Source organism: Blautia wexlerae DSM 19850, from assembly GCF_025148125.1.
Taxonomy (GTDB): Bacteria; Bacillota; Clostridia; order Lachnospirales; family Lachnospiraceae; genus Blautia_A; species Blautia_A wexlerae.
In genome coordinates this window covers 3,502,949-3,560,619 of sequence record NZ_CP102267.1, presented here as the reverse complement: position 1 = coordinate 3,560,619, position 57,671 = coordinate 3,502,949, and the positions used below count along the sequence as shown (strand labels likewise).

51 protein-coding genes, 5 pseudogenes and 1 riboswitch (2 of these 57 running past the window's edge) are annotated in these 57,671 nt (G+C 43.6%); of the genes and pseudogenes, 42 read left to right on the top strand and 14 right to left on the bottom strand.

Translation table 11 applies throughout. The features are described 5' to 3' along the window. From NQ550_RS16575 to NQ550_RS16560, 4 genes are all read left to right on the top strand, one after another. Positions 1–110, top strand: partial view of a sensor histidine kinase gene (locus NQ550_RS16575; protein WP_005341179.1) — the end only. Its footprint begins 793 nt before the window's first position; only the last 110 of its 903 coding nucleotides appear in the window; the start codon falls outside the window, past its left edge; it ends in the stop codon at positions 108–110. 107 nt (positions 111–217) lie between these two features. After that, positions 218–391 (top strand): hypothetical protein, encoded by a 174-nt coding sequence (locus NQ550_RS16570; RefSeq protein WP_005341180.1) that lies wholly within the window; start codon positions 218–220, stop codon positions 389–391. A gap of 12 nt (positions 392–403) precedes the next feature. Continuing rightward, positions 404–1,093, top strand: a complete 690-nt coding sequence (locus tag NQ550_RS16565) for an ABC transporter ATP-binding protein (protein WP_025580926.1) — start codon at positions 404–406, stop codon at positions 1,091–1,093. Further along, on the top strand, positions 1,093–1,848 hold the full coding sequence (locus NQ550_RS16560; protein ID WP_025580924.1) for an ABC transporter permease: 756 nt from the start codon (positions 1,093–1,095) through the stop codon (positions 1,846–1,848). The genes NQ550_RS16565 and NQ550_RS16560 overlap by 1 nt, the downstream gene beginning before the upstream one ends. A 205-nt stretch (positions 1,849–2,053) precedes the next feature. On the opposite strand, the gene NQ550_RS16555 is transcribed toward NQ550_RS16560, so the two are convergent. After that, positions 2,054–2,248, bottom strand: coding sequence for a hypothetical protein (locus NQ550_RS16555; RefSeq protein WP_081703327.1), 195 nt, complete (start codon positions 2,246–2,248; stop codon positions 2,054–2,056). A gap of 36 nt (positions 2,249–2,284) precedes the next feature. Here NQ550_RS16555 and NQ550_RS16550 point away from each other — a divergent pair, with 36 nt between their 5' ends. Further along, a complete protein-coding gene (locus tag NQ550_RS16550) occupies positions 2,285–2,698 on the top strand; it encodes a sigma-70 family RNA polymerase sigma factor (RefSeq protein WP_025580923.1) in 414 nt (137 codons plus the stop codon). A gap of 103 nt (positions 2,699–2,801) precedes the next feature. On the opposite strand, the pseudogene NQ550_RS16545 reads toward NQ550_RS16550, so the two are convergent. Together NQ550_RS16545 and NQ550_RS22650 are read right to left on the bottom strand one after the other, a co-directional pair. Next, positions 2,802–2,909, bottom strand: a pseudogene (locus NQ550_RS16545) (ATP-binding cassette domain-containing protein); the annotation flags it as partial. Then, positions 2,894–2,965 (bottom strand): annotated as a pseudogene (locus NQ550_RS22650) (transcriptional regulator); the annotation flags it as partial. The pseudogenes NQ550_RS16545 and NQ550_RS22650, both read right to left, overlap by 16 nt. Positions 2,966–3,429: 464 nt before the next feature. Here NQ550_RS22650 and NQ550_RS16535 point away from each other — a divergent pair. Continuing rightward, a complete protein-coding gene (locus tag NQ550_RS16535) occupies positions 3,430–4,959 on the top strand; it encodes an ABC-F family ATP-binding cassette domain-containing protein (protein WP_025580921.1) in 1,530 nt (509 codons plus the stop codon). A 475-nt stretch (positions 4,960–5,434) separates the two neighbouring features. Next, complete coding sequence (locus NQ550_RS16530; protein ID WP_156067142.1) at positions 5,435–5,848, top strand: sigma-70 family RNA polymerase sigma factor; 414 nt, start codon at positions 5,435–5,437, stop codon at positions 5,846–5,848. A 218-nt stretch (positions 5,849–6,066) separates the two neighbouring features. On the opposite strand, the gene NQ550_RS16525 is transcribed toward NQ550_RS16530, so the two are convergent. Next, on the bottom strand, positions 6,067–7,305 hold the full coding sequence (locus NQ550_RS16525) for an IS110 family RNA-guided transposase (RefSeq protein ID WP_114091361.1): 1,239 nt from the start codon (positions 7,303–7,305) through the stop codon (positions 6,067–6,069). Positions 7,306–7,983: 678 nt separating this feature from the next. Here NQ550_RS16525 and NQ550_RS22960 point away from each other — a divergent pair. Continuing rightward, a complete protein-coding gene (locus tag NQ550_RS22960) occupies positions 7,984–8,844 on the top strand; it encodes a hypothetical protein (RefSeq protein ID WP_025580739.1) in 861 nt (286 codons plus the stop codon). Positions 8,845–8,896: 52 nt separating this feature from the next. On the opposite strand, the gene NQ550_RS16515 is transcribed toward NQ550_RS22960, so the two are convergent. Then, on the bottom strand, positions 8,897–9,253 hold the full coding sequence (locus NQ550_RS16515) for a winged helix-turn-helix transcriptional regulator (RefSeq protein WP_025580740.1): 357 nt from the start codon (positions 9,251–9,253) through the stop codon (positions 8,897–8,899). 150 nt (positions 9,254–9,403) lie between these two features. Between NQ550_RS16515 and NQ550_RS16510 the strand changes: the two genes are divergently transcribed. Continuing rightward, positions 9,404–9,922 (top strand): nitroreductase family protein, encoded by a 519-nt coding sequence (locus NQ550_RS16510; protein WP_025580741.1) that lies wholly within the window; start codon positions 9,404–9,406, stop codon positions 9,920–9,922. Positions 9,923–9,968: 46 nt separating this feature from the next. Here the strand turns inward: NQ550_RS16510 and NQ550_RS16505 are convergent, their stop codons facing one another. After that, complete coding sequence (locus NQ550_RS16505) at positions 9,969–10,286, bottom strand: ArsR/SmtB family transcription factor (protein ID WP_025580742.1); 318 nt, start codon at positions 10,284–10,286, stop codon at positions 9,969–9,971. An 83-nt stretch (positions 10,287–10,369) separates the two neighbouring features. On the opposite strand from NQ550_RS16505, the gene NQ550_RS16500 reads away from it, so the two are divergent. Next, on the top strand, positions 10,370–10,735 hold the full coding sequence (locus NQ550_RS16500) for an ArsR/SmtB family transcription factor (protein ID WP_005342296.1): 366 nt from the start codon (positions 10,370–10,372) through the stop codon (positions 10,733–10,735). A 47-nt stretch (positions 10,736–10,782) separates the two neighbouring features. On the opposite strand, the gene NQ550_RS16495 is transcribed toward NQ550_RS16500, so the two are convergent. Together NQ550_RS16495 and NQ550_RS16490 are read right to left on the bottom strand one after the other, a co-directional pair. Further along, positions 10,783–12,663, bottom strand: coding sequence for a heavy metal translocating P-type ATPase (locus NQ550_RS16495; RefSeq protein ID WP_025580743.1), 1,881 nt, complete (start codon positions 12,661–12,663; stop codon positions 10,783–10,785). A 101-nt stretch (positions 12,664–12,764) separates the two neighbouring features. Continuing rightward, positions 12,765–12,983 carry a heavy-metal-associated domain-containing protein gene (locus NQ550_RS16490; RefSeq protein WP_025580744.1) on the bottom strand — a complete coding sequence of 73 codons (219 nt, stop codon included), beginning with the start codon at positions 12,981–12,983 and terminating at the stop codon, positions 12,765–12,767. Between the two features lie 41 nt (positions 12,984–13,024). On the opposite strand from NQ550_RS16490, the gene NQ550_RS16485 reads away from it, so the two are divergent. The 8 genes from NQ550_RS16485 to NQ550_RS16450 all read left to right on the top strand — a co-directional run bounded on the left by NQ550_RS16485 (position 13,025) and on the right by NQ550_RS16450 (position 21,542). Beyond that, on the top strand, positions 13,025–13,255 hold the full coding sequence (locus tag NQ550_RS16485; RefSeq protein ID WP_147417826.1) for a hypothetical protein: 231 nt from the start codon (positions 13,025–13,027) through the stop codon (positions 13,253–13,255). A 124-nt stretch (positions 13,256–13,379) separates the two neighbouring features. Beyond that, positions 13,380–15,953 carry a heavy metal translocating P-type ATPase gene (locus NQ550_RS16480; RefSeq protein ID WP_025580747.1) on the top strand — a complete coding sequence of 858 codons (2,574 nt, stop codon included), beginning with the start codon at positions 13,380–13,382 and terminating at the stop codon, positions 15,951–15,953. 10 nt (positions 15,954–15,963) lie between these two features. Next, entirely contained in the window at positions 15,964–16,227 is a 264-nt protein-coding gene (locus NQ550_RS16475; protein ID WP_025580748.1) for a metal-sensing transcriptional repressor, read from the top strand. Positions 16,228–16,434: 207 nt separating this feature from the next. Next, the gene (locus NQ550_RS16470; protein ID WP_025580749.1) at positions 16,435–17,808 is read left to right on the top strand and encodes an MATE family efflux transporter; all 1,374 of its coding nucleotides are present in this window, start codon (positions 16,435–16,437) and stop codon (positions 17,806–17,808) included. 13 nt (positions 17,809–17,821) lie between these two features. Next, positions 17,822–18,037: a FeoA family protein gene (locus tag NQ550_RS16465; RefSeq protein ID WP_002576189.1), complete on the top strand. Its 216-nt coding sequence runs from the start codon at positions 17,822–17,824 to the stop codon at positions 18,035–18,037. Between the two features lie 6 nt (positions 18,038–18,043). Beyond that, positions 18,044–20,083: a ferrous iron transport protein B gene (gene feoB / locus NQ550_RS16460; protein WP_025580751.1), complete on the top strand. Its 2,040-nt coding sequence runs from the start codon at positions 18,044–18,046 to the stop codon at positions 20,081–20,083. Between the two features lie 140 nt (positions 20,084–20,223). After that, complete coding sequence (locus NQ550_RS16455) at positions 20,224–20,367, top strand: FeoB-associated Cys-rich membrane protein (RefSeq protein ID WP_080637114.1); 144 nt, start codon at positions 20,224–20,226, stop codon at positions 20,365–20,367. Between the two features lie 137 nt (positions 20,368–20,504). Then, positions 20,505–21,542, top strand: coding sequence for a helix-turn-helix domain-containing protein (locus NQ550_RS16450; protein ID WP_025580752.1), 1,038 nt, complete (start codon positions 20,505–20,507; stop codon positions 21,540–21,542). Positions 21,543–21,621: 79 nt separating this feature from the next. Here NQ550_RS16450 and NQ550_RS16445 read toward each other — a convergent pair whose 3' ends face one another. Beyond that, positions 21,622–21,744, bottom strand: coding sequence for a hypothetical protein (locus tag NQ550_RS16445; RefSeq protein ID WP_259838101.1), 123 nt, complete (start codon positions 21,742–21,744; stop codon positions 21,622–21,624). 61 nt (positions 21,745–21,805) lie between these two features. On the opposite strand from NQ550_RS16445, the gene NQ550_RS16440 reads away from it, so the two are divergent. The 3 genes and pseudogenes from NQ550_RS16440 to NQ550_RS16430 form a co-directional block, all read left to right on the top strand. Continuing rightward, positions 21,806–22,129, top strand: a complete 324-nt coding sequence (locus NQ550_RS16440) for a TnpV protein (protein WP_044996823.1) — start codon at positions 21,806–21,808, stop codon at positions 22,127–22,129. A gap of 533 nt (positions 22,130–22,662) precedes the next feature. Next, complete coding sequence (locus NQ550_RS16435; RefSeq protein ID WP_330671063.1) at positions 22,663–23,769, top strand: RNA-guided endonuclease TnpB family protein; 1,107 nt, start codon at positions 22,663–22,665, stop codon at positions 23,767–23,769. A gap of 170 nt (positions 23,770–23,939) precedes the next feature. Continuing rightward, a pseudogene (locus NQ550_RS16430) lies at positions 23,940–25,052 on the top strand (recombinase family protein); the annotation flags it as partial. A 183-nt stretch (positions 25,053–25,235) separates the two neighbouring features. On the opposite strand, the gene NQ550_RS16425 reads toward NQ550_RS16430, so the two are convergent. Further along, positions 25,236–25,694 carry an Lrp/AsnC family transcriptional regulator gene (locus NQ550_RS16425; RefSeq protein WP_025580635.1) on the bottom strand — a complete coding sequence of 153 codons (459 nt, stop codon included), beginning with the start codon at positions 25,692–25,694 and terminating at the stop codon, positions 25,236–25,238. A 218-nt stretch (positions 25,695–25,912) separates the two neighbouring features. On the opposite strand from NQ550_RS16425, the gene NQ550_RS16420 reads away from it, so the two are divergent. The 11 genes from NQ550_RS16420 (at position 25,913) to NQ550_RS16370 (ending at position 42,780) form a co-directional block, all read left to right on the top strand. Beyond that, positions 25,913–27,256: an MATE family efflux transporter gene (locus tag NQ550_RS16420; protein ID WP_025580637.1), complete on the top strand. Its 1,344-nt coding sequence runs from the start codon at positions 25,913–25,915 to the stop codon at positions 27,254–27,256. Positions 27,257–27,418: 162 nt separating this feature from the next. Then, a riboswitch (cyclic di-GMP riboswitch) is annotated at positions 27,419–27,512 on the top strand. Positions 27,513–27,691: 179 nt separating this feature from the next. Beyond that, a complete protein-coding gene (locus NQ550_RS16415) occupies positions 27,692–28,507 on the top strand; it encodes a substrate-binding periplasmic protein (RefSeq protein ID WP_025580638.1) in 816 nt (271 codons plus the stop codon). Continuing rightward, positions 28,491–30,674, top strand: coding sequence for an ATP-binding protein (locus NQ550_RS16410; protein WP_025580640.1), 2,184 nt, complete (start codon positions 28,491–28,493; stop codon positions 30,672–30,674). The genes NQ550_RS16415 and NQ550_RS16410 overlap by 17 nt, the downstream gene beginning before the upstream one ends. Further along, a complete protein-coding gene (locus tag NQ550_RS16405) occupies positions 30,674–32,524 on the top strand; it encodes an ABC transporter substrate-binding protein (RefSeq protein ID WP_025580641.1) in 1,851 nt (616 codons plus the stop codon). The genes NQ550_RS16410 and NQ550_RS16405 overlap by 1 nt, the downstream gene beginning before the upstream one ends. A 5-nt stretch (positions 32,525–32,529) precedes the next feature. Beyond that, positions 32,530–35,478, top strand: a complete 2,949-nt coding sequence (locus NQ550_RS16400) for a hybrid sensor histidine kinase/response regulator (protein WP_025580642.1) — start codon at positions 32,530–32,532, stop codon at positions 35,476–35,478. 67 nt (positions 35,479–35,545) lie between these two features. Beyond that, on the top strand, positions 35,546–36,433 hold the full coding sequence (locus NQ550_RS16395) for a putative ABC transporter permease (protein ID WP_022380196.1): 888 nt from the start codon (positions 35,546–35,548) through the stop codon (positions 36,431–36,433). 25 nt (positions 36,434–36,458) lie between these two features. After that, positions 36,459–38,348 carry a DNA helicase RecQ gene (recQ, locus tag NQ550_RS16390; protein WP_025580644.1) on the top strand — a complete coding sequence of 630 codons (1,890 nt, stop codon included), beginning with the start codon at positions 36,459–36,461 and terminating at the stop codon, positions 38,346–38,348. A 20-nt stretch (positions 38,349–38,368) separates the two neighbouring features. After that, the gene (locus tag NQ550_RS16385) at positions 38,369–39,538 is read left to right on the top strand and encodes a M20 metallopeptidase family protein (RefSeq protein WP_025580646.1); all 1,170 of its coding nucleotides are present in this window, start codon (positions 38,369–38,371) and stop codon (positions 39,536–39,538) included. A 577-nt stretch (positions 39,539–40,115) separates the two neighbouring features. Continuing rightward, complete coding sequence (locus tag NQ550_RS16380) at positions 40,116–41,906, top strand: flavin reductase (RefSeq protein WP_025581249.1); 1,791 nt, start codon at positions 40,116–40,118, stop codon at positions 41,904–41,906. 299 nt (positions 41,907–42,205) lie between these two features. Next, positions 42,206–42,445, top strand: coding sequence for a hypothetical protein (locus NQ550_RS16375; RefSeq protein ID WP_025581250.1), 240 nt, complete (start codon positions 42,206–42,208; stop codon positions 42,443–42,445). A 53-nt stretch (positions 42,446–42,498) separates the two neighbouring features. After that, positions 42,499–42,780: a hypothetical protein gene (locus NQ550_RS16370; RefSeq protein WP_025581252.1), complete on the top strand. Its 282-nt coding sequence runs from the start codon at positions 42,499–42,501 to the stop codon at positions 42,778–42,780. 45 nt (positions 42,781–42,825) lie between these two features. Here NQ550_RS16370 and NQ550_RS16365 read toward each other — a convergent pair whose 3' ends face one another. Then, complete coding sequence (locus NQ550_RS16365; RefSeq protein WP_025581253.1) at positions 42,826–44,484, bottom strand: glycoside hydrolase family 13 protein; 1,659 nt, start codon at positions 44,482–44,484, stop codon at positions 42,826–42,828. Positions 44,485–45,089: 605 nt separating this feature from the next. Here NQ550_RS16365 and malQ point away from each other — a divergent pair. The 7 genes from malQ (at position 45,090) to NQ550_RS22955 (ending at position 52,937) form a co-directional block, all read left to right on the top strand. Continuing rightward, on the top strand, positions 45,090–46,595 hold the full coding sequence (gene malQ / locus NQ550_RS16360) for a 4-alpha-glucanotransferase (protein ID WP_025577607.1): 1,506 nt from the start codon (positions 45,090–45,092) through the stop codon (positions 46,593–46,595). A 328-nt stretch (positions 46,596–46,923) separates the two neighbouring features. Then, on the top strand, positions 46,924–47,454 hold the full coding sequence (locus NQ550_RS16355) for a DUF3877 family protein (RefSeq protein ID WP_025577603.1): 531 nt from the start codon (positions 46,924–46,926) through the stop codon (positions 47,452–47,454). A gap of 252 nt (positions 47,455–47,706) precedes the next feature. Continuing rightward, on the top strand, positions 47,707–49,125 hold the full coding sequence (pyk, locus tag NQ550_RS16350; RefSeq protein ID WP_025577602.1) for a pyruvate kinase: 1,419 nt from the start codon (positions 47,707–47,709) through the stop codon (positions 49,123–49,125). Between the two features lie 168 nt (positions 49,126–49,293). After that, complete coding sequence (locus NQ550_RS16345; RefSeq protein WP_022381358.1) at positions 49,294–49,980, top strand: DUF6198 family protein; 687 nt, start codon at positions 49,294–49,296, stop codon at positions 49,978–49,980. Between the two features lie 326 nt (positions 49,981–50,306). After that, on the top strand, positions 50,307–51,071 hold the full coding sequence (locus NQ550_RS16340; RefSeq protein ID WP_025577599.1) for a tRNA threonylcarbamoyladenosine dehydratase: 765 nt from the start codon (positions 50,307–50,309) through the stop codon (positions 51,069–51,071). Positions 51,072–51,411: 340 nt separating this feature from the next. Further along, on the top strand, positions 51,412–52,596 hold the full coding sequence (locus NQ550_RS16335; RefSeq protein WP_025577598.1) for an MFS transporter: 1,185 nt from the start codon (positions 51,412–51,414) through the stop codon (positions 52,594–52,596). A gap of 188 nt (positions 52,597–52,784) precedes the next feature. Further along, on the top strand, positions 52,785–52,937 hold the full coding sequence (locus NQ550_RS22955; protein ID WP_008706810.1) for a hypothetical protein: 153 nt from the start codon (positions 52,785–52,787) through the stop codon (positions 52,935–52,937). A 71-nt stretch (positions 52,938–53,008) separates the two neighbouring features. Here NQ550_RS22955 and NQ550_RS16325 read toward each other — a convergent pair whose 3' ends face one another. The 3 genes and pseudogenes from NQ550_RS16325 to NQ550_RS22640 all read right to left on the bottom strand — a co-directional run. Beyond that, the gene (locus NQ550_RS16325) at positions 53,009–53,974 is read right to left on the bottom strand and encodes a P1 family peptidase (protein WP_025577596.1); all 966 of its coding nucleotides are present in this window, start codon (positions 53,972–53,974) and stop codon (positions 53,009–53,011) included. Between the two features lie 258 nt (positions 53,975–54,232). Continuing rightward, positions 54,233–54,868, bottom strand: coding sequence for an ECF transporter S component (locus NQ550_RS16320; RefSeq protein WP_025577594.1), 636 nt, complete (start codon positions 54,866–54,868; stop codon positions 54,233–54,235). A gap of 374 nt (positions 54,869–55,242) precedes the next feature. Continuing rightward, a pseudogene (locus tag NQ550_RS22640) lies at positions 55,243–55,344 on the bottom strand (acetolactate synthase small subunit); the annotation flags it as partial. A gap of 326 nt (positions 55,345–55,670) precedes the next feature. Here NQ550_RS22640 and NQ550_RS16310 point away from each other — a divergent pair. From NQ550_RS16310 to NQ550_RS16300, 3 genes and pseudogenes are all read left to right on the top strand, one after another. Beyond that, complete coding sequence (locus NQ550_RS16310; protein ID WP_025577592.1) at positions 55,671–56,318, top strand: L-rhamnose mutarotase; 648 nt, start codon at positions 55,671–55,673, stop codon at positions 56,316–56,318. 655 nt (positions 56,319–56,973) lie between these two features. Next, positions 56,974–57,179: pseudogene (locus tag NQ550_RS22635) on the top strand (rhamnulokinase); the annotation flags it as partial. 169 nt (positions 57,180–57,348) lie between these two features. Continuing rightward, a protein-coding gene (locus NQ550_RS16300; RefSeq protein WP_025577588.1) for an arabinose isomerase crosses the window boundary here: on the top strand, positions 57,349–57,671 show its beginning. Its footprint extends 1,096 nt past the window's final position; the window shows 323 of its 1,419 coding nt (coding positions 1–323); the start codon lies at positions 57,349–57,351; the stop codon falls past the right edge of the window.

The window sequence follows — 57,671 nt, the reverse complement described above, 5'->3', positions numbered from 1 at the left end:
GATTGGCAATCGCTCAAAGACTTGTGACCCGCATGGGCGGGCAAATTGTCGCTTCCTTGCAAAACGGTATCTTTGCAATTCAAGTCGTGTTTCCCATTGTCAATTCCTAAAGGGCTGCTTCGGCGGCTCTTTTTTCATCCTTAGACTTTCCTTAGACTTTTCTCAAACAAATCCTAAACCTCTTTGGTAAAGTATGAGCCATAGGAGGTATAAACAAATGGTTAAAGTAGCTTTAGTGGTTTCTATCATCGCTTTGGCGGTGTGCCTGCTCACGGCCTTGCATGGCGTATTGAGCGATGGCCTAAAAGGACTAAAACAGAGATCAAAATCCATTGGTATTTCATTTTTGATTTATGCTGTGGCCTTTTTGCTTTTCATCTTTTTTCAATAATGGAGGTATTTCATGCTACAAATCAAAAATGTAAATCTGAATGTTGGAAATACAGCATTGCTGTCCAACATCAACTTGACATTAGAGCAAGGAAAAAACTATGGTGTGCTAGGGCCGAACGGAGCCGGTAAAACAACACTGTTTAAGTCCATGCTGGGTCTAACTGATTTTTCGGGAGAAATACTTTCGGACGGGCAGCCCGTTTCTAGTAGATGTTTTGGAAGTTTGATTGAGTACCCGGCTTTTTACTCACGGCTCACCGTAGAGGAAAACTTGAATCTCCACGCACAGTACTTAGGTTTGAAACAGCCAAACATTGAAGCGGCGCTGAAACAAGTAAATTTGCTGGATGCCCGGAAAAAGCTGTTTTCTCAACTTTCTTTGGGGATGCGCCAACGCCTGGGAATTGCACGCGCCTTTTTAGGCGATGTTCAATATTTGCTGCTGGACGAACCTACCAATGGTCTTGATCCAATGGGGATAAAGGAAATCCGACTGCTTCTGAAAGAACGCTTAAAATCACCACAACACTGTATTTTGGTATCAAGCCATAATCTGACGGAGATTGCCGCCGTGACAGATGTCCTTATTTTCATTCGTGGCGGGAAAATCATCAAGATTGTAAAAAATGACTATAACGAAAAAGAACTGGAAGCACTGTATGAGGATATTATGACTTCCGGCCAGAGGGAGGAAGCATAATGGGAATGTTGATTAAAAATGAGTTTTACAAATTGAAGCGGGAATGGTTTATGGCATTTCTTCTGCTGCTGTCGCTTCTTCCCATCCTTACCGGCGGAGCAGGAGCAGTATTCAACAACAGCACAAAATCACTTGCTGACCTGTTTTTCTTTATGAATAACCAGTTTTCCATGTTCTTCCCAATGGTGATTTTCATTTTAATTGGTTCACTGTTTTATCAGGAATACAAGAACAAAACCTACATCAACTGGATTACCTACGGTTTTTCAAAAAAGAAACTCTTTCTATCAAAAGTCGCTGTTAGCACCGTTATCAGCATTGGCTTTGCAGTCATTTTATTTGTTGCTTTTGGTCTGCTGGTGGCAATACTCAATGGAACTGGTAGGTTGACCGGAGGTGTTTCATTGTTCCTCAATTTGGCAATCGGGTTTGGAATTGAAGCCTGTGTTATCGTTTTGATAACTACTTGTTTGGGGGCAATCGTTATTAATCTGAGCCGCAATATTATTGTGACAAGTGTAGTAGGGGTTATATATGGCTTTGCATCTTGCCTGTTCATCGGTTCGGAAAATGGCTTTGTCATTCCGGGTAGTTTTGCATATCGTGTGTCTATGTCCTTTTTGGATAAAGCCACTTATTATGACGCCCCTGTGCCAGCTACTATCGGCGGATGTATCAGTTTTGTACTTTGCTTTGCGGTGATGTTTTTGGTTGGGTTGCTTGTCTTTTCCCACAAGAAAAAAATAGAAAATTAAATCCTGCCGGACGACGGCAAAAGAAAAAAAGCCGTCGTACAGCAGACACATTTCCACGCGCCTATGAAGCGGCGGCTTTGAGAAAATCAGAGCCGCCGTTTCTTTTTGCTTTTCGGACCGATGCTTATGCAATCAGGAGGGCGGTATATAGGAGGATACCGCCATGTCAATTTTCGTCATTCACAATAGCCATGAGCTACACCAATTAAAAAAATCCTTGCTCCTCCTCCGGGGAGATATGACTACCTATCGGCATTATCATTCCAACTAAAACAGAAGAATCATAGTCATTTTTGCTGTGCCAGTTTCCCATTGCGGGGAGCTGGCGCTTTTTATTGTCGATTTTTCGGGAAAGCTCCCGAAGTATGTCGATGCCGATCTCCGCCTCCTTTCGATTCACTCGTCAATCGCCCGTGAATCGAAATGGAGGTACATAATGAAGAAAGTCAATCTTAAGGACTTATATCCCGATGTTTACAAAAACGATCACTTTGTAGAAGTAACCGAAGATGTGCTGGAGACGATCCGAGCTGCCGAGCGTGCAGAAGCTGCCTATGACCGGAGGATGTATCGCTATAAAGCGCATTACTCCTTGGACTGTGACAATGGCATTGAAAATGCGATTCTGACGAAGCCCCAGACACCGGAAATGCTTCTGGAGGAAAAGCAGCTGCGGGAGAAGCTTTATGCCGCAGTGATGGCTCTGCCGGAGAAGCAGGCCAAGCGGATCTATGCCCGATACTATCTGGGAATGACGGTAAATGAAATTGCCGAAGTAGAAGGTGTAGATCCAAGCCGTATCCGTGACAGTATCCGGCGTGGTCTGAAGCAGCTGGCAAAGTATTTTTAGGGTAGAATAACAGAGGACGCAAGGTCTCAAAGTGCTTCTGCATAAGACCTTGCGCCCTACCTATTGTAGTAGCCTTAGAGGTGTATTTTGTAAAGCTATCTTTGAGTGAAGAAACATGATCTTTATCAAGAAAATTTGTCGGCTCATCTAATAGCAATACATCTGGTTTTTCAAGCAGTAGCTTTGCCAAAATCACTTTTCCTCTCTGGCCTGTTTCAAAGCGAGCCCGAGCCCATGAAAGTCAAACCTTCTTTCATCTTGGTTCATTCTCATATCACCCTATATCATTGTACATTTCGGGTTGGATTATGAGAATGTAATATGATTTGATATTACATGATATATTATTTCATAAAATTGACAAAGAAGAATGTTTGTGCTATTCTATATAAAAATATATCTCCAAAGGGGAGCAAGATATGAACTTTCATTTAACAGATCAGCGTAAAAAGAAAATCAGCTCTGTACAATCCATTCCGATGAAACATTGTGCAGAGTATAGCGTATAAAAAGCGCATTTAGATTTCATCGGGAAGCCAAGGGAGTAGTGTACCCGTTTTAGGGTGTTGGCTTTCCGTGCAATTATAATGTGTACGAGGCTATGGGCAATGTTTTGTCCATAGCCTTTTGTTTTTGCGTTACTATGTCAAAGGCAGAAGGCAGATACCGTTGTGTATCTTTGCTTTCTGCCTTTTTCTTTTTTCAGAATACATAAGAAAGGGTTTTTGAAAATGAGTTTATTAGAAATTACAGGATTAACACATTCTTTTGGTGAAAACTTGCTTTACAAAAATGCAGGATTCACACTGAATAAAAGGGAACACATCGGGATTGTGGGACAAAACGGAACCGGCAAAAGTACCCTGATTAAAATTTGTACAGAGCAGATCATACCTGATAGCGGACGGGTTATCTGGCAGCCAAATATTACGATTGGCTATTTGGACCAGTATGCAGAAATCGACCATACGCTTACCATGAAAGAGTTTTTGAAATCAGCCTTTGCAAAGCTGTTTGAAATAGAAACACAAGTTATGCAGCTATATGAAAAGGCCGCCGATGGAGATATGAAAAATCTGGAACTTGCTGCCTATTATCAAGAGCAGCTTGAAACACATGACTTCTATTCCATTGATACTGCGATCGAGCGCGTTGCAAATGGGCTGGGGCTGCTTGCGATTGGTCTTGACCGCCCTATCATTGAAATGAGTGGCGGCCAGCGAGCAAAAGTGATTTTGGCAAAGCTACTGCTTGAAAAACCAGATGTATTGCTATTAGATGAGCCGACAAATTTTCTTGATAAAGATCATGTTGCATGGCTGGCGGAATACCTATCCTCTTTGGAAAATGCTTTTTTAGTTGTTTCCCATGATTTTGACTTTTTGGATAAAATCGCAAATCGTATCTGCGATATAGATAATGACACAATAACAAAGTATTATGGCACTTATTCTGAATTTCTGCGAAAAAAGACACTGTTGCGGGAAGATTACATTCGTCAATACTCAGCGCAACAAAAGGAGATCAAAAAAACAGAGGAGTTTATTAGGAAAAATATTGCTGGACGAAAAGCAAAAATGGCGAGAGGGCGACAAAAACAGCTTGATCGAATGGATAAAATGGAGGCTTTGGAACAGAAAGAGATTATTCCTCATTTTCATTTTCCTGTTTTACCGCTGACAAATACGGAGCATCTGCTGGTCAAACATCTGGCAGTTGGTTATCACTATCCAGTTTTATCAGATATTGATTTTAGCATAAAAGGCGGGCAAAAAGTTGTTATCACTGGCTTTAATGGAATTGGGAAATCTACTTTGCTCAAGACATTAATTGGACAAATCCCGTCCATGCAAGGTCATTTCAAATTTTCCGATCAAGTTACCCTTGGATATTTTGAGCAGGACTTAATATGGGACGAACCTGAACAGACACCAATTCAAATTGTTTCCAATGTCCATCCTGATATGGTCATAAAAGATGTTCGCAAACATTTAGTCCGGTGTGGAATTTCCAGTAAGCACGCAATGCAAGCGATTGGAACATTAAGTGGAGGTGAGCAGGCGAAAGTAAAAATGTGTTTGCTAACACTGATTCCCTGCAATTTTCTAATTATGGACGAACCCACAAATCATCTGGATGTTCAGGCAAAGGAAGCATTGAAATCAGCTCTTATGGATTTTGCGGGTACTGTATTGCTCGTATCACATGAAGAAGCATTTTATCGTGAGTGGGCACAGAGAGTTATTAGTGTCGAGAAATAGAAAATAGAATTAAGTATAGTATATGTGCCTACCCCCGACGGGGAAAGAAAAAAACCGTTGCCGGGTAGGTTGGTTTTGTGCGCTTATTCCACATGTTCTGCGGCGGTTTTGAGAAATCAAGACCGCCGCTTCATTGCGTTTAAGACACAAAAATGATTCTATACATTGAAATCTGGTACGGCGGTAACAGGAGGATGCCGCCATGTCCATTTTACTTTTTCGTAGTTCTAATATCCTGCACCAGCTAAAAAAAGTATAGTTCCTCCTCCGGGTAAGTTTTGCATTGCATCGGCATTATCGTTCCGTGTAATTAAGTACAATCGTGGCTGTTCTTGGTGCGCCAGTTTTCCATTACGGAAATCTGGCGTTTTTTGTTGCTTTTTTTTCGGAGATGATCCGGTTGTCTGCCGGTGTCGGTCCCCGCCTCCATTCGATTCACCCGTCAATCACCCGTGAATCGAAATGGAGGTACATAATGAAGAAAATTAACCTTCGGGAACTTTATCCTGATGTTTATCCAACAGACTTTTTTATAGATGTGACAGAGGAAGTAATGGAAACTATTCGAGCAGCTGAACGTGCGGAGGCTGCGTATGAGCGAAAGATGTATCGCTACAAGGCCCAGTATTCTCTGGATTGCGAGAATGGCATTGAAAATGCAGTGCTGTTGAAGCCGCAAACGCCGGAGATGCTTCTGGAGGAAAAACAGTTTCAGGAGCAGGTCTATGCCGCTGTGATGAAGCTGCCGGAGAAACAGGCAAAGCGAATTTATGCCCGATACTATCTGGGAATGACGGTAAATGAAATTGCCGAAGTAGAAGGTGTAGACCCAAGCCGTGTCCGAGACAGTATCCGCCGTGGATTAAAGCAGCTTGTAAAATATTTTTGATAAAATTTCATTTGATGCGCCTGTTTTTTGCCTTTTTTGTCAGTGTTAATAAGAAGGACAAGTTTTCCTCCTTCATCAGTACATTGCTACGAAAATAAAACTCGTAGCCAAAAACTGAACCTTGACAACAAATGTTTTCAACAATTATGAAAGCATCACTATAAAGCAGTCACAGTATTGGCTGCCTGTAGTGAGAGATTGATCGTATTTAAGAAAGGCTAGCTTTGAGCTTCCACATGATAACCATGTTTTTCCAATTCCCGTATATAACGAGAAAGCTGTTTTTGTTCACAGTGCTTACGTCTTGTTTCAAAACAGGATTCGTCAAATAGAGTTCCTTGTTTTAACATTGTGTAGATGATGACAAGAAGTTTTCGGGCAAGTGCGACAATCGCTTTTTTGGCTCCTTTTTTCTGTTTGATTCTCCAGTACCATGCCGAAAGATAAGTGTTGCGTTTCCCTGCAATCACCCAGGCAATTTCGCAGAGCATACTTTTTATGTAAGGATTGCCTTTTGTGACAGAGGTGCTTTTTCGTTTTCCAGCACTTTCGTTATTACCTGGGCACAAACCGGCCCATGAGCAGATGTGTTCCGCAGTTTTAAACGGCTTCATATCAATACCGATTTCAGCAATAATTGCACAGGAAGCAGTTGTGCTTATTCCATAGATGCTATTCAACTGCTCAACCTGCAGGGCAAATGGAGCCATATCTTCCTCGAGACTCGTTTCAATTTCAGCAAGATGTTTCTTTAAAGAATCATAATGAGTCATGAGAATCCTTAAAAATGCCTTTTGGTGTTCTGACAGTGTTCCGTTCACGGACATGAGAATTTCATCAATACGGTTTCTGGTCTTGGTTTTGAGACAAGAATCTAAAGCAGTTTTATCAATCTGCCCATGTTCAACTAAATGCAGAATGATGTTTCTACCCGAAGCGCCAAAAATATCAGAAATAAAGGATGATAGACGGAAGCCGGAACTTTGTAAAAATTTCTCAATCCTGTTCTTCTGTGACGTAATATCGCGGATGACACTCTTACGGTAACGATTTAGATCGCGGAATTCCCGAATCCTTTTTTCGGGAATAAAACTTCCGTTCAAAAGTCCGGCGCGAAGCAAGGTGGAAATCCATTCGGAATCCCGCATATCGGTCTTTTTGCCAGGAACATTTTTCATATGGCGTGCATTTACAACAAGCAGGGTAATGTCACCAGAGAAAGCATCCTCCAGTATTTCATAAATCGGCATCCAATAGATACCGGTGCTTTCCATAGCTACATGATGGCAGTTTTTAGAAACGATCCAATTCCGTAATGCTATCATATCCGGAATCAATGTAGAAAACTCACGGATTTCAGAACGGGTTGGCTTGCCCAGAGGACCAGTCAGGATACATGCAACAATTTTTTCTTTGTGGACATCCAGTCCACAGGAAATTTCCAGAAGGTCTTTCATACAGAACAACTCCTTTACTATAGAATTGGCAGGAGATTTGCCCGAGATAATACGGACTTTGCTACTCGTGCTATTCATAAAAGGTGCGACAATATGCTGTGCTCAAGGGCAAATCATTTACGTTGACAAACGGGGTGCAAATCCTCCAAGGTGCAATCAAACTTAATCCTGCCTAAGACTATTGTAAGGCAAAAAGAGAAGTGAAAAAAGTAGTGGAGTCAGTATCCTATTTTCATTATAGGCTGAGATAAGCTTTCATGATTCGTTGACAACTGAATACACGGCAGAACAGGTACATAACCTGCGCATGAGCGAGTGCAGGACGCCGCGAAGATGGAGCAGCCAGGAGGTGATGGACAAGCTGTTTCGGAGCGATCAACGTCCCTGTGACCCGGATGGTGGCACATCCGGCGCGATGAGGGCGCGGGGGCTTAAAGATACTTCCTCACGGCCCGCCAAAGACTTGGGGGGAACCCTGCGGCACACGATACGAACGATGCTGCGGAGTTATGACAGCCGCGCCAGCGGAGACCTGTTGTGTTCCCATCGTCAGGGGGCGTGGCAAATATGACGAGTAATCCGAACAGAATAACAGTAGCCGCACCAGGTTTTTATCCGAAGATTTCTTTCAGACTGGTGCGGCTATTTAAGTATTAAGATATTAAGGAGGCGAGAGTGATGTTTGAAAAATTCCATCGAGGTGACATATATTCGGCTGATTTAAGCCCTGGTATCGGCTCTGAACAAAGTGGCTCTCGTCCTGTACTCCGCATTTTGGATGCGATCAATCAAAACTTTCCCGATATGCAGTACATCACTTCTTATGCCCGCGCTGATAGTATCACTCGGAAAAATCCGGCAGAGCTAAAGGCGCTCCGGCAAGCGGGCCTGAACCATCTTTACAGCGGAATGGAAACCGGCTCGGATCGGATACTGAAACTTATCAACAAAGGTTTTGATGCGGATACCGTTGTACGAAGCGGCTGCATGGCAAAAGATGCGGATATGATCTTGTCGGAGTTCATATTGCTGGGGATCGGCGGCAAGGAGCTGTCTGAAGAAAATGCTGCTCAAACAGCAAAGGCGTTGAACATCATCCAGCCTGATTTTATCCGTGTCCACGCCACGGGTATTAAGCCAGAGTCCAAGCTGGGCGAGTTTGTCAGGGATGGCTCGTTTACTCTGCAATCGGAGGAAGAAATCGTTATAGAGCAAAAGTTATTCTTGCAGCAGCTACATGAGATGGACAGTTACTATGTGAATGAACACATCGTCAATCTGCTTCTGGAGGTCAGGGGAAATCTGCGAACAGAGAAACAGGAAATGCTCTCTACGATTGACCGCTTTCTGACCCTGCCACCGGATGAAAGGCTTTTGTTTACTGTCGGCAGGCGGCTCAATATCTTCTTCCGCTTGGATGATCTGAAAAAGCCGAAGCTGTATCAAAAGGCCGGGGAAAGCCTGCAACAGATTTTAAGTAAGAATCCCCATGTTGACTTTGCCGCGCTGTGCAATTACGTCCGGCAGTCACAAATTTAGAGCAGAAAATATAAGCTGGGCATAGCCGCTTTTCGTCAGCTATGCCAGCATTTTATTTGCGGCTTTGACAGCATGGCGTCTGCACATCCAGGCCACCCAGATAGCTGTTTCCCCACTGGCACATCGCGTCCAGAATGGGTACGATGCTCTGTCCAAATGAAGTAAGGGAATATACCGTCTTGGGCGGCTTTTCTGGAATCACTTCACGATGAATCATTCCGTTGTTTTCCAAATCGTGAAGCTGCTGCGAAAGCATCTTTGGTGTGGCGTTTGGAATCAACCGCTGCAACTCCATATAGTGTAATGGATGGTCGATCAGATGCCAGAGAATCAACGGCTTATACTTGCCGCCGATCAAAGAAAGGGTTGCCTCCACGGGGCAGTTAAACTGATTGGTTTGACATTTCATAGAATGGTTCTCCTTTCCCGCATGGTGCTATCTTTTTGGGAAGTATCTTCCGAAAAAGTGCATTCTTGCGGTTTTGTTTTCTGGTGCTACAATTAGGTCAATGGTTGATTTGATAGGTTCATAATAAAAAAACAGAAAGGATCTTGTACTATGGATTTTATTACGATTGCAAAGCAGCGTATGTCGGTACGCAATTATAAGAAAACGAAGGTGGAGCCTGAGAAGCTGGAGAAGATTCTGGAGGCTGCTCATGTAGCCCCCACCGCTGCCAACCTCCAGCCGGTTCACCTGATTGCTGTTCAGAGCGAGGAAGGTCTTGCGAAGATTGGCAAAGCGGCCAGCATCTACGAAGCGCCCCTGGCCATTATCGTCTGCGCCGACCACAATAAGGCATGGGTGCGGCCTTTTGACCAGAAGCAGACCGGCGACATTGACGCCTCTATCCTGACCGACCACATGATGCTCCAGGCCACGGAGCTGGGTCTTGGAACGGTGTGGGTATGCTACTTCGATCCCGATGTTCTGCGGCAGGAATTTGACCTCCCGGCCAACCTGGAGCCGGTCAACATCCTGGTTGTCGGCTACTCCAATGAGAAGCCCGCTGACACCAACCGCTTTGATAAAAAGCGCATCCCGATGAGACAGTTGGTTTCCTACGAAACTCTGTAATGGAATACCCGGCACAGCCCCTGCGAACGTACAGGGGCTGTGTTTTTTATCTTTCTGAAATATGGGCGTAGGTTTCTTCCAGAATCCACAGGATATGTTCATCCTGCAAGGAATAGATCACGTTTTTCCCGGCCTTGCGTGATTGCACTAACCGGACAATCCGAAGCGCACGAAGCTGGTGGGATATGGCCGATTCTGTGACCTCCATCTTTTGTGCCAGTTCGCTGACGCAGGAATCTTTCTGCATCAGATACCAAAGTATCCGCATCCGTGTGTAATCGCCCATCGCTTTGTGAAGCTCGGTTAACTGTTCCAATTCGCCGGGGCTTGGAACGGAAAAAGTTGTTTTCTCTGTTTCGTTCATGTATTTTTCTCCAATCTATAATGAAGCTGTTTGACAGACAAGAATTATGTCAGTATCATAGTCACAGGAAGGAGCTGATTTTTATGCCGCATTACAATCTGCCCCACAACCACGGACAGAATATTGAAAAAGTCTTAAATAAGATGCCCTCTGCGGAAGGGTTTAAGGATATATCATTTTTATTTCAGCAGCTTGGCGATCCGACCCGGCTGCGGATTCTATGGCTGCTGTGCCATTGTGAAGAATGTGTATGTAATCTCGCGGCGGCTGTGGATATGAGCGCCCCTGCTGTGTCACATCATCTGCGGATATTAAAAAAGAGCGGGATCATTTCAAGCCGCAGGGACGGAAAAGAAGTTTATTATTCGCTGTCGGACACGCCGCAGGCAAAGCTCCTGCATCATGCCATAGATGCGTTGTTTGAAATATCATGCCCGACTGAACAATAAGGAAATGCGCCGCAGCGTGTGAAAGTTGCGGCGCATTTCTATTGCGCTTAACCCTGATTTGTGCTGCCCGCAGGCATATCCGGCAGCTTGACCCGCATGGCGCGGATGGCATTGAGAATCGCAATAATGGAAACGCCTACATCCGCGAACACCGCCGCCCACATATTCGCATAGCCCAGCGCACCTAAAATCAGAACCAGGAATTTAACGCCCAGAGCAAACACAATGTTCTGATTTGCGATGCGAATCGTCTTACGGGCGATCTTCATAACAGCGGCAATTTTGGACGGTTCATCCGTCATAAGAACAACGTCAGCAGCTTCAATGGCAGCATCGGAACCCAATCCGCCCATAGCAATACCGACATCGGCCCGCGCCAGTACGGGAGCGTCATTGATACCGTCCCCAACAAAGGCCAGCATACCTTTTTCGCTTTTCTGCTTCAGCAGGCTTTCCACACGGTCAACCTTATCAGCCGGGAGTAGTTCGGTATAAACCTGATCCAGATGAAGCTGTCCAGCGACTTTCTTTCCAACGGCGTCTGCGTCGCCGGTCAGCATGACCGTTTTGCGGATACCGGCAGATTTCAGCAGCTTGATTGCGGCTGGAGCATCGGCCTTGATCTCGTCCTCAATGACGATACATCCTGCGTATTTCCCGTCACAGGCCAGATAGACCACGGTGCCGACAGCGGAGGACGGCGTGTACTTAATATGCTCCTTCTCCATCAGCTTGGTGTTTCCTGCCAGAATCGTTTTCCCATCAATCACGGCCTGTACGCCGTGACCGGCAATTTCCTGAACATCGGAAACCCGGCTGTTGTCGATTTTCTCTCCATAGGCGTTCTTGATCGAAAGAGAAATCGGGTGGTTGGAGTAGTCCTCAGCGTATGCGGCCAGCTCCAAAAGCTGCGCTTCCTCCATGCCGACAGGGTGGATCTCGCTGACCGCAAAGGAGCCTTTTGTCAGTGTGCCGGTCTTATCAAAGACCACGACCTCGGTATTTGCCAGGGCCTCCAGATAGTTGCTGCCCTTTACCAGAACACCGATCTTGGATGCGCCGCCGATGCCTCCGAAGAAACTAAGCGGAATGGAAATGACCAGCGCACAGGGGCAGGAAATCACCAGGAAGGTCAAGGCCCGGTAAATCCAAGTGCTGAATGGCTGCTGGGTAATCAGCGGCGGCAGGATCGCCAGCGCCAGAGCAGCGAATACCACTACCGGGGTATAATACCTGGCAAAGCGCGTGATGAAATTCTCAATACGGCCCTTCTTATCGCTTGCGTTTTCTACAAGGTCAAGGATTTTGGCTACGGTGGATTCCCCAAATTCCTTTGTGGTCTGGATGTTCAGGATACCGGTCTGGTTGATACAACCGCTGATGACCTCCATTCCCGGCTCCACCTCGCGGGGCATGGATTCTCCGGTCAGGGCCGAAGTGTCCAAGGTGGAAAAGCCTTTGAGAATCGTACCGTCCAGCGGGATGCGCTCTCCCGGTTTCACAACAATGGTTTCTCCGATCTGAACCTCATCCGGATCAACCTGAACCAGCTTTCCGTCCCTTTCGATGTTGGCATAGTCCGGGCGAATGTCCATCAGGCTTGCGATAGATTTTCTGGACTTGGACACCGCATAGGACTGGAACCATTCACCCACCTGATAAAACAGCATAACGGCAACGCCCTCGGAATGTTCGCCCAAAATGAGTGCGCCGATGGTGGCAATCGTCATCAGGAAATTTTCGTCAAACACCTGTCCATGCAGGATGTTCGTGATTGCCTTCCAGACAATATCCCAACCGACAACCACATAGCAGACGAGAAAGACCGCCATCTCCGCCAATTCAGGGAGGTGGAGCAAGCTGCCTGCAAGAAACAGCACCGCCGCCACGATAATGCGTGTGAGCAAGTGCCTTTGTTTTCGTGTCATAGTGTATTCTCCTTTCGTTGCAGCATAAAGCGTGTCACGCTTTTTCTGTCTATTGATGAAAAACACCGGCTACCGTGTGGCAGCCGGTGTCCAGCTTTTCATTATGCCTTAATAGTCACATCCGGCTCGATCTGCTTAATCAGCGCCTTTGCTTCGGCCAGAACAGCGTCAAACTGATCGTCCGGCGCTTCCAGAATCATCTTCTGACCCAGGAAGTTGACGGATACGCTGGTCACACCGTCGATCTTCTTCACGGCGTTCTGGATTTTGTCAGCACAATGGCCGCAGTCCAGGTCAAGCAGTTTAATGGTCTTTTTCATGGAGAAAGCCCCCTTTCATTTTGGTATTTGGTTGGTTTGATATGGATGAACAATTAAAAGGTTGTTTAATCGTTCATGCTGCCAGTATATTCACGAAGCCCCTCAAAGTCAATGGATTTGGGAGCGATTCTGCCCTTTGGATTGGAAAACCTGCTGATTGGATTTCCAGCAAAAACCTCATTTCTCTTTGGATAAAAAAAGCTCCACTTTGGAGCGGACAAAGGAGAAGCAGGATAAGTATAATGAAAAACGGTCAAAGACCTTGTGCGTAAACTTTATGTTCGGGGCTTTAGCATCTTTCCCCCAAGGTGCCAAACGCCCCTTTTCATAACGGTATTTAGTTCCCTACGGGGGAGGGGTACTCGCACAAATCTTCATAAGAAAGAAGGGATAATTTTGCAAAAGGAGCAATTTGACATTACGGGTATGACTTGCTCGGCCTGCTCCACCAGAGTGGAAAAGAGCGTGGCAAAGCTACCTGGCATCAAAGAAGTATCCGTCAACCTGTTAAAAAACAGCATGGTTGCTTCTTATGATGAATCCGTTTTGGATACGACGGGAATCGTCCAGGCCGTTGAAAAGGCCGGTTATGGCGCGATTCCCAAAGCCTCCGCACAAAACAAGAGCCGGACGACCACACCGGCAGCAAAACCGGAGGTCAGTACGGCACAGGCAGAATACAAGCAGATGAAACAGCGGCTGCTGCTTTCTGCCCTTTTTACGATCCCGCTGTTTTATATTTCTATGGGTCACATGATGGGGTGGCCGCTCCCCAGCTCCTTGCTGGGGATGGAAAATGCAATCAGCTTTGCATTTACCCAATTCCTGCTGCTGATCCCGGTGGTGTTTATCAACTTCAAATATTACCGGATGGGATTCAAGACCCTGTTCCACGGCTCGCCTAACATGGATTCGCTGATTGCGATAGGCTCCAGCGCCGCAATCGTTTATGGCATTTACGCCGTTTACAAAATCGGCATCGGATTCGGTCATGGGGATATGGCTACGGTTCACAGCTTTATGATGGATTTGTATTTTGAATCCGCAGGCATGATCCTGACCCTTATCACCTTGGGCAAAACCCTGGAGGCCCGCGCAAAGGGTAAGACTTCGGACGCAATCACAAAGCTGATGAATCTGGCTCCCAAAACGGCTATCGTGGAGCGGGACGGAAAAGAGCTTCAGGTGCCGGTGGAAGAAGTGCAGTTGGGCGAAACCCTGATTGTCAAGGCCGGTGAATCTGTGCCGGTAGATGGTATTGTCATAGAGGGCTTTTCCTCCGTTGATGAATCTGCCCTGACCGGCGAGAGCATCCCCGTGGAGAAGCATATCGGGGACAAAGTGATCGGTGCGACCACAAGTAAGTCCGGCTATTTCAAGATGCAGGCCACCAAGGTGGGCGATGATACCACGCTGGCACAGATTGTCCGGCTGGTGGATGAAGCGACCAGCTCCAAGGCCCCTATTGCGAAACTGGCTGATAAGGTCAGCGGCGTGTTTGTGCCGGTAGTTATCAGCATCGCGCTGATCGCGGTTGTTGTCTGGCTGCTGTTGGGATATGGCTTTGAATTTGCCCTGTCTATCGGCATTTCCGTTCTGGTCATTTCCTGCCCCTGTGCGCTGGGCCTTGCAACGCCTACGGCCATTATGGTCGGAACCGGAAAGGGCGCAAGCAACGGTATCCTGATTAAATCGGCGGAGGCCCTGGAAACGGCCCATAGCATTGATACGGTTGTGCTGGATAAGACCGGCACAATTACTCAGGGCACGCCCGTAGTGACAAATATGCTCTGCAAAGAGGGCGTTCCACAAAAGGAGCTGCTGCAAATCGCCGCTTCGCTGGAAAAAATGTCCGAGCATCCGCTGGCGGACGCGATTGTGGCGGAGGCCGAAAAAGCAGACCTTTCCTTCCTTCCGGTGGACGGTTTCAAGCAGATTCCCGGTCAGGGCCTTGTGGGGCAGATTGGAAACGAAACGTGCCTTGCCGGAAACCGCCGACTGATGGCAGCAAATGGCATCAATGGCGGCGCACTCCTTCAGTTGGGTGAGAAAATGGCCGTTGACGGGAAAACACCTCTGTTCTTTGCCCGTGGTGGTCAGTTTATTGGTGTTATTGCCGTGGCGGATGTAGTCAAGCCCACCAGCAAGCAGGCCATAGCGGAATTGACCGGCATGGGCATTGAGGTGGTCATGCTGACCGGCGACAATGCAAAGACCGCAGAAGCGATTCGGCGTCAGGTCGGCGTGGATCGTGTTGTGGCAGAGGTATTCCCCCAGGATAAGGAGAAGGAGATCCGCCGTTTGCAGAGCGCCGGGAAGAAAGTGGCGATGGTCGGTGACGGTATCAACGATGCTCCGGCCCTTGCCAGAGCGGACGTTGGTATCGCTATCGGAGCCGGAACGGATGTGGCGATTGAGTCAGCGGATATTGTTTTGATGAAAAGCGATCTGCTGGATGTGTCTACGGCAATCCAGCTTAGTAAGGCGGTTATCCGCAACATCAAGCAAAATCTGTTTTGGGCGTTTATCTACAACATCATCGGTATCCCGGTGGCGGCAGGCGTGTTCTATCTGCCCTTTGCGTTGAAGCTGAACCCCATGATCGGCGCTTTTGCTATGAGCTTTAGTTCGGTATTCGTGGTATCCAATGCCCTGCGTCTGCGGTGGTTCAAGGCGAAGCATCAGGCCAATACAGAACTGGATTCAGACCCTATGTACGAACAGACAACAGTAAAAGAAGAACGAAAAGGAGCAATTCACATGGAAAAAGTATTGAACATCGAAGGTATGGTTTGCGGAATGTGTGTGAAACACGTTGATAAGGCGCTGCGGGACATCCAGGGCATCAAGGATGTGGCCGTTCACCTGGAGAGCAAGTCGGCCCAGGTGCAGCTTGACCAGGATGTGCCGGATGCTGTGTTGAAAGCTGCTATCGAGGACGCTGGCTATCAGCTCGTCAGTATCCAGTAACGGGCCGTTTATGAAGGCCAAGAAAGGCGATATTGTTCACAAGCTAAAAATCGCCAGAGGACAAATTGACGGTATCCTGCAAATGGTTGAGGAAAATCGCTATTGCGTGGATATTTCCAATCAGCTTCTTGCTACACAGGCGTTATTAAAAAGCGCCAATCAGCAGATTTTGCAAGCCCATATACGAAGCTGCGTCCGGGAGGCCCTGCAAACGGACGCCGTAAATCCAAAACTTGAGGAAGCCCTGAAACTACTGGAAAAAATGATACAGTAACAACGGGAGCGGAAAGGGCCTTATGTCCTTTCCGCTCCTAAATTCGTTTCAGATTGGATTGTAAATCCTGCGGTTGGGAGCGTACAAAGAAGCCCGGATTTTATATACTTTAAGTGGTTAGTTAGATATGGCTAATCCAGCAAGGCACGTCACTGGCGCGCTTTGCTGGATACCTCGAAATTAAAATAGACCAGGAGGAATAGAGTGATGAAACAGGCACTTGACACAAGAACAAAGCTCTTAACAAAAAGCCCCTGGCCGCTGATGATTGAACTTAGCATCCCTGCGGTTCTTGGCATGGTGGTCGTTGGGCTTTATAACATGATGGATTCCATCTTTGTCGGCCAGATGGTCGGTGACGTGCAGATGGGAGCCATATCGGTATCCTATCCCTTGACGCTTATCAATGCCGGTTCAGCGGCCATGCTGGGCGTGGGTTCTGCATCGGTACTGTCCCGCGCTATCGGCAAGAAGGATGAAAACACAATTAAGAAGATCATGGGCAACCTGGTTGCTATGGTTCTTCTGCTGTCCGTTATCTATACAGTGGTAGGCATGGTGTTCACCCGCCAGCTTTTGTCCCTGACCGGAGCCAGCGACAACATTTTGAATTATGCGGAAAAATATTTACGGATTATCTTTGCCGGTTCCTTGTTTGTAAACTTTTTTCAAAGTGCAAACATGGTCATTCGCGGAGAAGGCCAGCTTAAAAAGGCAATGACGATTATTGCCAGCGGCGCTATTTTGAATATCATTCTTGACCCTATTTTTATCAGTATCCTGAATCCCTACGGTATGGGCATTGAGGCGGCTGCTTATGCAACGATTTTCTCCCAGTTTGTCCAGGCTGCAATTACGCTGTGGTATTTCAAGAAAAAAAGTCCTCATGTGAAGATTGGGCGCATCCGCATTGACGGAGAACTGCTTCCCCAGGTTCTTTCTGTCGGGGTATCTGCTCTGTTGATGCAGATTCTGACCTTGGTACAGCAGACAGTGATCTATCGTGTGGCATCGAACTATGGCGGGGAAACTTCACAGCTTCTTTTAGGTGCGGCGCTCCGCTTCTGGAATTTCTCTTTCGTTCCTCTGTGGGGGATCAGTCAGGGATTCCAGCCTGCCGCCGGTACAAACTATGGTGCAAAGGACTATGACCGGGTAAAGACGCTGACCAGGGTTTTTATTACTGCTGCAACGCTGCTGTCGCTGGTGTTCTATATTCCTGCCGAGCTGTTTCCAGAGAAGATTTTATCCATGTTCCTGACAACGCCGGGTATCGCGGCATCGGGTGCAACCAACTTCCGTATCATGTTCAGCACTTATGTCCTGCAAGGCAGCTTTATGATTGCCGTAACCCTGTTCCAGTCTTTGGGCAAGGCGAAAAAGGCAACTTGGCTGGTGCTGTTCCGCCAGATTATTCTGTTTATTCCTCTCTGCGTGGTTCTTCCGATGATCGGCGGCATGGGTATTCGTGGCGTATGGCTGGCGATTGCTCTGACAGATGCAATTCTGGTGGTTATTACCGTTTCTATGATGCTTTATGAGTTTGGCAAGCTGCCGGAGACTTCTTCCGTAAATCGGTGAGGAGGGAGCGTTCATGTATCTTTGCGATGGAAAAATAGGAAATGAATATAAAGTTGAGGATATTGATCTGCCTGTCAATATAGAAAAGCGTTTGGAGGCCCTTGGGATGACCCGTGGAACCTCTATCGCTGTTCTGAACAGCAAAAGTCGGGGTGTCCTGATTGTGAAAGTCAGGGGAACACGCTTTGCACTTGGGCGCAATATCACAAAGAATATTTTAGTGGGGTAAATTCCGATGAGAGAAAATTTGACTATCGGCTTCATCGGAAATCCGAACTGCGGAAAGACAACACTTTTCAATGCTTACACCGGTGCAAATCTGAAAGTGGCAAACTGGCCAGGTGTAACCGTTGAGAAAGTAGAGGGTGCCATTAAAGACCATGATCTGAATATTCGACTGGTCGATCTTCCTGGCACTTACAGCCTGACCTCCTACACAATGGAAGAACAGGTATCCAGACAGTTTATACTAAGCGATGAAGTCGATGTGATTATTGATGTTGCGGACGCTTCCGCTCTGGAGCGAAACCTATACTTAACTTTGCAGCTTTTGGAGCTGGGCAAGCCGGTTGTGCTGGCGCTGAACATGATGGACATTGTGGAAAAGCGCGGCATGGAGATTGACACACACAGACTGCCGGAAATGCTGGGCATCCCGGTCATTCCAGTTTCAGCCAGAAAACGGACAGGACTGGATGTGCTGCTTCATGCAGCCGCGCACCATAAAGACTGTAAAGATCCGGAGTGTCTGATTCATCATCATAAATATACTCCAAAACACCGGCACGACCACCATTCAGAATACGCAATGGTTTACAGTGATGCTATTGAGGACAAGATTGATCTTATCATGGCAGAGCTGAAGCGGAAATATCCGAACCTGTCCAATTACCGCTGGCACGCCATTAAGCTGCTGGAGCAGGATAAGGAAATCTCTGCACGTTATCCGGTCAATATGCCGGATGTGATCGACCGGAACTATGAATCCGACATTATCAATGAGAAGTATGATTTTATTGAGGAAATCATCAGGGAGATTCTGGTCAATAAGGATCGTCAAGACGCTTTGACGGAAAAGGCAGACCGTGTATTGACGCATAAGTTTTGGAGCATCCCGATTTTCCTCGTTGTCATGGCGGCGGTGTTCTTCCTGACCTTTACCATTGGCGATTGGCTGAAAGGATTCCTGGAATTAGGAATTGAGAGCCTGTCGGCATTGATAAGCGATGGACTGATTGCTGTCGGGGTCAATGAAGTGCTGCGCTCCCTGCTGGTAGACGGCATCATCGCCGGTGTGGGCGGTATCCTGACTTTCCTGCCGAACATTTTCATTCTGTTTCTGGCATTGGCTTTTCTGGAGGACAGCGGATATATGGCCCGTGTTGCGTATGTCATGGAAGGGATTATGAGCAAGCTGGGACTTTCCGGACGGGCATTTATCCCCATGATTTTGGGATTTGGCTGCACTGTTCCGGCAATCATGGCTTCACGGTCTTTGGAAAACCGGCGTGATCGTTTTAAGGTCATGTTGATTACGCCCTTTATGAGTTGCAGCGCCCGTCTGCCAATCTACATCTTGTTTGCCGAGATGTTCTTTCAGGAACGCGCCATGCTCGTGGCCTATTCCATGTACCTGATCGGCCTGGTGGTCGCTATCCTGGTAGCGGCGATCATCCATTTGATTGACCGGAGAAAATCGGAAAATTATCTGCTGATTGAGCTGCCGGAATATAAGGCCCCCAGCGCCAGAACTGTGGCAATCTATGTATGGGAAAAGGTAAAGGACTACCTTACCAAAGCAGGTACTACCATCTTTGTAGCATCTATCCTTATGTGGGTGATCCTGAACTTTGGGCCGCATGGCTATACTATGGAAATGGCAGACAGCTTCGGGTCTATCCTGGGCCATTGGCTTGTACCGATCTTTGCACCGATTGGACTGGGATTCTGGCAGATAGCGGTTGCTCTGATTGCTGGCATCTCTGCAAAAGAGGTTGTGGTGTCCAGTTGTGCCGTTCTGTTTGGGATTCCCAATATCAACTCCGGCGCGGGAATGGATACATTGGTCGGCATCCTGGGTGCAGCCGGTTTTGGACAGCTCAATGCGTTTTGCCTGATGATTTTCTGCCTGCTTTACGTTCCCTGTGCAGCGGCCCTGGCTACAATTCGCAAGGAATCCGGCAGTACAAGGTGGATGCTGTTCTCGGCCCTGTTCCAGTTGGTTGTGGCCTGGGCTGTTACTTTTGTGGTTTATCGTGTTGGACTTTTGCTGTGAGGTATGAATATGACGTTTGGAAAAGTGCTTCGTTCAGCGGCCATTTTATCAGTGGTCGCATTTGGACTTTGGATTTTGAAAAGAGGATCGGAGACCCAAAGCTAATAAGTTGTGAGTTTCCAGTCAGAAAGGAGTTTTAGATGCTTGTTACTGGTATAATCCTTATCGGGATTGTTTTCTATGCAATATGGGCTGTGCGAAAAATCCATAAGAACCGCAAAAATGGTTCTTGTTGTAGCGGCAGTTGTTCCGGTTGTGTAGGAAAGGAATATTGCAGCAAATAAAATCCCGCATATAGCCGATGTTTTCCGTTTTGGAGGGCATCGGCTTTTTCGTATATTTGCACATTCGGCAGGGCTGCACTATAATAGAATTTGCTTTCTGATTGGATTGCACATCCTGCCGATTGGAGCGGTATAAAATGAGAAAAAACTATATAATAAAAGACGCCAGGAGAATCCTGGCAGAACAAATACGAGATAACGGAATGAATACTATGAACAAAAACCCTATCACCAATGCTACGGGGTTATCTGCGATTATTCCAAAAGATAATGACGGATATTGCACCGTCTATAAAATGGACTGTGAGGATGGCCTGGGGCTTATGACAGTCTATCAGGTTTATCCCGGTATCCAGCTTATTTACAATGATTTTGAAGCAACGAGTTGTTATTGGGACGGAACCATTGATAAGAATGTGCTGGAGATCAATCATTGCCGGGAAGGGCGTGAAGGGAGCGTATTGCAAAGCGGTTCCTGCCTGTACCTCGGAGAAGGGGATCTTTCCATTCATACAATGGATAACTGTGCTTCTGAAATGGCCTTTCCTTTGAGACATTATCGCGGAATCTCAGTAGTGCTTGATCTGGAGCTGGTTTCTCAAAATCCGCCTGGAATCCTCGCCGAGAGCGGTATTGGTATTGCAGATTTCAAAAACAAATTTTGTGCCGATGGCTCATGCTTTGTCATGCGGGCCAAGGATGAGATTGAGCATATCTTTTCTGAACTGTATTCCGTACCGGATCGCCTGCAAAAGCCATACTTCATGCTGAAGGTGCAGGAGCTTCTCTTATTCTTGTGTATGGTGGATGTAAATAAAGAAAAGCAGCGAGAGTTATATACTTCTCCCCAGGTGGAGATTGTACGGGACATTCACAAGCGGCTTATCTCCAACTTGCAGGAACGGCCAACGATTGAGGAACTTTCCAAAGAGTATCTTATCAATACGGCAACCTTAAAGGATACGTTCAAGGGAGTTTATGGACAGCCCATTGGAACCTATATGAAAGTGTACCGCATGAAACAGGCCGCTGCTCTGCTTCGTCAGACGCAGGCAACCATAGCAGAAATTGCCAGCCAGGTTGGATATGAGAATCAGAGTAAATTTGCAACAGCATTTCGAGATGTCATGAAGATTGCACCGGCTGAATACCGGAAACAAAATAGTGGCGATTGATTGGGCTAGGAAAAATTACGTCTACTGCCGGAGGCAAAATAAAACCAGCAGAAACAAATTGCATTTTGCCCTGCTGGTTTTATTCATAATTTTGCGGATCGGAGGATTTGTAACGTCGGCTGATAAACTGCTCCGCCATATAATCCAGTGTTTTCAAGATAATCTGCCGCTCATCCTCGGTACAGGCCAGAAACTTTCCCATGAAATGCTGTACTTGCTTTTCCTGTTCCGAAGCGTCAGGATAAAACAGCTCATTAGCAGAAATGCCTAATCGCTTGACGAATCTTGTCAGTACAGATGAAGAACCGCATTATGGAAAATATGGAATGCTACGGAGAACATATCTGAAAGAGCATCGTCCGGCAATGTATTCACTGTATATGTTGGAAGACAGACTGACAGAACATCTGAATACTGTGGACGATGAAGCACAGGAGAGAATGGATATTCTGGTGCGTCAGATGATGGAGAGGCAGGGCATTACGGAAGAATTGAAAGTTTGTGATCAGATGGAATGGGTCAGAGCGGTAAATGGTATTCGTAATATGGCAGAAGAGATTGTGTTAAAAGAATTGGTGTATATTTAAAGTGTGGAAAGCTCCTTCGGGAGTTTTTTGCTGTTTATAAGATAAATTCTGTCGGAGGTTTTGATTTAATAACCGTAGCAGGAATTCCCTCACCTCTATAGGGACGCCACTGAAAAAGTCTTTATTTTGCATAAAGCAGTACAATATAAAGTGTTTTTATTTGTTTTAATCTACTATATAATGTGTATAAAAATAGTTTTTCAGTGGCGTCCTATAGGTGATGGGATGAATTGCACATTCGAGCATGTCTGCTCAAATTCATAAAAAATCGCAAAAACACTTGTTCTGATACAATAAATATATTATAATAGAAAAAAAAGAACAATATGCTCTTGGAATTTGGACGGTCGAAATAAGCAATAAGTGAGTGTACATAATGAGTTTAGATAATAATTCTCATTCAGTGTTTTTGTTTGATTCTGGTTATGAAATATAGCAGAAAGATGCTGGACGATAAGATGTCAGAGAGAACAAAAGAAATCTTTGAAATATAGCACCTGTTGAAACAATCCATCAGTATATAGAGAGTCAGGGTGAGAAAGATAAACCGGGCAGTAAAAATAAGGATCTATCCAAATAAAGAACAGATAACCCAGATAGAGAAGACGATCGGCTGCAGTCGTTTTCTCTATAACCGGATGCTTGCGGATAAGATCCGTCATTATCAGGAAGAAAAAAAGATGCTGAAAAATACGCCGGCCGGATATAAAAAAGAATATCCATGGCTGAAAGAGGTAGATTCTCTTGCGCTGGCGAATGTACAGTTAAATCTGGAAGGGGCTTTCCGGAAATTTTTCCGGGAACCGGGAGTGGGATTTCCGCATTATAAATCAAAAAAACATTCGCGGAAATCCTATACAACGAATATGGTAAATGGGAATATCTGTCTGCAGGACAGGTTCCTGAAACTGCCAAAGATGCAGCCGGTAAAAATAAAACTCCACCGTATGATCCAGGAGGGATGGAAGCTGAAATCAGTGACTGTGAGCAGGGAACCGTCCGGAAAATATTTTGCCAGCCTGCTGTTCGACTGTGAAAACCAAACAGTGGAGAAAAGACAGGCGGAAAAATTCCTGGGGATGGATTTTGCCATGCATGGGATGTGTGTATTTTCTACCGGTGAAAGAGCCGGATATCCCATGTTTTACCGGAATGCAGAGAAAAAACTTGCCCGGGAACAGAGAAAACTTTCCAGATGTGAAAAGGGCAGCCGTAACTATCAGAAACAGAAGAAAAAGGTTGCATTATCTCATGAAAAGATAAAGAACCAGAGGAAGGATTTCCAGCATAAGCTCAGCCACAGCCTTGCAGAAGACTATGACGCGGTATGTGTGGAGGATCTGAACCTGAAGGGGATAGCCGGAGGCCTGCATTTCGGAAAAGGGATACAGGATAACGGATACGGTCAGTTCCTTTCCATGCTTGGATATAAGCTGGAAGAACGTGGAAAATATCTGATAAAAGTAGACAGATATTTTGCATCCAGCAAGATATGCAGTGTATGCGGGCATAAAAAGAAAGAGCTGGCATTATCAGAACGGACATACCTGTGCGAATGTGGAAACCGGATGGACCGGGATGTGAATGCGGCGGTCAATATTCTGGAAGAAGGAAAAAGAATATATAAAAAATGTGCATAATAGCACAGAAAAGATCCGTAACCGGATAAAAAAGAACCGCGGGACACGCGGGGATAGCCTGTTTTAGCTTTGCCCTGAAGGGCAATTGAGCAGGAAGCTCCCACTTCAAAATCTGTAAGATTTAAGTGGCGAGAGCATGTCACTATTCAAGAGTTTGTTTTTTCCTTTTTGAGAATGGAACAGATGAGGTACAGTTTGTACTGGTTTTCAAGCTTTCCAGATTCGGTCGTAATGCGGCAGATGTTTTAAATTCTTTGCAGAGGATGCAGGATTTTGGAGTGAATCTGATCTGTGTAGAAGATGGGATTGACAGCTCAAAAGATAGTGGAAAGCTGATGATTTCTGTCTTGTCTGCGGTGGCAGAGATTGAACGGGAGAATATCCTTGTTCAGACAATGGAGGGACGTAAGCAGAAAGCCAGGGAAGGAAAATGGAATGGTGGATTTGCTCCGTATGGTTATGAATTAGTAAATGGAGAATTGCAGATTGCAGAGGACGAAGCAGAGATTATTCGTCTGACCTATGACAAATTTATTCATACCAATATGGGAATCTCTGCGATTGCTGCATGGCTGAACCAGCATGGATATAAAAAGAAAAAACGACAGAATAATACACTGGACGCATTTGCCGCATCATTTATAAAAGGCGTTCTGGATAATCCGGTATACTGTGGAAAGCTGGCTTATGGACGAAGGAAAAACGAGAAAGTTTCTGGTACAAGAAATGAATATCGCATTGTAAAGCAGGAAAATTATATGATGCACGATGGTATCCATGAAGGGATTATTTCGGAAACAGACTGGGAGCTGGCTCATCAAAAATGGGAAAAAACAGGTGTGAAATATGAAAAGACACATAGCCTCGATCATGAGCATATTTTATCCGGAATATTGAGATGTCCGTTATGTGGAAGCGGTATGTATGGAAACGTGAACCGAAAGAAAAAGAAAGACGGAACCTTATATAAGGATTATTTCTATTATGCCTGCAAACATCGTCGCCTGGTAGATGGTCATAAATGTGGATATCGTAAACAATGGAGCGAGGAGAAGATTAACAATGCAGTGGAAGAAGTTATTCGGAAGCTGGTGAAGAATCCGAAATTTGAAGAAGCAATTCTGAATAAAATCGGTTCAAGAATAGATACAGAAGAAATAGAAAAAGAGATTGAAAGACTGGAAAAACAGCACAGGCAGCTGACCGGAGCAAAAGCAAGACTTGGACAGCAGATGGACAGTCTGGATATCATGGATAAATTTTATGAGAAGAAATATCAGGATGGCGTTTTAGGATATGTTCCCGTGTACGAAAAATGGGCATTTTATTGTTATTTTGAAAAGCTGCGAGGCGTTTCAGGAAGAGCAAACTGTTGAAGTCAAAAAGTGGCTGGGAGCGTTATATTTAATTCACTTTGGCAAGGTGATATGACTGTATGGATCAAGGTTGGTTGCAGCTTCTGACTTTTATAGCCGTAATCCTTTAATATCTTTAATGCGTGATAAGATCATATTGCAACTGCAGCTGATAATGCCAGGCAGTGTATCAATGACATTGTGCAGGAAGTACTCCATTTCATCACCTGATGAAGCAACGGCATGTACATGAAGCCTGTCTCTTCCTGTGACACGGTAAATCTGTGAGACTGTATCATTTTTGTACAATATATCTGTCACCTGCGCCAGGTACTCCGGTTTTGTTTCAATTTCAAAATAGCATGATACAGCCCCACTGATTTTTTGCGGATTAATAATTGTTGTATATTCTTCGATTACGCCTCTTTTCTCCAAAGCCTGGATACGGGCTTTTACTGCCACTCTGGAAATACCGGTTTCTTCACCGATATCAGAGTAAGAGATACGTGCGTTTTCTATAAGCAGCCGGATAATCTTCTGATCCAGCTCATCTAAACCGTCCAGGTACATAAGTTCCCTCCTGTAAAATAATATAAAATAATATCCATCTGATAGCAGCTTTTTTCAATATCAAATATCATATCATTTATATTACTAAAAGTAAACAGCAGCTTGACTTATTTGCTGTAACTACATATAATTGTTGCGTAACGAAATCTTAAACTTACATTTTGAAAATACAATCGTGATTTCGGATAAAAAGCAGGAATTGATGGAGGAAAATGAGAATGTCAAAAGATGAATATTTAATCACAGATGCCCCTCTTAAAGCACTGACTGTTTTTGCAATGCCTATGATTCTGGGCAGCTTCTTTCAACAAGTATATAATATGGCTGATTCCATTATCGTAGGTCAGTTTGTGGGATCCTCTGCACTTGCGGCAGTTGGAGCCTGTGCCGCTTTGACCAATGTTTTCATCTGTGTGGCTTTGGGAGCCGGTGTAGGAGCAGGTGTACTTGTGAGCCGCTATTTTGGAGCTCAGAATTATAGCAAAATGAAAACAATTGTGTCAACATCGTTGATCAGTTTTCTGATTCTGAGTATACTTCTGGGGGTTTTTGGCTTTGTTTTTTCTCATTTTATGATGAGTTTATTACAAACACCTGCTGACATACTGGATGAAGCGGTACTGTATCTGCGTGTTTATTTTGTGGGATTTCCCTTTCTGTTTATGTACAATATCCTTTCAACGATGTTCAATTCCATCGGTGAATCGAAGATTCCGCTGGGCCTTTTGATATTTTCTTCTGTTTTGAATATTGTTATGGATCTTTGGATGGTGGCAGGTTTAGGGCTGGGTGTGTTCGGTGCCGCCCTTGCAACTCTCATTGCGCAGGGGATTTCCGCAGTGTTTTCGCTTTTGATTTTCTTTAACCGGATGCGTCGATATAAAAGCCGCTTTAACTGGTTTGACAGGCAGGAGTTACATTCCATGCTTCGTATTGCAGTACCATCGGTTCTTCAGCAATCCACAGTGTCAATTGGTATGATGATCGTACAGGCGGTTGTAAATCCCTTCGGTACACAGGCGCTGGCAGGTTATGCGGCAACCATGAGAGTAGAGAATGTTTTTTCACTGATATTTGTATCCATTGGAAATGCGGTTTCGCCCTATGTTTCCCAGAATCTTGGAGCAAAGAAAATTGAACGTATTAAAAAAGGATATCACGCTGCACTGGTGTTAGATCTGTGTTTCGCAGTCCTTGCTTTCATAGTCATTGAAACACTGCACACCCCAATTTCTTCCTTATTCCTTGGAAAAGATGGAACCGCTCTGGCATATCAGGTGTCCGGGGATTATATGAAATGGCTGGGATATTTCTTTATTTTTATGGGTATTAAGATGGCAACAGATGGAGTTCTTCGTGGACTTGGAATTATGCGGCCGTTTCTCATTGCCAATATGGTAAACCTTGCCATTCGGCTGTCAGTTGCCTTGATTTTTGCACCGCGTTATGGAATTGCATTTGTCTGGCTTGCTGTACCGGCCGGATGGCTTGCGAATTTTCTGATCTCCTATGGGGCACTTAGAAAATCATGGCCGGTTGATGAAGGAGTTTCATTCCGGTAAATTTCTCTTAAGTTTTGATGGGAAGCTGGATTTGTATGTTAAGAGGTATATTTTCGTTACTGTTCACTGGCAATATCCTGCGAAGCGTGTTGCTGTGAACAGTAACATATTTTCTTATAGACATGATATAGTATGAGTGCTATAATAAAAATAATTTTTTATGGCATTTATTGGCAAACCGGTTGAAAAGCCGGGGCGCAAAGCCAGAAGGAGCTAAAGTCAGATTGAAATCTGGCCATGCCAGCCGGTTGCATCATGCCTCAGTAATAAAAAAAGGTAAATGTTAAATGGGCATTATGGAAAAAGTTCCTGTAAAATTTTTTACAAGGAACTTTTTTTTGTCTTCAAGCGGATATTCGCAACCTCCGCAGGGGACTTACCTGATTCGGTTAAATTTGATGGAAAATAGAGAAGAACAGCAGGAATGGAGAAAAGATGAAAGGAAAAAGAGTGATTGCAGGCATTCTGCTTGTGGGAATTTTAGCAACTGCCCTGGCAGGGTGCAAAAATGCAGATGTTACTAAAAAAGAAAGAGAAAAGCCCGTTATCACCCTGGGCAGTGACAGTTATCCGCCATACAATTATCTGAATGAAGATGGAATCCCCACAGGAATTGATGTGGAACTGGCTACAGAAGCTTTCAGAAGAATGGGGTATCAGGTGGATGTTGTCCAGATCAACTGGGAGAAGAAAAAAGAACTGGTAGAAAGCGGAGAGATCGACTGTATTATGGGCTGTTTTTCCATGGAAGGACGCCTTGACGATTACCGCTGGGCAGGACCCTACATAGCAAGCCGCCAGGTAGTTGCTGTAAATGAGAGCAGTGATATCTATAAACTAAGTGATCTGGAGGGAAAGAACCTTGCCGTCCAGTCCACAACCAAACCGGAAGGCATCTTTCTGAACCGGACAGATGAAAGGATCCCCAAACTGGGCAATCTGATCAGTCTTGGGCACAGGGAACTAATCTATACCTTTCTGGGAAAAGGATATGTAGATGCAGTTGCTGCACATGAGGAATCCATTGTCCAGTACATGAAGGATTATGATGCAAGCTTCCGTATCCTGGAAGATCCGCTGATGGTGGTCGGGATAGGTGTTGCTTTTGCAAAAGAGGATGACAGAGGAATTTGTGAGCAGATGGATCAGACGCTGGAAGAAATGCGTCAGGATGGCACATCCCTGAAAATCATTAAAAAATATCTGGATGATCCCCAGAAGTATCTGGAGGTGGATAATCTTGGATATTAGGAGAAGAATAAAAGTAAAGCGATTCTGGATATTCGGCATTCTGCTTGGAATCTGTGTGACTGCAGCTTCCCTGTATTACTTTTTTCAGGCAGAGAAAAAGGAAGCAGAGAACAGGATGGTGAAAACTGTAAACTATGTCAAAGTGCAGTGTTCCACCTACACCCATTATAATGAAGCTTCGGAATCTAAAAGTCTCCTCCGCGCCATTGAAAGTGCCAGACAGATGAGTACGAATATCGACATGGAAACAGAAAACGGCTGCCGGTTAAGCCAGGAGTTTCTGAAAGAAAATCTGCAGACCCTCTGGGTGGATGGTATCCTTGTGCTGGATGCAGAGGGAAAGACAGTCTGCAAATACAGCATGGATGAGGCTCTGACCAATGAGATCACAGATTATCTGCAAAAAGACATTATCATGGATTTTACCGGATATGAAGAAAGATCTTATTCGGAACGGATTGACCGAGAAGACGGATCACGTATCGACATTGCAGCCTGTGCCAGAAAAGATGCACCAGGTATGGTTGCAATTTATTATTACACATCTCCGGAATTTGTCAGAAATTATACCCTGACAATACAGAACCTTTTAAATGGCTATAGCACTCAGAAAGATGGAACGATTATTGTTGCAGATAAGGGAACCATCGTTGCCAGCAACGATGAAAGCCTGCTGGGACAGGATACTGCCGGCAATCAGGTTGTCCAGGCAATGAAAGAGCATACAGACAGTCAGCATATTTTTCATTTAAAAAATGAAGGAACCAGATGTTATGGAATCATGCTGAAGCAGCGGGATTATTATATTTATGCCTATCTTCCGGATACGGAAGTATTCCGTAACCTGCCGCTAAGTGTAACAGCTGTCGTTTTTCTTTATTTACTCATATTCGGTATATTCTGCTTCTGGGGTTACAGAGCGGATCTGGCACACCGGAAACAGGAACAGGAAAAAGATGAAAAATATAAAGCAGAACTTCTGAGAACAGCAAAAAAAGCAGAAGCAGCCAATGAGGCAAAAACCGAGTTTCTGCAGCGAATGAGCCATGATATCCGGACACCGATCAATGGAATCTGCGGCATGATCAATGTGGCAGACTATTATGCAGACAATATGGAGAAACAGACGGAATGCAGGGCAAAGATCAAAGAGGCATCTCATCTGTTGCTGGAACTGATAAACGAGGTTCTGGACATGAGCAAGCTGGAGTCAGATGAAGTGGTTCTGGAAGAAATCCCATTTAATCTGAACAGTATTTCTGAGGAAATACTGGGTGTGATCGAACATATGGCTACAGAGCAGAATATCCGGATCATTTGGGAAGAGAAAGAAGTTACACACTGGAATCTTATTGGAAGTCCGGTGCATGTGAAACGGATTCTAATGAATATTTTGTCTAATGCGGTGAAATATAACAAAGAAAACGGATATGTCTATATCAGCTGTCGGGAAATCCCATCGAAACAGACAGCAATGACCACATTGGAATTTGTCTGCAGAGACACCGGAATTGGAATGACAGAGGCATTCCAGAAACGCATTTTTGAACCATTTGCACAGGAACATGCAGGAAGCCGCACAAAATTCGCCGGAACAGGGCTGGGAATGCCAATCACAAAAAAACTGGTGGAAAAAATGAGCGGAACCATTTCCTTTGAAAGTAAAGAAGGCACAGGGACTACATTTGTGATCCGGATTCCATTCCGGATTGACACAGATATGAAGGACAGGACTGAAGCTGAAGAAAAAACGGAAACTTCTATCCATGGACTCCATGTTCTTCTGACAGAGGATAATGAGCTGAATATGGAGATTGCAGAATTTGTGCTTCAGAATGAAGGCGCTGTGGTGACAAAAGCATGGAATGGACAGAAGGCTGTTGACATATTCAGAAAAAACAGACCTGGAGAATTTGATGCTATTCTTATGGATATTATGATGCCTGTCATGAATGGATATGAAGCAGCAAAGATGATCCGCTCTCTGGACAGAGAGGATGCAAAAGTGATACCGATCATTGCCATGACAGCAAACGCGTTCACTGAGGACAAAATGAGAGCAAAGGAAGCAGGAATGGATGAACATATTGCCAAGCCTGTTGATGGGAAATTATTAGTAAAAGTGATCAATGAGTTAGTAAAACGCGATCAGAGGGAGAAGTTATAATGAAAAAGAAAAAATGGAACAAGTTAGTTTCTGTGCTTTTGGCGATGGTGACAGCCGTATCACTTCTGTCTGGCTGCGGCGGGAAAAGTGCGGAAAAAGAAGATGCAGAAACCATCACAGTGTATTTATGGAGCACAAAGCTGTATGAAAAATATGCGCCATACATCCAGGAACAGCTTCCGGATATCAACGTTGAATTTGTAGTAGGCAATAATGATCTGGATTTCTATCGTTTTCTGAATGAAAACGGCGGATTGCCGGATATTATAACCTGCTGCAGGTTTTCCCTCCATGATGCAAGCCCCCTGAAGGACAGTCTGATGGATCTTTCCACAACCAATGCTGCAGGTGCTGTCTATGATACCTACCTTAACAATTTCAAAAATCAGGATGGCAGCGTAAACTGGCTTCCTGTGTGTGCAGATGCCCATGGCTTTGTAGTGAACAAAGATCTTTTTGAAAAGTATGATATTCCTCTTCCAACGGATTATGAAAGCTTCGTTTCTGCCTGCCAGGCATTTGATGAGGTGGGTATCCGTGGGTTTACTGCAGACTATTACTATGATTATACCTGTATGGAAACACTGCAGGGTCTGTCTGCATCAGAGCTGTCTTCTGGGGATGGACGTAAGTGGCGTACCATCTACAGTGACCCGGACAATACAAAGAGAGAAGGTCTGGACAGTATTGTCTGGCCGGAGGCTTTTGAACGTATGGAGCAGTTTATTCAGGATACAGGGCTGAGCCAGGATGATCTGGATATGAATTATGATGATGTGGTTGAGATGTACAAAAGTGGTAAGCTTGCCATGTATTTCGGCAGTTCTGCCGGTGTAAAAATGTTCCAGGATCAGGGCATTAACACAACATTCCTGCCATTCTTTCAGCAGAACGGCGAAAAGTGGCTGATGACTACACCATATTTCCAGATAGCTTTAAACCGTGACCTGACAAAGGATGAAACACGTCGGCAGAAAGCAATGAAGGTACTGAACACAATGCTTTCAGAGGATGCGCAGAACCGGATCATTTATGATGGGCAGGATCTGTTAAGCTATAGCCAGGATGTGGATTTCCGGCTTACGGAATATCTGAAGGATGTGAAACCTGTGATCGAAGAAAACCATATGTATATCCGTATTGCGTCAAATGACTTTTTTTCCATTTCCAGGGATGTGGTGTCTAAGATGATCTCAGGAGAATATAATGCAGAGCAGGCTTATCAGTCATTTAATTCCCAGCTTCTTGAAGAAAAATCCACTTCTGAGGATATTGTGTTGGATTCAAAGAAAACTTATTCCAATCGTTTCCATACCAGCGGAGGCAATGAAGCCTATTCTGTTATGGCAAACACTTTGCGTGGTATTTATGGGACGGATGTGCTGATTGCAACAGGAAACAGCTTTACAGGAAATGTACTGAAGGCCGGTTATACAGAAAAAATGGCAGGCAACATGATTATGCCAAACGAGCTTTCCGCTTACAGCAGTGAGATGAGCGGGGCAGAACTGAAGGAAACGGTCAGAAACTTCGTAGAAGGCTACCAGGGAGGCTTTATCCCCTTTAACCGTGGCTCTCTGCCTGTGTTCAGTGGTATTTCTGTAGAAATCAGGGAAACGGATAATGGTTATACATTGAGTAAAGTTTCAAAGAATGGAAAACAGATTCAGGACAAGGATACTTTTACTGTGACCTGCCTTGCAGCACCACAATATATGGAAGCTTATCCGGCAGAGGAAAATATTGTATTTGATGGAGGGGATACCTCTGTGGAAGATACCTGGACAACATATGTTTCAGATGGTAATGCCATTCTTGCAGAGCCTGAAGACTACATTACTCTGAGGTGAGAAGAATGGATGTTAAGAATCATAATACAAACAGAAAGAAACGGGTTGTGAGAAAACGATGGAATGCAGCAGTTCTTATTGCCCTATTTGTTGGAATCCTTTTGACTGTTTTCCAATATTTGGGGTTTGTATCGAAGACTGTTTATGAGGAAAGTGTTTCTCACCTGACAGAAATTTTTCATCAGTCTGATAATATGCTAAGTGAGCTGACAAATAAGAATCTGACTTATCTCCATATATGGGGGGAATATTTGCAGAACACTTCCGATGAAAGTGAAATTCGTGAGTATATAGAGAAAGCACAGGAAGATGCAGGCTTTTTAGATTTTTATTTCCTGTCAGCGGACGGGAACTATAAGATGGCAACAGGTGAAACCGGGTATCTGGGATTGCAGGAAAATATTGAAGATGAGATCCGGCAGGGAAATGATGTGATAACCAATGCAACGGTTCCCGGAAAATCCCAGCTCCTTGTTTTTGCTACTCCCAGGCCTCATGGAAGTTATCAGGGCTTTGAATATGATGCCATTGCCATTGCCTATGAAAACTCTGATATCGTAAATGTGCTGAATATTTCTGCTTTCAATGGAAATGCCCAGAGTTATGTGGTTCATCCGGATGGCCGTGTTGTTGTGGATCATTCTTCTGAGGCATGGGGAGAGGTGTATAATTTCTTTGGGATTCTGAGAGAACATTCCAATATGTCTGAAAAAGAGATCCTTAAACTTTCAGAAGAGTTTAAGGAAGGACATACAGATGCAATGCTGATAAATCTGGATGGAGAGGATTACTATCTGGTCTATGAGAAATCCAAACCTCAGGACTGGATCTTTCTGGGACTTGTCCAGGCTGATATCGTCAATGCAAGTATGAATGTTCTGCAGCGTAGCACTGTGCTGCTTGTAAGTGCAGTAGCGGTGTGTATTGCCGGTCTTTTTATTGGAATTATTCTCCGGAAAAACAGGGTAAACCTGAAGAGAAAGGATACGGAGATCCTGTACAGGGACGAATTGTTTCAAAAGCTGTCAATGAATGTAGATGACGTTTTCCTGATGCTGGATGCAAAAACATATCAGGCAGATTACGTCAGTCCCAATGTGGAAAAACTGCTGGGAATTACAGTAGAACAGATTCGTAAAGATATTTGTGTCCTTGGAAAACTGCATCCCGGGGACGTTGAAGATCCGGAGAAGAAGTATTTGGAAGAAATCCAGGTTCATGAGCAGCAGGAATGGGATCTTGAATATGTTCATCAGAAAACAGGAGAACACCGCTGGTTTCATAACGTTGCAATGGGCAGCGAGGTAAACGGGAAAAAGAAATATATCCTGGTTCTGTCAGATCGTACCTCTGACAGAAAAATGAATCAGGCCCTTTCTGAGGCGGTCCGCGCTGCGGAGACTGCAAACAAGGCAAAGAGCACCTTCCTTTCCAATATGTCTCACGATATCCGTACACCAATGAATGCGATCATTGGTTTTACCACACTGGCTGTAAGCAACATTGATGATAAAGAAAGGGTTCGGGATTATCTGGGTAAGATTCTTTCCTCCAGTAATCATCTGCTCTCACTGATCAATGATATCCTGGATATGAGCCGTATTGAGAGCGGGAAAATCCATCTGGAAGAGACGGAAGTCAGTCTGTCAGAGGTTCTTCATGATCTGAAAACCATTATCAGCGGACAGATCCATGCGAAACAGTTAGAGCTTTACATGGATGTCATGGATGTTATCAATGAGGATGTTTATTGTGACAAGACCAGGCTGAATCAGGTACTGCTGAATCTTTTGTCCAATGCGATCAAGTTTACTCCTGCAGGCGGAACCGTTTCTGTCCGGCTGAGAGAGTATCCGGGTATACAGAGAGGCTGTGAACTGTACGAAATCCGGGTAAAGGATAACGGAATCGGCATGAGTCAAAAATTTGTACAGAAGATATTTTCTCCTTTTGAGAGAGAGCGGACTTCCACTGTAAGCAGGACTCAGGGTACAGGACTGGGCATGGCTATCACCAAGAACATCGTGGATATGATGGGCGGAACCATTGAGGTTCAAACAGAACAGGGCAAAGGTACTGAATTTATTATCCGTCTGCCATTGCGGATTCAGCCTGAGAACCACCGTATAGAGAAAATCGCAGAACTGGAAGGTCTGAAGGCATTGGTAGTAGACGATGATTTCAATACCTGTGACAGTGTGACTAAGATGCTTGTAAAGGTTGGAATGCGTTCGGAATGGACACTTTCCGGTAAGGAGGCTGTTCTCCGTGCACGACAGTCTATGGAAATGGGGGATGCATTCCACGCTTATATCATTGACTGGCGTCTGCCTGATATGAATGGCATTGAAGTTACCCGTCAGATCCGCAGTCTTGGTGATGATACGCCAATCATTATCCTGACTGCTTACGACTGGTCAGATATTGAAGTGGAAGCCAGGGCAGCAGGGGTGACTGCGTTCTGTGCCAAACCTATGTTTATGTCAGATATCAGAGAGACTCTGATGGCTGCTATCGGTCAGAAGCAGGCCGGGGCAGAGGATAATATTCTTCCGGCAGCAGATTCAGATTTCAGAGGCAGGCAAATACTGCTTGTGGAAGATAATGAACTGAACAGAGAAATTGCAGTAGCACTCCTTAGTGAATATGGTTTTCAGGTTGATACAGCGGAAGATGGAGCAGAGGCTGTGGAGAAGGTTAAGAATTCAAGACCAGGTGATTATGATCTGGTGCTTATGGATGTGCAGATGCCTGTAATGAACGGATATGAGGCTACTGAGCAGATCCGTTCACTGGATGATCCGGCACTGGCGGGAATTACGATCCTTGCCATGACTGCCAATGCTTTTGACGAAGACAGAAAGAAAGCACTGGCATGTGGTATGGATGGATTTCTATCCAAACCAATTGTTATAGAGGAATTGATCAGTACATTACAAAACAGTCTGGGGTAAGTTTTCTGTTTGAACTGTGATAATGGGATATGAAAAGTGGTTTGATGAAAGCAAGGAGGAGCAACGAATGATTTGTGGAATGACGTATTTTCAGATATGTCTGTATTTTCTTATTTATTCTTTTGGCGGCTGGGTTGTTGAAGTTATTTTTCATGCAGTAGCGTTGGGAAAAGTTATAAACAGAGGTTTCCTGAATGGACCGGTCTGCCCGGTATATGGATTTGGGGTGCTTTCTGTTTTTGCTTTGCTCAATACAATTCAGGGCAGCGGGCGTCAGATGAGTGATGGAATGATTTTTGTGTTTGGAATTGTTCTGGCAACTGCGGTGGAGTTGGTTGCAGGCTGGCTGCTGGATGTGTGTTTCCACGCAAGATGGTGGGATTATTCAGATAAACCCTTTAATTTTCATGGCTACATTTGCCTGGAGTTTTCTCTGATCTGGGGACTGGCTATCGTTATGGTAGTAAAAGTTTTCCAGAAGTATGTAGAGGCACATGCGTTACATACACCTGCAACCTGGGAGTGGATTGTGATAGCAGTTTTGTATGCTGTGTATCTGACAGATTTTATTGTGACGGTAGCAGTGATCCAGGGACTGAATAAAAAGCTTACCAGACTGGATAAGGTTCGCTCAGATTTGAGAATTGTAAGTGATAAACTGAGTGATACACTGGCTACGACTACGATTGGCACAGCACAGAAAGTGGGAGAAGGAAAGGTTCAGGCAACTCTTGCAGCAGCAGAACTGCGTGATGCAACTGCCGCACAGCGAGAAAAATCTATCGAAATGCTTCGTATAAAAAGAGCGGAGCTTCAGGCTCAGTTTGAGGAACTGTCCAGCTCTATTACCAATCATACCGTTGTCGGTCAGGGGCGTATCATCAAGGCATTTCCGAAGATGCAGCACAGAGACTATTCCGAACTGATTCAGGAGCTGAAAAAGAGATTAAAATAGATTAAAATGCAGAGGGAGGCTTCAGGTGAACAGACAGGCAGTACAGACCTTAAAGACTTATTTTGGATATGATACATTCAGAGAAGGGCAGGAGAGTGTTGTGGAGTCCATTCTGGAACACCGGGATGTGCTTGCAATCATGCCGACAGGAGCCGGAAAATCCATCTGTTATCAGGTACCGGCACTGATGCTGTCAGGAATTACGATTGTAATTTCTCCTCTGATCTCACTGATGCAGGATCAGGTAAAGGCTTTGAATGAAGCGGGAATACATGCCGCATTTATCAATTCTTCACTGTCGGAAAGTCAGATTAGCAAGGCGTTGTACCTGGCAGCAGGAGGAAGATACAAAATTATTTATGTTGCACCGGAACGTCTGGAAAATTATGAGTTTCTGGAATTTGCCAGACAGGTGGAGATTTCCATGGTGACAGTGGATGAGGCACATTGTATTTCACAGTGGGGCCAGGATTTCAGACCAAGCTATGTCAAAATCGTAGACTTTGTAAAAAATCTTCCCGGTCGTCCGATCGTCAGTGCTTTTACCGCAACTGCAACAGAGGAAGTAAAGAACGACATTCTCTGTACTTTAAATCTGGAAGATCCGAAAGTAGTGATTACCGGGTTTGATAGAAAGAATTTATATTACAGCGTGGAAAATATCCGGCGAAAAGACGATTTTGTGATGGATTACATAGACAGACATCCAACAGAGAGCGGGATTATTTACTGCTCTACAAGAAAAAATGTGGACAATCTTTTTGAACTGCTTTTCCAAAAAGGAGTTGCTGTTACCAGATATCATGCAGGACTGAATAATGAAACCAGAAAAAAGAATCAGGATGATTTCATTTACGACAGAACCCCCGTTATTATTGCAACAAATGCATTTGGAATGGGGATTGATAAATCCAATGTGAGATATGTGATCCATTACAATATGCCGCAGAGTATGGAGAATTATTATCAGGAGGCAGGACGTGCAGGGCGTGACGGAGAGAATTCCCAGTGCGTTCTATTGTTTTCTGCACAGGATGTTATGATCGACCGAATGCTTCTGGATAACAAAGATTTTTCCGATGTGGATGAAGAGGATGAATTTCTCATTCGTCAGCGGGATATACGAAGGCTTCAGATCATGGAAGGATATTGTAAAACAACAGGATGTCTGCGAAATTATATTCTGGAGTATTTCGGTGAAAAGACCTTCGGTCCCTGTGATAATTGTGGAAATTGCCACAGAGAATACCATGAGACAGATATGACCAGAGAGGCGAAGTGGGTAGTGAACTGTGTAGCTGAGACGAGAGGAAGGTATGGACTGACAATTGTGCTTGGTACTTTGCTGGGGGCTAAGAGAGCCCGGTTGAGGGAGCTTGGAGCAGATAAGTATAAATCTTATGGAGCATTGAATGATCACAGTGAGGCAGAACTCAGGGCACTGATCAGCCAGATGACTGAGATGGGATATCTCTATCAGACACAGGAACGTTACAGTGTGCTGAAACTGGGCGATATTTCTCCGCTAAGAGATGAAAATACTCACGTGATCATGCGTACTTACGAGGAAAAAGAACCGGATAAAAAGAAAAAGCCCCAGAAATCTGTCAGAAAACGCAGTACAGATGCGCTTACGGCAGCAGGTTACGATTTATTTGAAGCCCTGCGGAAACTTCGTCTGCAAATTGCAAAAGAGGAAGCCATGCCTCCATATATCGTGTTCAGTGATAAGACGCTGATAGATATGTGCATCAAATGTCCGTCAAATGAAGAAGAAATGCTGGAGGTTTCCGGTGTGGGCGAGAATAAGCTAAAGAAATACGGTCAGAGATTTCTGGAAGAGATACAGAAGTTCTGCCTGGAACGTCCGAATGCGGTTTTGAGTATGTCGGAAGATGAAAATGGTAATCCCTGAGAACAAAGGTTGGAAAACAGATGAATATAGAAAAATATACGGAAGAATTAATCACATTGAGACATTACTTTCATCAACATCCGGAGCTGGCACTTCAGGAAGTGGAGACGTCTGCATATATCCGGAAATATCTGGAGAAACTGGGATATGAGATTGTGCCGATAGAACCTACAGGATTGATCGCGGAACTTCCATCTCTGAGAAACAGGGAGAAACTGGTTGTACTCAGGGCGGAGATGGATGCATTGCCCATACAGGAGCAGACAAATCTACCATATGCATCAGTAAATCAGGGATGTATGCATGCCTGCGGTCACGATATGATCCTGGCAGCAGCACTGATCCTTGCAAAAATTGTGGCAGAAGAGCAAAGAATGCAGGAAAGTTTTCCGGTCAGGCTCCGGTTCCTTTTTGAACCTGCAGAGGAGATTGGTGAAGGTGCAAAAAGAATGCTTCAGGCCGGAGCATTAGAGAATCCGAAAGCAGATGCATTTCTGATGTTTCATTACGCAGCGGATATGACATTTGGGATGGCAGTGCATCGGGGACAGGCATCTTCCATGATCAACAGTATGCAGATTCATGTTCATGGAAAATCCAGTCACTGGTGTGAAGCGGATAAGGGGATTGATGCAATTTATGCAGCTGCTCAAGTGATAAGTGCCATTCATAATCTGAATGAAAGTTTTGGAAAACAGCATCCGGATGCAGGAAAATATATTGTGGGTACGGGTACGATCCATGGCGGTGAATATACGAATATTATTGCAGACCATGTGGTATTAAACGGAAATATACGCGCAGTTCATGAAGAAACTTACATGGCACTTGAGCACGAGCTGGAGAGAAATCTGCAGGAAATTGAAAAGCAGACTGGCACACAGATCCGTATGGAATTTCCAAAAGATCCGGTATATGCGTTTGCCAATGATGAGGAACTTACAGAGACAGCAAAGGCAGTGGGTGAAGAAGTATTCGGGGATAAGTTTGTCCTGGAAGGAGAAGATGAGCTGTTTCTTTCAGGTGATAATGCATACAGATATTTCAGAGAAACCAGAGGACTTTTCACAGTATTTCTTGCAGGAATACCAGGAGAAAATCATCCTCTGCATCATCCGAAATTTCAATTGGATGAGAGGATACTGCCGTACAGCGTGGAAGCATTGTATAAGATTATAACTACATTATGAGTATTGCAATTTTGGAAAATAATGAATGGTGATGTGGTTCAGCAGAGCGTGAAATTCTACTGAACTGGATCAATGTATTATTTACGCAGATTGCTATGGAAGGAACGTCAGCAGGATGGATAATTTGTATCTGTTCTGCTGTTTTTTGAGTATACTCGTAATAATTTCAGAGAATACTGTAAATTGACCAAATTAAGTAAGCCCTGCTTCAATTGAGGATATCCACCTGACTCTATGAAAAATCTCGTTACTGTTCACTCCGTTCACAGTAACGTAGCCAAAATTCATTCCAGATTGCCTGCGGCAATGGAATTTTGGCTTGTATGTCTCGGGATTTTGGCATATTCATGCCAAAACATCTCGCGGGACAGTGGTGTGTGAACAATAACAAAATCTTATAAATAAATGAAAAAAATTACCAAAAGGACTTGAAAATTGGATTAAAATAGTATAATATAAAAACATAAACAAATTAAGAATGCATAGCAACTATAACTTATTAACGTTGAGTGATAGCAGATTGCTGAATAGTAACGGACAGACGATATACTATAAAGAAAGAATTGAGGGCAGAAATATGAAGATTACAGATACCATTAAATATGTCGGAGTTAATGACCATCAGGTAGATTTGTTTGAGGGACAGTATGCAGTGCCAAACGGAATGGCATATAATTCCTATGTGATTCTGGATGACAAGGTTGCAGTTATGGATACTGTAGATGCCAATTTCAAACATGAATGGCTGGATAATCTTGAACAGGCACTGGGCGGACGTAAGCCGGACTATCTGATCGTTCAGCATATGGAGCCTGACCATGCAGCAAATGTAGCGAACTTTCTGGAAGTATATCCCGGCACTACAGTAGTAGCCAATGCGAAGACATTTGTAATGATCAAGAATTTCTTCGGACTGGATCTGGAAGGGCAGAAACTGGAAGTAGAGAATGGTTCTACACTGAGTCTGGGAAATCATAATCTTACTTTTGTATTTGCGCCAATGGTACACTGGCCGGAGGTTATGGTGACTTATGACAGCACAGATAAAGTTCTTTTTTCGGCAGATGGATTTGGTAAGTTCGGTGCTCTGGATGTGGAAGAAAACTGGGATGATGAAGCAAGAAGATACTTTATCGGTATTGTTGGTAAATATGGCGCACAGGTACAGAGACTTCTGAAAGTAGCAGCTACTCTGGATATTCAGATCATCTGTCCGTTACATGGTCCGGTACTTACAGAAAATCTGGGACATTATATCAGCCTCTATGATACCTGGTCCTCTTACACACCGGAGGAAGAAGGAATCGTAGTTGCATATACTTCTGTATACGGACATACCAAAGATGCAGTCAATCAGTTTGTGGAGAAATTAAAGAGCAAGGGATGTCCGAAAGTAGTTGTTTATGATCTGGCAAGAGATGATATGTCTCAGGCACTCAGCGATGCATTCCGCTACAGTAAGCTGGTACTGGCAACAACTACTTATAATGCAGGAATCTATCCGTTTATGAATGACTTTATTACCCGTCTGGCAGAGCATAATTTTCAGAACCGTACGGTAGGTCTTATTGAAAACGGTTCCTGGGCACCTCTGGCAGCAAAAGTAATGAAAAATATGCTTTCTGAATGTAAGAAGATCAACTGGCTGGACACCACAGTGAAGATCATGTCCGCAGTAAATCAGGAAAACAGAGATCAGATGGAAGCGATGGCTTCCGAGCTTTGTAAGGAATATATTGCAAAGAATGATGAACTGGCAAATAAAAATGACATGACAGCATTATTCCGCATTGGTTATGGTCTCTATGTAGTGACATCAAATGACGGTAAGAAGGATAACGGACTGATTGTCAACACAGTTACCCAGCTGACAGACTCTCCGTTCCGTGTTGCAGTTAATATCAATAAGGCAAATTATTCTCACCATGTTATCAAGCAGACAGAGGTGATGAATGTAAACTGTCTCTCTGTAGAAGCTCCGTTCTCTGTATTTGAACAGTTTGGTTTCCAGAGTGGAAGAAGCGTGGATAAATTTGCGGGACAGAAGGTGAATCGTTCTGATAACGGACTGATATTCCTGGACAAATATATCAACGCATTTATGTCCCTGAAAGTAGAGCAGTATGTAGATCTGGGAACTCACGGAATGTTCATCTGCAGTGTGACAGAAGCCCGCGTGGTAAGTGACCAGGAGACAATGAGCTACACCTATTATCAGAAAAATGTAAAACCGAAACCTGAAATAGAAGGTAAGAAAGGATTTGTATGTAAAGTCTGCGGATATATCTACGAAGGTGATGAACTTCCGGAAGATTATATCTGCCCACTGTGTAAACATGGAGCTGTAGACTTCGAGCCAATTGGATGAAAGATTTCTCTTGTTAAACTGCTAAAGAGTGGCATTCTGTTATATGAATAATTGTTGAGATTTCAGAGTGATCTGATTGATAAAATAAAAAATAGAGATTGTCAGTGGTTATTAAATAGCTGGCAATCTCTATTTTTGCTCCAGTATTAATAGAAACATTATGGAATGTAAAGAAATTTTGATAGACGAATTCAATAACAATATGTTACACTTTATGAAAGTTAGAGTTTAATATATCAAATATAAAGGGAAGTGTGTCTATTGAAACAAATTAAAAAGAAACTTCCAAAAAGAATATATTGGAATATTATGAACTTTCTGAGCATTATGATGAAATAAAAATGTGGTATGACGGATATCGGTTTGGAAATGTAGAGGTTTACTGTCCCTGGGATGTGATAAATTATTGTGATGAATTGCGTATAAACAATATGGCGCAGCCACAGAATTACTGGTCTAATACTAGCAGTAATGAAGCAGTGAAACGCTTTATTCAGGAGACTGATAAGGAACGGTCAGAAAGGAAATTGAGAAACTGATAGCAGGAGAAACAATTGTAAAGGAGATTTATCAGGAACTGACATATCAGGATATGTATGCTTCGATTGAAAACCTGTGGAGTGTTCTTTTTACTACGGGATATCTCACACAGACTGGAAGAAAAGATACAAATACGTTCATGTTTACCATTCCTAATATGGAAATACGTAATATTTTTCTGACACAGATTATGGAATATTTTAAGAAAACTGTTTCTGAGAATGGAGAAGCACTTGAAGTACGGTATTGCATTTTACAAAAAGAAATGCAAAGTAATGGCAGTCAAATAAATGAAAAACAAATACAAAAAAGCAGCAGAACCATTGAGGGATAGTGATTCAATGGTTCTGCTTTTTACTGTCTGTATTGATGAAGTTGCTTAATGTAACTGGAACACAACAGTTTCGTAAGGTTTGAGTACAAGTGTTCCAATTCCGTATTCAACTTCATTTTCTCCGTAATTGGAAATGATTACGGGAGTGTTGCACGATAATTCAATATCTTCAGCGCCATAATGGAATTTCTGCATGGATGCAGAGAAATTATGCACTGCCAGCCATGTCTCGTTCTGCCAGCTTCTGGTGTAGGCGATAACCGGTCCCTCTTCCGGGCAGCAGAGTTTGAAATCTCCATGAGCCATTATCGGGTGTTTTTTGCGTAGTGCGATAAGATTCTGGTAGAATCTGAAAACGGAAGAGTCATCATTCATCTGGCTTTCTGCGTTAATGAGTTTGTAGTTTGGATTGACACCCAGCCACGGAGTATGCTCAGAAAATCCGCCGTTTGGACTGTCGTTCCACTGCATAGGCGTTCTTGCATTATCACGGCTGATACTTCTGGATTCTGCCAGTGCTTCTTCAGGAGAAGCTCCCTGTTCGATCATGGTTTTATAATAATTGCGGGTATCAATGTCATTGTAATCATCGATAGATGGGAAGGCAACATTGGTCATTCCCAATTCTTCGCCCTGGAAAACAAAGGGGGTACCGGGAAGTGTGTGCAGATAACATGCCAGCATTTTTGCAGATTCTGACCAGAATTCTCTGTCATTTCCGTAAAGGGAAACCTGACGCGGTTTGTCGTGATTACTTAAAAATCTTGCCCACCATCCGTCTTTTTTCAGGATTTCATAATCTTTCTTAAGATCACGTTTCATTTTCTCTGGTGACCATGTCTGGATTTCAACAATCGGAGGGACAAATGGAATAGCCATATTAAATTCTTTGCTTGCTGCGCTGGAATAGTTGATGGCATCCTGTTCATTGTTGATATTAACTTCTCCTACACTCATCAGATTGTCGGGAGTCATTGTTTCTGCAACCATTTCACGGATGTAGCGGTGGGTTCCCTCCAGATTTACACACGCTACAGTACCAATGGGTTCATTCATATCTGCACGTCCGTCCAGTCCTTTGTCAAGATAACTGATGGCATCAATGCGATATCCGTCAACACCTTTCTCATTCCAGAAACGGATAATATCAAAAATTTTCTCTTTAGTTTCCGGATTATCCCAGTTCAGATCCGGTTGTTCTTTAGCAAAGAAATGGAGATAGTATTGTCCACGTTCAGGAACATATTCCCAGGCACTTCCGCCAAATACGGACATCCAGCAGTTGGGTGCGCCTCCGTCCGGTGCAGGATCACGCCAGATATAGTAATCACTGTAAGGATTATTGCGGGATTTCTTTGATTCCCGGAACCATTTATGTTTATCTGAAGAATGGTTCAGAACCAGATCCATGATAATGGCGATACCGCGTTCATGCGCACCGTCGCGGAAAGCATCCCAGTCTTCCATAGTTCCGAATTCTTCCATGATCGCGAAGTAATCAGAAATATCGTAACCGTTATCCACATTCGGAGAAGCATAGACAGGAGACATCCATACTGCATTGATGCCAAGCTCCTTCAGATAATCCAGCTTCTCAATCATTCCCTTCAGATCACCGATTCCATCATTGTTGCCATCTTTAAAACTTCTTGGGTAAATCTGGTAGATCACCAGATCTTTATACCAGTCTTTTTTGTGTTTCATATGTACATCCTTTCGTCTTTTTGCATAAATAAACTCTGAAATTATTATATTGTATTGTGCAAAAAAACGCAATAAAGAAAATGAGATTATTACTTCCTTAACAAGTACGGAGTTACTGTTCACACACCACTATTCCGCGAGGTGTTTTGGCATGAATATGCCAAAATCCCGAGACATACAAGCCAAAATTCCATTGCCGCAGGCAATCTGGAATGAAAGACACCGGAAAACACAGATAGTGTTTTATGTGGCGCCATGTTATGATGGAATTGCTGTAAATCATAGAAATGATTTATCAAGAGGGAGGTTTTTGAAATGAATACAACAAAACTGGAGAAAAAGAAACTACCAGTCGAATTAGCACAAATTCAGTACATTACGAATCATGCGGATGGCCATGGAGAGAACAATAACTGGTGATTTTCACGAAAAAAAAGTTGTTACGAAAACTATATTGCAATTTGCACAAAAAATAAGTATAATAAAAAAAACAATTGCGCATAAGGTATATAAAATGCTGCTTATAGCAACGTTGATACCAGATTGTGGATCAATTGGAGAAATATAAGCGGTAAGAGTGAAAAATCACGAAGGAGACAAGAATCATGGGAAAAAGAGCAGCAGGAATATTAATGCCGATCAGCAGTCTTCCATCAGACTATGGCATCGGATGTTTTTCCAAAAGTGCATATGAATTTGTAGACTGGTTAAAGGAAGCCGGACAGACTTACTGGCAGATTCTGCCATTGGGACCGACCAGCTATGGAGATTCTCCATATCAGTCTTTCTCTACATTTGCAGGTAATCCATATTTTATTGATCTGGATACACTTGTGGAAGAAGGAGTTCTTGATAAGAAAGACTGCGAGAAAGTTAACTGGGGAAAGAAGCCTGATGAGGTAGATTATGAAAAAATCTACAAAGGCCGTTATCCTCTTCTGAGAAAAGCATACGAGAACAGTGATATCAGCAAGAATCCTGACTATCAGAAATTCGTAGCAGAGAACAGATGGTGGCTGTCAGATTATGCTCTGTTTATGGCAGTAAAAGACCGTTTCGAAGGTGTAGAATGGACCAAATGGGCTGAGGATATCAGACTCCGCTGGAACAATGCCATGGATTATTATCGTGAAGAACTCTATTTTGATATTGAATTCCAGCAGTATATGCAGTTTAAGTTCTATGAGCAGTGGATGAAACTGAAATCCTATGCAAATTCAAAAGGAATCCAGATCATTGGAGATATTCCGATTTATGTTGCCATGGACAGTGCTGATGCATGGGCGCATCCGGAGCTGTTCCAGCTGGATCAGGATAATGTACCACTGGCAGTAGCAGGATGCCCTCCGGATGGATTTTCTGCAACCGGTCAGTTATGGGGAAATCCGTTATATCGCTGGGATTATCACAGAAATATAGGATATCAGTGGTGGATTTCCAGAATGAGTTATTGCTTCAGACTGTATGATGTTGTGCGAATCGATCATTTCCGTGGATTTGATGAATATTTCTCTATTCCATACGGAGATAAAGATGCAAGAGGCGGACACTGGGAAAAGGGTCCCGGAATTGATCTGTTCCGTAAGATTGAACAGGCGCTTGGATGGAAGCAGGTTATCGCGGAGGACTTGGGATATATGACAGATTCCGTACGTCATCTGGTATATGAGAGCGGCTTCCCGGGAATGAAGGTTCTGGAATTTGCGTTTGACTCCAGAGATTCCGGATGTGCCAGTGATTATCTGCCACATAATTATCCGGAGAACTGCGTGGCATATACAGGAACCCATGATAATGAAACTATCGTGGGATGGTGGAATAGCATCACAGCAGCTGAGAGAAAACTGGCGAGAGATTATCTGTGTGATCATGCAACACCGGAAGAAGAACTGTATAAATGTTTCATCAGTCTGATCATGCGCAGTGCTGCGCGTGTCTGCGTTATCCCAATGCAGGACTATATGGGACTGGACAACAGATTCCGAATGAATAAACCATCTACAGTTGGTACGAACTGGAAGTGGAGAATCAAGAAGAGAGATCTTACAAAGAAACTCCAGAAGGAAATCTATGATGTGACACTTCGTTACGGACGTAAGAACTGGGATTAAATACATAATGAAATAATTGGAATAATGACAGCGTTTCGGATATAAATAATATTCGGAACGCTGTTTTTTTAACCGAATCAAGCAGTTATTTGGTAAAAAAAGCAACGAAGTGGTTGGTTTTATCTGTTTTGTTTTATCCAGTCAGAGTCATTTGTCAGAGGGAAAAAAGGACAGTTTCGCAAGGTCTTTATTTTTGTATGAAAAAGAAAACATTGAAATTGTTTTGACGGGCGTACAATTGAAAAAGAAATGCATTGATTTTCGGGCAATGTCTGATAAAATATTAACCAGAAAAAACAAAAGAACAGATTTTCAGGAGGGAACATAAATGAACTATAACAGATTAGAAAACAGTCTGATTGATGTGATCAAAGAGGAACAGGCGAAGCTTGGATATATGAAGGAGAAGATCAGCCTTTATTATCCGCTCAGTTCCCTGAATCATTTCTTTGGCAATGAGACGGATGCTGCAGGCATGATGGAGATTTTAAAAGATTTTCCTTCTTATATAAAAGAGAAATTTGGTGAAGTAGCAGTATCACACAGAGGAGATCGTTTCTGCTTCACTGTTTCGGAAAAAGCTTCCGAATATGTACATAATAATATGAAAGAGAATGAATTCATCAAGGCATTGATCGAACTGGTTGGCAGACATGGATGTACGATAGATGAAATTAAAGAACTGTTCCATTCTTATTCAGATAAAATCATTACTGAACCAATGGATAACGAGGAGTTTGATGTGATGATCCGCTTTGATGACGGATCAGATCCTTATTATTATTGTTTTAAAGATGAAGGATGCCATATCATTTACCACAGATTTCTGCCGGAAGACTATGCAGATTTTGGATTCTGATAAGAATGAGTGAAAATTTTCCAACTGTCGGATCAGCAAAAATATATGTGATATTTGCAACAAAAGTATGTTATTTTTTTGTCAAATATCAACAAAAATAAGTCGAAATTCTATATTGACAGATAGTCTCAATAATGGTAATTTTTATTTGATTTAATGTTTTCATTTATAGAAACAGGTAACATTTTATTACATTATTTTACAGGAATAAAATAGATAAAATTGAGTTGACAGTTTGGAGGGAAAGATTAAATGAGAAAAACCAAAATTATCTGTACAATGGGACCGTCTACTGATAAGGGCGATGTTATGGAGCAGCTTGTGAGAGAGGGAATGGACGTAGCACGTTTCAACTTCTCACATGGACCTCACGATGAGCAGAGAGGCCGTATCCAGAAACTGAGAGAACTTCGCAAGAAATATGACAGACCTGTTGCAGCACTTCTTGATACAAAGGGACCGGAGATCAGACTTGGATGCTTCAAGGATGGCAAGGTTTCTCTGGAAGAAGGACAGATTTTTACATTTACAAATAAAGATATTGAAGGAACTAATGAGTGCGTAAGCATTACTTATAAAGAGCTTTATAAGGATGTGCAGCCGGGTGGACATATTCTGGTTGATGATGGACTTGTAGACCTGGAGGTTCAGGACATCTCAGGAAAGGACATTGTCTGCAAGGTTATTAATGCAGGTGTGATTGGCGACAAGAAGGGTGTCAATGTTCCGGGTGCAAACCTGAAGATGCCATTCATCAGTAAAAAAGACCATGATGATCTTCTCTTCGGTATCCAGGAAGGATTTGATTTCGTTGCAGCATCTTTTACACGTACTGCAAACGATATCCGCGAAGTAAGAAAAATCCTGAAAGAAAACGGCGGTGAAGAGATTCAGATCATTGCAAAGATTGAGAACCAACAGGGCGTTGACAATATCGACGAGATTATTGAAGCAGCAGATGGCATCATGATCGCCAGAGGTGACATGGGTGTTGAGATCCCGCCGGAATATGTACCTGTTATCCAGCAGAAAATCATCCAGAAAGTTTACACAGCAGGAAAACCGGTTATTACAGCAACACAGATGCTTGACTCCATGATCTCTCATCCGAGACCAACCCGTGCAGAGGCTACAGACGTTGCCAATGCGATTTTTCAGGGAACAAGTGCAACTATGCTTTCAGGAGAAACCGCAGCTGGTAAATATCCGGTACAGGCACTTCAGATGATGAGCCGTATTGCAGAACATATGGAGCAGAATATTGATTACAATACAATCTTTAAGAAAACAGACAGAAATGAGAATCCGGATATTACAAATGCAATCGCACATGCAACCTGTCTGACCGCAATCGACTTGAAGGCCAGTGCAATCCTTGCAGTGACAAAATCCGGAAGTACAGCTCATATGATGTCCAAACACAGACCAGGATGTCTGATCGGTGCATGTACAAGCTCTGAGAGAGTTCTTCGCCAGCTGAATCTGTCCTGGGGTGTTTACCCGATGCTGATCAAGGAAGAATACAGTTCTGAGATCCTTTGCCTGAGAGCAATCGAAGCAGCACAGAAGCATAAACTTGTAAAAGTTGGCGACACTATTGTATTTGCCGGTGGTGTACCGCTTGGAATTCCGGGAAGAACAAACCTGATCCGCGTCTGCACGGTTGAGTAAGTCAGGAAAATATCAGTAGTTGAAGTGGGAAACTTGCCTGATTCGATAAAAAATAGTATTTTCAGAAAATATAAGATGTAAAAGACACAGGGGTCTGCCGTCAGAAAAGTATGACAGAAAATATTTTCTGACAGCAGTCCCTTGCTTGTGTTAGAGGAGAGAATTGTTATGAAAACAAATGAGGAAGAAGATTCGAGACATATTTTCAGAGGAGAGCTGGCATTGGTGATAGCAGTCATGATCAACAGTCTTGCTGTTATTCTGATGCTGTATTCTGGTTCAGGAATATCTGCCATATCCAGTGTTCCTTATGCATTTGAAAAAGTATTTCCGGTAATTACACTGGGAACATGGACTTATATTTTTCAGGCACTTCTGATCTTAAGTCTGATGATACTGAGAAAAAAATTTGTACCTGCTTATCTGTGCAGTTTTCTGGTTGGATTTGCATTCAGTGAGTTTTTGGATGTTAATGAGGCATGGATCAATATCCTGCCAAAGACAATTCCACTCAGAGTGTTATATTTTGTGATCAGTTATCTGCTGATCTGTATAGGGATCGCACTTTCTAACAGATGCGGTCTGCCGATTATTCCTACAGATCTGTTTCCTCGTGAACTGTCAGAGATTATAAAGGTGAAATATTCTAAGATCAAGGTTTCTTTTGATGTGATCTGTCTGATGATTACTGCCTGTATGACAGGGCTGATTCTGGGGCATATCAACGGACTGGGAATCGGAACAGTGATGGCGGCATTTACCATGGGAAAAGTAATTGGATTGATTGGTGATGAGATGGATAAGCACTTCCGGTTTGTGAATTTCACTCAGCACTGTTCACTTCATGTACAGTAACAGAGTTTCTTCATTGCAGGATTTTTCTTTCTATGATATACTTGACGCATTATAGAAGTAAAGATATCATAAGAAATCTGTGATGGAAGTATGTTGCAACTCTGGTATCTGAAAATAATATATTAAGGAATAGTGATGCAGATTATGAAACGGTTGCTCATAAAAAACAAAAGAAAGCTCTGGCTTTGGTTTCTGCTCCTTGTTTTTTTGTTTCTGGCATGCAGAGCTGCTTACATTACAGGCAGCAAAGCAGAACAGACCAGAAATAATGAAGTAGAAGAAAGGCAGGCAGATAGTCGGTCAATACCGAATGAAATGGAGATATTATGTTGAATCAATTTTCAAGAACAGAGCTTCTTCTGGGAAAAGAAGCAATGAATAAACTGGAGAACTCCCGTGTGGCAGTGTTTGGAATCGGAGGGGTTGGAGGATATGTATGTGAAGCATTGGTCAGAAGCGGTGTGGGGACCTTTGATCTGATCGATGATGACAAAGTATGCCTGACGAATCTTAACAGACAGATTATTGCCACCAGGAAAACTGTTGGTCAATATAAAACAGAGGTGATGCGGGACAGGATCCTGGACATTAATCCGAAAGCAGATGTGAGAATCCATAACTGTTTTTATCTTCCGGAGAATGCTGCTGATTTCGATTTTAGTGAGTATGATTATGTGGTAGATGCTGTGGACACAGTGACTGCGAAGATTGAACTGATCATGCGTGCAAAGGAGGCAGGGACTCCTGTTATCAGCAGTATGGGTGCCGGAAATAAGCTGGATGCCAGTGCGTTTCGGGTGGCGGATATCTATAAGACGAAGGTGTGTCCGCTGGCGAAGGTTATGCGTAGAGAGCTGAAGAAGCGTGGTGTGAAGAAACTGAAGGTTGTTTATTCAGAGGAACAGCCGATCAGACCAATTGAAGATATGGCGATCAGCTGCAGGTCGCATTGTATTTGTCCTCCGGGTGCTGCGCATAAGTGTACGGAGCGCAGAGATATTCCGGGCAGTGTGGCCTTTGTGCCGTCTGTCGTCGGGCTGATTATTGCAGGAGAGGTTATTAAAGACCTGACTGCGGAGTACAGAAGATAAGAAGTGTTTATTTTGAGATGTGTATGGTGTCAGAAATGGTATGGTACACATCTTTTTTTGCGGGAAATATTTTGAATTGGATTGATGGATTACCTGTTAGAGTGTATAGAATTGTTATATGAGAAAAAGTCAAAATAACATAAAAATTTATAGGATTTTCAAAATATAATGAAAGAAAAAAGAAAGAATCTGTGATACACTGTCATTATTGATTGATAGAACTGTGAAGGTGCAGAATTTGGTGAATGAGAATGCCTGAACGATATCAGCGTAATAAATTGTTACTGCTTACTCCGTTCTCAGTAACTAATAAATTTCAGATTGGAGGATATCATATCGAATGAAAACAAATTACAACAGAACAGTGCAGGCCTGTTTTATCGGATATGTAGTGCAGGCCATTGTGAACAATTTCGTTCCTCTGCTGTTTCTGACATTTCAGGGCAGTTACGGGATTTCGCTGCAGAAGATCACACTTCTGGTTACTTTTAATTTCGGGATTCAGTTGCTGGTAGATCTGGCATCGATTGGATTTGTGGACAGAATAGGTTATCGTGCATCTATGATCCTGGCACATGCAATGGCGGCTGCAGGTCTGATTTTGCTCACAGTATTGCCGGAGTGCCTGGGAGATCCGTTTGTGGGACTTCTCATTGCAGTTATGATCTATGCCATCGGAGGCGGATTGCTGGAGGTGCTGGTAAGTCCTGTGGTGGAAGCCTGCCCTACAGATAATAAGGAAAAAGCAATGAGTCTCCTTCATTCCTTTTACTGTTGGGGACATGTGGGAGTGGTACTTCTTTCTACATTATTCTTTCGTATTTTCGGGATTGCAAACTGGAAATATATGGCGCTGGTGTGGGCATTGATTCCCATTGCAAATGGAATCTTTTTTACCAGAGTTCCCATTGCTCCACTGCTGGATGAGGGTGAAAAGGGGCTGACTATGGGAGAGCTTTTTAAGAAAAAAATCTTCTGGGTTCTGATGTTAATGATGCTCTGTGCAGGAGCCAGTGAGCAGGCGGTAAGCCAGTGGGCTTCTACTCTGGCTGAGAAAAGCTTTGGAATCAATAAAACTATCGGAGATCTGGCAGGTCCCATGGCGTTTGCAATTCTTATGGGAAGTTCAAGGGCATTTTATGGAAAATTTGGAGATAAAATCAATCTGGAACGCTTTATGCAATACAGTGCAGTTCTGTGCATGGTTTCCTATCTGATGATCGCATTTATCCCGGTACCTGCGTTGGGAATCCTTGGATGTGCGGTTTGCGGTCTGTCTGTAGGTATTATGTGGCCGGGAACCTTCAGCATGGCGGCTGCCTCAGTAAAGCGTGGCGGAACAGCCCTGTTTGCCCTCCTTGCCCTTGCTGGAGATGTGGGATGCTCATCCGGACCAACCTATGTGGGGATGATTTCAGGAGCACTGAATGATAATCTGAAACTTGGAATCTTTGCGGCACTGATTTTCCCTGTGTTGATGATAATGGGGATTAAGATGATTGGAAGTCTGCAAAAATATGATTGAGATATATTAAAAAGTATGGAACGATTAATTTTTCATATTGATGTAAACAGCGCATTTCTTTCCTGGGAGTCAGCCAGAAGGGTAAGCCAGGGGCTGCCGGATCTCAGGGAGATTCCCTCCTGTGTGGGAGGAGATCCAAAGAAACGGACAGAGTACACACGCTGTTCCCGGACGAAATACCGGAGAAAATGTGGCCACTTCCTGTCCGTAACCTGTTATTTCTGGGAAAAGCCTCCGAGCAGAAGCTTCTGAATCAGGGAATCCGTACTATTGGTGATCTGGCAAGGGAACGGGAAGCAAATGTACAGCTCTGGCTTGGAGAAAAACCAGAGCACAGATGAAAAATGAAGACAGACAGGAAGAATAAAAGCGCAGAGATGATACTTTTTCTCTGCGCTTTTATAGCGGACTGTTATACATATTTCAAAAATTCTTCATCCTGGATCCGGGAAGTATGGATGGCATTTTGGATAGCCTGAGCCATGACTTCTGCGGCGAGAGTTCCTGCCATATTGATATCTACAGAAACATCGCCAATGCTGGCAGCATAGATGGAATCGCCGTCAGCCATAGTTGCTACAGGATTGATGCATCTGGCATAGGCACAGCGGGTCATAGAGGCAATTTTATTCAGTTCAGCCTTTGAAAATGCCCCATTGGTGATCACAGCCCCGATGGTGGTATTGCCGGTAAACTGGTCATGAGGTGTCATAAAGCGGTATAATTCGTGGACACTATCCAGAAACCCGCTTCTGTCAGGCGTTTTCAGCCCTGCGATTTTCTGACCATTTTGTGGACTAAAGATATCTCCCAGTGCATTGACAACGACAATTGCGGCCATCTGGAAATTTCCCACTGATACAGCGGCAATACCAAGACCTGACTTCATGGATTGTTTCATACCGTAAAGTTTTCCCACAGTTGCACCGGTACCTGCGCCGATATTCCCGGTTCTGGCATCTGTTCCTGCAAATGCCTGACGGCAGGCTTCTTCGCCCATTTTTGCAGTTGGACGTATTTTAGGATCTCCGTAAGAGAGGTCATAGATACAGGACTGGCATACAAGAGGAACCAGGGCTGCACCGGTGTTATAACCGATATTTTGTGATTCCAGATAGTTCATCACACCGTCAGCAGCAGCCAGTCCATAAGCAGAACCTCCGGACAAGACAATAGCATTGATGGGATTGTCGGCAGTGACAGGAGAGGTGAGAGGAGTTTCTCTGGAAGCAGGGCCGCCTCCGCTTATATCGCAGCCTGCTTTTGCTCCATTTGGAAAATAAAGAACAGTTACACCGGTCTTCGCATCATGGTCAGAAGTATGACCGATGCGTAAATTTGAAAGCTCTGTAATAGAAATCTCTTTTAATAATGACATAAAAATCTCCTTTATTATGTGATAGCAATTCTATGAAATACTGAGAGCAATCCAGCCCATCAGAATGTGAAGTACTGCGTCAGATATTTTCCTTGTCTTTCGCACTCTGCTGAACTGTCTTGATTGCATTATTTTGTGAGATTGCTATAGATATTAATTGAATCAGGTAGGATTTCTGTTTTAAATGTGCCAGATAAAAAAACCTGACTACGGTGACAATGTAGTCAGGTTTTTTGGAAAAGGCTGTTCTTTTAAAGATTATGCACGTTTCAGTGCCACAGAAAGTGCCTTGGAAACGATACTTCCCACTACAAAGCAGAAGCCCGCTTCGATCAGTCCCTGAACGCCCACAAAAGCAGCAACGAAGACAACAGGATTGCTTACTCCAAGACTGGAAACAATACCCTGAATGTAATCTGTGTTGTAGAAGAAGAGACATAAAAAGCCCATGAAGAAGAAAGTATTCAGTAACGGGCATGCCAGTGAAGCAACGTAATAGGAAAATTTCTTCGCCGGTGATTTATATAATGCTGCGAAAATAAGTCCTGTGATCCATCCTTCCAGCACACGTGCCACGATACATACAATAAAAGTGCCAAATGGATTAATGTTAAAAAGTGCAGCAGCGAAAGCTGAACTTCCTGTGACAGCCATATAGAAGCTGGTTGCACCGAAAGCAAGTCCGCATACAGCACCACCTTTCGGTCCGAGAATGATAGCTCCTACAGCTACCGGGATGGTGAGAAGAGTGATGGATAAGCCGGGAGTACGAAGGTAGCCCAGCGGGGTAAAGGACATGAGCAGAATAATGGCAATCATCATAGCCAGCTCTACCATGTAAAGAGTGCTGCTTCTTTTTGCTGCAGCTGTTGTAGTAGTTGTTGTTGTGTTCATATGAATTCTCCTTTTGGTCTGATAAAACGGCGCAATGCGTCCCCTGCTTTTCAGACAGTTTAGAGTATGGGGATCAGGCGTTATGAAAAATATGCATCAGAACAAAAGATATGAAACAAGAAATATCTTCCGGTAAAAATTTCCGGTGTGTAGACGCCTTGCAGGTCGCCTCACGAATTTAACCAGACTGTGAAGTGGATGGATTTATCCACCAGACTGTCAGATGTGGAAAACAGATGCATTTTCTTTCGAATAACGCTCTCGTAAACAATAACACATTTGATTAAAAACTGCAATATTTTATAGTATGTTTGAAAATAAATACAGGATATAGAGACGTTTCTATATCCTGCAAAAAATATTGATTATGAGATTTAGCGTTCCATCATGCTGATGGATTCAATTCCCACACTTCCACCACGTACTACTTCGATTCTGTGGAATTCTTCCTTGATCAGTTTGACAACTGCATCATGACATTGTGTGTGAACAGTAACTGGAATAATACTGATACTTGCATAACATTGTTGCTATACGTATAATGGAGGCAGGTAAAACTGTGATGAGGTAAAAACTTATGAAAATAACGGAAGAGTTACTGAAGGAAATGAAAGTTAAGGACGAGAATTTTTCGGATGGTGATTATATAAGAATTACGAAAGAACATCTGCTCAGCAGCAGGTGTTTGATATGATGAGAAAACATGGAATCCTGACAGATGATTATTATGATCTCACAAAGCAGAGAGAAAAGGTAAGAAAAGAATAATATATGTTGTTAAATATCATGGAGGGTGTATAAAATGGAAAGACATGCATTTGCGATGAAAGTAAAAGATGACATGATGAACAGCTATCGTCAGAAATTGGGGGAGATATGGAAAGATCTGACTTTGTTCCTGGACAGAAATCAGGTAAAAAATTTCAGTATCTGGAATACTGAGAGACTGATTTTCGGATATTATGAAAAAGAAGACGATGCAGAACTTAACGCAGAAGAAAAAGCAGTTAGAGATGTACTAATAGAAAAAATGGCAGAAACTTTTGAATGGATCTCCGAGCCAGGTCAGGATATGCGTCTGATGTATCATAATTATGGAGTTATAAGAGAAAACAAAGAACTGATTCGTCACAGAGTGTTTATGACCAGATTAAAAGACGGATGTGAAGAAGAGTATAAGGCGCGACATGATGGATTGATCGCGCAGAGAGGCGATACAGTAGATCCGGGTCCAGATAGTAATTTTACTATCTGGAGCGCAGGCGGATATATTTTTGGATATGATGAAATTGATACTACTATGGAAGTTGATGAAACGCCGGAGGCAAGAGAAACTACTGTAGCATGGGAGACAAGACAGCTGGAAATCATGGACTGGATCACAGATGATATGGATTGGATGACTGGTGAATGGCATCCGGCAAGCAGAAGACTTGCATGGCATAACTGACAGAAGACCAGCAGTGTACTGGGTGTGATGAGTTCAGGAGAATTTGTAAAAGAAATTGTCTACAATCAAAAACAACCAGAACGGGCATAAAACAACATGCAGTCCCAAATAACAGATATCTGTATAGATATCTGTTATTTTTAATGTAAAAACTTGTAAAGTGGTGAAAACAAAATAAAAACAACTGAAATACAACAAAAATCAAATAAAAAACAACACAAATAAACGGCTGATACATGTTGAATTATGCTGATTTTGGGAAAATGACAAGGTATAATGGAACTATATGAAAACATGGAGGCTTATTGCTGATCGATGACAGTGATAGCACTGTTTGTTTATGTGTAGATAGTTACTTCATGAGAAAGGAGTAACATGGAAAAATTTCAAACATCAGACATTTCCGGAATTCTCTTATGAATGGCTGGAGGCTGAACTGGATACTGTTGCAACAAGAACAGCAAAGATATTGTAGCTAACGCAGAAGGACAGGTTATCATCGGTGAGGTTAACCAGGATGCTACAGCTCAGACAAGATGATGCAAATAAAGACACTTTTTTGGACAAACGAGGTTCTTACCCTGGAGAGCAGATCAGGGTAAAATGAAATCATCAGATATGAAGAGCGCAATTCATATATTGAGGAGGATTTAAAATGGCAGCTTATTATTTAGCAGTAGATATCGGAGTATCCAGCGGACGTCACATTCTTGGACATATGGAAAACGGAAAATGGTTCTGGAAGAAATCTATCGTTTTGAAAATGGAATGATAAAGAAAGACGGAGAACTCTGCCGGGAATTTGACCGCCTTTTTAAAGAGGTTGTAAATGCAGGCCCGGGAGAGGCTACTGCAATCGGAAATATCACAGCACAGATGCTGAAAGCAGAAGAGTTTAAAACAATCGAAGAGGCTCGTACTATCATTCATGAGTCCTTTGGTGTAAAAGTTTATAAATAATAAAAGAGCAGGAATGCAGACTGCATAATGCATAATGAATCTCTGCTCTGAAAACAGGAGGAATCATATTATGTTAGTAAACACAAAGGCAAAAGTTGGTGTATTTTCTATCGCTTTAGGTGCATATCTGCCTCAGTTCCCGTCACTGGTACCGGAATTTGAGTCACAGTATGCAGCATTCAAGAAAACAATCCCGGATACAGTAGAGATTATTGACGGTGGAATGGTAACTACAAAGGAACAGGCAATGGAAGCAGGGGACAAGTTCCGTGCAGCTGATGTTGATCTGGTATTTCTTCAGATGCTTACCTATGCCACATCTTATAACATGCTTCCGGCAGTCCGTGACCTGGATGTACCGGTTGTTCTGGTGAATGTGCAGAAGCTGAAAGC

Coding starts and splice junctions, on each gene's coding strand:
- NQ550_RS16570 (WP_005341180.1), top strand. CDS start 218: ATGGTTAAAGTAGCTTTAGTGGTTTCTATCATCGCTTTGGCGGTGTGC.
- NQ550_RS16565 (WP_025580926.1), top strand. CDS start 404: ATGCTACAAATCAAAAATGTAAATCTGAATGTTGGAAATACAGCATTG.
- NQ550_RS16560 (WP_025580924.1), top strand. CDS start 1,093: ATGGGAATGTTGATTAAAAATGAGTTTTACAAATTGAAGCGGGAATGG.
- NQ550_RS16550 (WP_025580923.1), top strand. CDS start 2,285: ATGAAGAAAGTCAATCTTAAGGACTTATATCCCGATGTTTACAAAAAC.
- NQ550_RS16535 (WP_025580921.1), top strand. CDS start 3,430: ATGAGTTTATTAGAAATTACAGGATTAACACATTCTTTTGGTGAAAAC.
- NQ550_RS16530 (WP_156067142.1), top strand. CDS start 5,435: ATGAAGAAAATTAACCTTCGGGAACTTTATCCTGATGTTTATCCAACA.
- NQ550_RS16525 (WP_114091361.1), bottom strand. CDS start 7,305: ATGAAAGACCTTCTGGAAATTTCCTGTGGACTGGATGTCCACAAAGAA.
- NQ550_RS22960 (WP_025580739.1), top strand. CDS start 7,984: ATGTTTGAAAAATTCCATCGAGGTGACATATATTCGGCTGATTTAAGC.
- NQ550_RS16515 (WP_025580740.1), bottom strand. CDS start 9,253: ATGAAATGTCAAACCAATCAGTTTAACTGCCCCGTGGAGGCAACCCTT.
- NQ550_RS16510 (WP_025580741.1), top strand. CDS start 9,404: ATGGATTTTATTACGATTGCAAAGCAGCGTATGTCGGTACGCAATTAT.
- NQ550_RS16505 (WP_025580742.1), bottom strand. CDS start 10,286: ATGAACGAAACAGAGAAAACAACTTTTTCCGTTCCAAGCCCCGGCGAA.
- NQ550_RS16500 (WP_005342296.1), top strand. CDS start 10,370: ATGCCGCATTACAATCTGCCCCACAACCACGGACAGAATATTGAAAAA.
- NQ550_RS16495 (WP_025580743.1), bottom strand. CDS start 12,663: ATGACACGAAAACAAAGGCACTTGCTCACACGCATTATCGTGGCGGCG.
- NQ550_RS16490 (WP_025580744.1), bottom strand. CDS start 12,983: ATGAAAAAGACCATTAAACTGCTTGACCTGGACTGCGGCCATTGTGCT.
- NQ550_RS16485 (WP_147417826.1), top strand. CDS start 13,025: ATGGATGAACAATTAAAAGGTTGTTTAATCGTTCATGCTGCCAGTATA.
- NQ550_RS16475 (WP_025580748.1), top strand. CDS start 15,964: ATGAAGGCCAAGAAAGGCGATATTGTTCACAAGCTAAAAATCGCCAGA.
- NQ550_RS16470 (WP_025580749.1), top strand. CDS start 16,435: ATGAAACAGGCACTTGACACAAGAACAAAGCTCTTAACAAAAAGCCCC.
- NQ550_RS16465 (WP_002576189.1), top strand. CDS start 17,822: ATGTATCTTTGCGATGGAAAAATAGGAAATGAATATAAAGTTGAGGAT.
- feoB (WP_025580751.1), top strand. CDS start 18,044: ATGAGAGAAAATTTGACTATCGGCTTCATCGGAAATCCGAACTGCGGA.
- NQ550_RS16455 (WP_080637114.1), top strand. CDS start 20,224: ATGCTTGTTACTGGTATAATCCTTATCGGGATTGTTTTCTATGCAATA.
- NQ550_RS16450 (WP_025580752.1), top strand. CDS start 20,505: ATGAGAAAAAACTATATAATAAAAGACGCCAGGAGAATCCTGGCAGAA.
- NQ550_RS16445 (WP_259838101.1), bottom strand. CDS start 21,744: ATGGGAAAGTTTCTGGCCTGTACCGAGGATGAGCGGCAGATTATCTTG.
- NQ550_RS16440 (WP_044996823.1), top strand. CDS start 21,806: ATGCCTAATCGCTTGACGAATCTTGTCAGTACAGATGAAGAACCGCAT.
- NQ550_RS16425 (WP_025580635.1), bottom strand. CDS start 25,694: ATGTACCTGGACGGTTTAGATGAGCTGGATCAGAAGATTATCCGGCTG.
- NQ550_RS16420 (WP_025580637.1), top strand. CDS start 25,913: ATGTCAAAAGATGAATATTTAATCACAGATGCCCCTCTTAAAGCACTG.
- NQ550_RS16415 (WP_025580638.1), top strand. CDS start 27,692: ATGAAAGGAAAAAGAGTGATTGCAGGCATTCTGCTTGTGGGAATTTTA.
- NQ550_RS16405 (WP_025580641.1), top strand. CDS start 30,674: ATGAAAAAGAAAAAATGGAACAAGTTAGTTTCTGTGCTTTTGGCGATG.
- NQ550_RS16400 (WP_025580642.1), top strand. CDS start 32,530: ATGGATGTTAAGAATCATAATACAAACAGAAAGAAACGGGTTGTGAGA.
- NQ550_RS16395 (WP_022380196.1), top strand. CDS start 35,546: ATGATTTGTGGAATGACGTATTTTCAGATATGTCTGTATTTTCTTATT.
- NQ550_RS16385 (WP_025580646.1), top strand. CDS start 38,369: ATGAATATAGAAAAATATACGGAAGAATTAATCACATTGAGACATTAC.
- NQ550_RS16380 (WP_025581249.1), top strand. CDS start 40,116: ATGAAGATTACAGATACCATTAAATATGTCGGAGTTAATGACCATCAG.
- NQ550_RS16370 (WP_025581252.1), top strand. CDS start 42,499: ATGTATGCTTCGATTGAAAACCTGTGGAGTGTTCTTTTTACTACGGGA.
- NQ550_RS16365 (WP_025581253.1), bottom strand. CDS start 44,484: ATGAAACACAAAAAAGACTGGTATAAAGATCTGGTGATCTACCAGATT.
- malQ (WP_025577607.1), top strand. CDS start 45,090: ATGGGAAAAAGAGCAGCAGGAATATTAATGCCGATCAGCAGTCTTCCA.
- NQ550_RS16355 (WP_025577603.1), top strand. CDS start 46,924: ATGAACTATAACAGATTAGAAAACAGTCTGATTGATGTGATCAAAGAG.
- pyk (WP_025577602.1), top strand. CDS start 47,707: ATGAGAAAAACCAAAATTATCTGTACAATGGGACCGTCTACTGATAAG.
- NQ550_RS16345 (WP_022381358.1), top strand. CDS start 49,294: ATGAAAACAAATGAGGAAGAAGATTCGAGACATATTTTCAGAGGAGAG.
- NQ550_RS16340 (WP_025577599.1), top strand. CDS start 50,307: ATGTTGAATCAATTTTCAAGAACAGAGCTTCTTCTGGGAAAAGAAGCA.
- NQ550_RS16335 (WP_025577598.1), top strand. CDS start 51,412: ATGAAAACAAATTACAACAGAACAGTGCAGGCCTGTTTTATCGGATAT.
- NQ550_RS22955 (WP_008706810.1), top strand. CDS start 52,785: ATGTGGCCACTTCCTGTCCGTAACCTGTTATTTCTGGGAAAAGCCTCC.
- NQ550_RS16325 (WP_025577596.1), bottom strand. CDS start 53,974: ATGTCATTATTAAAAGAGATTTCTATTACAGAGCTTTCAAATTTACGC.
- NQ550_RS16320 (WP_025577594.1), bottom strand. CDS start 54,868: ATGAACACAACAACAACTACTACAACAGCTGCAGCAAAAAGAAGCAGC.
- NQ550_RS16310 (WP_025577592.1), top strand. CDS start 55,671: ATGGAAAGACATGCATTTGCGATGAAAGTAAAAGATGACATGATGAAC.